At 69.7% G+C, this 46,881-nt stretch carries 46 protein-coding genes, 2 tRNA genes and 4 pseudogenes; 30 read left to right on the top strand and 22 right to left on the bottom strand.

The genetic code is table 11. The annotated features are described in order from the left end of the window. Window positions 1–210: 210 nt before the first annotated feature. Window positions 211–1,286 (top strand): annotated as a pseudogene (locus tag AOZ13_RS03735) (glutathione S-transferase family protein). 44 nt (window positions 1,287–1,330) lie between these two features. On the opposite strand, the gene AOZ13_RS03730 reads toward AOZ13_RS03735, so the two are convergent. Then, window positions 1,331–2,326, bottom strand: coding sequence for a radical SAM protein (locus AOZ13_RS03730; RefSeq protein WP_020220734.1), 996 nt, complete (start codon window positions 2,324–2,326; stop codon window positions 1,331–1,333). Between the two features lie 126 nt (window positions 2,327–2,452). On the opposite strand from AOZ13_RS03730, the gene AOZ13_RS03725 reads away from it, so the two are divergent. Further along, window positions 2,453–3,532 (top strand): DUF373 family protein, encoded by a 1,080-nt coding sequence (locus tag AOZ13_RS03725; protein ID WP_020220733.1) that lies wholly within the window; start codon window positions 2,453–2,455, stop codon window positions 3,530–3,532. A 21-nt stretch (window positions 3,533–3,553) separates the two neighbouring features. On the opposite strand, the pseudogene AOZ13_RS03720 reads toward AOZ13_RS03725, so the two are convergent. Both AOZ13_RS03720 and AOZ13_RS03715 read right to left on the bottom strand, forming a co-directional pair. Next, a pseudogene (locus AOZ13_RS03720) lies at window positions 3,554–4,395 on the bottom strand (polyprenyl synthetase family protein). A 99-nt stretch (window positions 4,396–4,494) separates the two neighbouring features. Continuing rightward, complete coding sequence (locus AOZ13_RS03715) at window positions 4,495–4,953, bottom strand: DUF5814 domain-containing protein (RefSeq protein ID WP_020220731.1); 459 nt, start codon at window positions 4,951–4,953, stop codon at window positions 4,495–4,497. A 98-nt stretch (window positions 4,954–5,051) separates the two neighbouring features. On the opposite strand from AOZ13_RS03715, the gene AOZ13_RS03710 reads away from it, so the two are divergent. Continuing rightward, a tRNA-His gene (locus tag AOZ13_RS03710) sits at window positions 5,052–5,124 on the top strand. A gap of 201 nt (window positions 5,125–5,325) precedes the next feature. Here AOZ13_RS03710 and AOZ13_RS03705 read toward each other — a convergent pair. Beyond that, on the bottom strand, window positions 5,326–6,513 hold the full coding sequence (locus AOZ13_RS03705; RefSeq protein WP_020220730.1) for a CBS domain-containing protein: 1,188 nt from the start codon (window positions 6,511–6,513) through the stop codon (window positions 5,326–5,328). A 135-nt stretch (window positions 6,514–6,648) separates the two neighbouring features. On the opposite strand from AOZ13_RS03705, the gene AOZ13_RS03700 reads away from it, so the two are divergent. Beyond that, window positions 6,649–8,709, top strand: coding sequence for a DEAD/DEAH box helicase (locus AOZ13_RS03700; RefSeq protein WP_044957077.1), 2,061 nt, complete (start codon window positions 6,649–6,651; stop codon window positions 8,707–8,709). A 49-nt stretch (window positions 8,710–8,758) separates the two neighbouring features. Further along, window positions 8,759–8,831 (top strand) — tRNA-Pro (locus AOZ13_RS03695). 3 nt (window positions 8,832–8,834) lie between these two features. On the opposite strand, the gene AOZ13_RS03690 is transcribed toward AOZ13_RS03695, so the two are convergent. Beyond that, a complete protein-coding gene (locus AOZ13_RS03690; protein ID WP_020220728.1) occupies window positions 8,835–9,038 on the bottom strand; it encodes a hypothetical protein in 204 nt (67 codons plus the stop codon). An 84-nt stretch (window positions 9,039–9,122) separates the two neighbouring features. Between AOZ13_RS03690 and AOZ13_RS03685 the strand changes: the two genes are divergently transcribed. From AOZ13_RS03685 to AOZ13_RS03655, 9 genes and pseudogenes are all read left to right on the top strand, one after another. Continuing rightward, the gene (locus tag AOZ13_RS03685) at window positions 9,123–9,917 is read left to right on the top strand and encodes a group I intron-associated PD-(D/E)XK endonuclease (protein ID WP_020220727.1); all 795 of its coding nucleotides are present in this window, start codon (window positions 9,123–9,125) and stop codon (window positions 9,915–9,917) included. 51 nt (window positions 9,918–9,968) lie between these two features. Then, complete coding sequence (locus tag AOZ13_RS13820) at window positions 9,969–10,112, top strand: rubrerythrin-like domain-containing protein (protein WP_020220726.1); 144 nt, start codon at window positions 9,969–9,971, stop codon at window positions 10,110–10,112. A gap of 115 nt (window positions 10,113–10,227) precedes the next feature. After that, on the top strand, window positions 10,228–12,324 hold the full coding sequence (locus tag AOZ13_RS14795) for an LAGLIDADG family homing endonuclease (RefSeq protein WP_021779858.1): 2,097 nt from the start codon (window positions 10,228–10,230) through the stop codon (window positions 12,322–12,324). Continuing rightward, window positions 12,261–15,806 carry an LAGLIDADG family homing endonuclease gene (locus tag AOZ13_RS14790; RefSeq protein ID WP_234402823.1) on the top strand — a complete coding sequence of 1,182 codons (3,546 nt, stop codon included), beginning with the start codon at window positions 12,261–12,263 and terminating at the stop codon, window positions 15,804–15,806. Before AOZ13_RS14795 ends, AOZ13_RS14790 begins: the two co-directional genes overlap by 64 nt. Then, on the top strand, window positions 15,797–16,141 hold the full coding sequence (locus AOZ13_RS03670; RefSeq protein ID WP_020220723.1) for a DUF7855 family protein: 345 nt from the start codon (window positions 15,797–15,799) through the stop codon (window positions 16,139–16,141). Before AOZ13_RS14790 ends, AOZ13_RS03670 begins: the two co-directional genes overlap by 10 nt. Then, a complete protein-coding gene (locus AOZ13_RS03665; protein WP_021779856.1) occupies window positions 16,141–16,941 on the top strand; it encodes a DUF7856 family protein in 801 nt (266 codons plus the stop codon). The genes AOZ13_RS03670 and AOZ13_RS03665 overlap by 1 nt, the downstream gene beginning before the upstream one ends. Next, window positions 16,899–17,192 (top strand): annotated as a pseudogene (locus tag AOZ13_RS15855) (DUF7857 domain-containing protein); the annotation flags it as partial. The gene AOZ13_RS03665 and the pseudogene AOZ13_RS15855, both read left to right, overlap by 43 nt. 38 nt (window positions 17,193–17,230) lie before the next feature. Continuing rightward, entirely contained in the window at window positions 17,231–17,482 is a 252-nt protein-coding gene (locus AOZ13_RS13810) for a hypothetical protein (RefSeq protein ID WP_148294557.1), read from the top strand. Beyond that, a complete protein-coding gene (locus tag AOZ13_RS03655) occupies window positions 17,479–18,135 on the top strand; it encodes a MinD/ParA family ATP-binding protein (RefSeq protein ID WP_021779853.1) in 657 nt (218 codons plus the stop codon). The genes AOZ13_RS13810 and AOZ13_RS03655 overlap by 4 nt, the downstream gene beginning before the upstream one ends. A 45-nt stretch (window positions 18,136–18,180) precedes the next feature. On the opposite strand, the gene AOZ13_RS03650 is transcribed toward AOZ13_RS03655, so the two are convergent. Further along, complete coding sequence (locus AOZ13_RS03650) at window positions 18,181–19,038, bottom strand: transcription initiation factor IIB (protein ID WP_021779852.1); 858 nt, start codon at window positions 19,036–19,038, stop codon at window positions 18,181–18,183. A 173-nt stretch (window positions 19,039–19,211) separates the two neighbouring features. Between AOZ13_RS03650 and AOZ13_RS03645 the strand changes: the two genes are divergently transcribed. Next, on the top strand, window positions 19,212–19,730 hold the full coding sequence (locus tag AOZ13_RS03645) for a DUF7858 family protein (RefSeq protein WP_021779851.1): 519 nt from the start codon (window positions 19,212–19,214) through the stop codon (window positions 19,728–19,730). Here the strand turns inward: AOZ13_RS03645 and AOZ13_RS03640 are convergent, their stop codons facing one another. The 3 genes from AOZ13_RS03640 to AOZ13_RS03630 form a co-directional block, all read right to left on the bottom strand. Further along, entirely contained in the window at window positions 19,731–20,486 is a 756-nt protein-coding gene (locus AOZ13_RS03640; protein WP_021779850.1) for an AAA family ATPase, read from the bottom strand. It lies immediately after the preceding gene. Window positions 20,487–20,528: 42 nt separating this feature from the next. Further along, complete coding sequence (locus tag AOZ13_RS03635; RefSeq protein WP_020222299.1) at window positions 20,529–21,368, bottom strand: aldo/keto reductase; 840 nt, start codon at window positions 21,366–21,368, stop codon at window positions 20,529–20,531. 62 nt (window positions 21,369–21,430) lie between these two features. Then, window positions 21,431–21,850: an HIT family protein gene (locus AOZ13_RS03630; protein WP_020222300.1), complete on the bottom strand. Its 420-nt coding sequence runs from the start codon at window positions 21,848–21,850 to the stop codon at window positions 21,431–21,433. Between the two features lie 172 nt (window positions 21,851–22,022). Between AOZ13_RS03630 and ileS the strand changes: the two genes are divergently transcribed. After that, window positions 22,023–25,235 carry an isoleucine--tRNA ligase gene (gene ileS, locus AOZ13_RS03625; RefSeq protein ID WP_049933799.1) on the top strand — a complete coding sequence of 1,071 codons (3,213 nt, stop codon included), beginning with the start codon at window positions 22,023–22,025 and terminating at the stop codon, window positions 25,233–25,235. Window positions 25,236–25,244: 9 nt separating this feature from the next. Here ileS and AOZ13_RS14160 read toward each other — a convergent pair whose 3' ends face one another. The 3 genes from AOZ13_RS14160 to AOZ13_RS03610 are packed head-to-tail and all read right to left on the bottom strand — an operon-like array spanning window position 25,245 to window position 27,611. Then, entirely contained in the window at window positions 25,245–25,814 is a 570-nt protein-coding gene (locus AOZ13_RS14160; RefSeq protein WP_020222316.1) for a hypothetical protein, read from the bottom strand. Window positions 25,815–25,862: 48 nt separating this feature from the next. Continuing rightward, window positions 25,863–26,711 carry a ribose-phosphate diphosphokinase gene (locus AOZ13_RS03615; protein ID WP_020222317.1) on the bottom strand — a complete coding sequence of 283 codons (849 nt, stop codon included), beginning with the start codon at window positions 26,709–26,711 and terminating at the stop codon, window positions 25,863–25,865. A 45-nt stretch (window positions 26,712–26,756) separates the two neighbouring features. Then, on the bottom strand, window positions 26,757–27,611 hold the full coding sequence (locus AOZ13_RS03610; RefSeq protein ID WP_020222318.1) for an HVO_0234 family beta-propeller protein: 855 nt from the start codon (window positions 27,609–27,611) through the stop codon (window positions 26,757–26,759). A gap of 183 nt (window positions 27,612–27,794) precedes the next feature. Here AOZ13_RS03610 and AOZ13_RS03605 point away from each other — a divergent pair, with 183 nt between their 5' ends. Together AOZ13_RS03605 and glmM are read left to right on the top strand one after the other, a co-directional pair. After that, the gene (locus tag AOZ13_RS03605) at window positions 27,795–28,190 is read left to right on the top strand and encodes a hypothetical protein (protein ID WP_020222319.1); all 396 of its coding nucleotides are present in this window, start codon (window positions 27,795–27,797) and stop codon (window positions 28,188–28,190) included. 40 nt (window positions 28,191–28,230) lie between these two features. Further along, the gene (gene glmM / locus AOZ13_RS03600; RefSeq protein ID WP_021779847.1) at window positions 28,231–29,592 is read left to right on the top strand and encodes a phosphoglucosamine mutase; all 1,362 of its coding nucleotides are present in this window, start codon (window positions 28,231–28,233) and stop codon (window positions 29,590–29,592) included. Here the strand turns inward: glmM and AOZ13_RS03595 are convergent. The 3 genes from AOZ13_RS03595 to hisA are packed head-to-tail and all read right to left on the bottom strand — an operon-like array spanning window position 29,589 to window position 31,901. Beyond that, complete coding sequence (locus AOZ13_RS03595; RefSeq protein WP_049933797.1) at window positions 29,589–30,731, bottom strand: DUF7118 family protein; 1,143 nt, start codon at window positions 30,729–30,731, stop codon at window positions 29,589–29,591. The genes glmM and AOZ13_RS03595 overlap by 4 nt on opposite strands. 2 nt (window positions 30,732–30,733) lie before the next feature. Next, window positions 30,734–31,117, bottom strand: coding sequence for a phosphoribosyl-AMP cyclohydrolase (hisI, locus tag AOZ13_RS03590; protein ID WP_020222311.1), 384 nt, complete (start codon window positions 31,115–31,117; stop codon window positions 30,734–30,736). A gap of 55 nt (window positions 31,118–31,172) precedes the next feature. Then, complete coding sequence (hisA, locus tag AOZ13_RS03585; RefSeq protein ID WP_020222310.1) at window positions 31,173–31,901, bottom strand: 1-(5-phosphoribosyl)-5-[(5-phosphoribosylamino)methylideneamino]imidazole-4-carboxamide isomerase; 729 nt, start codon at window positions 31,899–31,901, stop codon at window positions 31,173–31,175. A gap of 108 nt (window positions 31,902–32,009) precedes the next feature. Here hisA and AOZ13_RS03580 point away from each other — a divergent pair, with 108 nt between their 5' ends. From AOZ13_RS03580 to hisB, 4 genes are all read left to right on the top strand, one after another. Next, entirely contained in the window at window positions 32,010–33,185 is a 1,176-nt protein-coding gene (locus tag AOZ13_RS03580) for an inorganic phosphate transporter (RefSeq protein WP_020222309.1), read from the top strand. Between the two features lie 80 nt (window positions 33,186–33,265). After that, window positions 33,266–33,655: a ferredoxin Fer gene (gene fer, locus AOZ13_RS03575; protein WP_020222308.1), complete on the top strand. Its 390-nt coding sequence runs from the start codon at window positions 33,266–33,268 to the stop codon at window positions 33,653–33,655. Window positions 33,656–33,851: 196 nt separating this feature from the next. Next, window positions 33,852–34,895, top strand: coding sequence for a prepilin peptidase (locus tag AOZ13_RS03570; protein WP_049933794.1), 1,044 nt, complete (start codon window positions 33,852–33,854; stop codon window positions 34,893–34,895). 42 nt (window positions 34,896–34,937) lie between these two features. Beyond that, window positions 34,938–35,525 carry an imidazoleglycerol-phosphate dehydratase HisB gene (gene hisB, locus AOZ13_RS03565; RefSeq protein ID WP_020222845.1) on the top strand — a complete coding sequence of 196 codons (588 nt, stop codon included), beginning with the start codon at window positions 34,938–34,940 and terminating at the stop codon, window positions 35,523–35,525. A gap of 38 nt (window positions 35,526–35,563) precedes the next feature. Here the strand turns inward: hisB and AOZ13_RS03560 are convergent, their stop codons facing one another. Then, a complete protein-coding gene (locus AOZ13_RS03560; protein ID WP_021779842.1) occupies window positions 35,564–36,214 on the bottom strand; it encodes a prolipoprotein diacylglyceryl transferase in 651 nt (216 codons plus the stop codon). Window positions 36,215–36,323: 109 nt separating this feature from the next. On the opposite strand from AOZ13_RS03560, the gene AOZ13_RS03555 reads away from it, so the two are divergent. The 4 genes from AOZ13_RS03555 (at window position 36,324) to AOZ13_RS03540 (ending at window position 40,290) form a co-directional block, all read left to right on the top strand. After that, window positions 36,324–37,349 (top strand): zinc-binding dehydrogenase, encoded by a 1,026-nt coding sequence (locus AOZ13_RS03555; protein WP_020222277.1) that lies wholly within the window; start codon window positions 36,324–36,326, stop codon window positions 37,347–37,349. Between the two features lie 25 nt (window positions 37,350–37,374). Next, window positions 37,375–37,944, top strand: a complete 570-nt coding sequence (locus tag AOZ13_RS03550; protein WP_020222276.1) for a cysteine hydrolase family protein — start codon at window positions 37,375–37,377, stop codon at window positions 37,942–37,944. A 73-nt stretch (window positions 37,945–38,017) separates the two neighbouring features. Continuing rightward, window positions 38,018–39,352 carry a dihydroorotase gene (locus tag AOZ13_RS03545; RefSeq protein WP_021779841.1) on the top strand — a complete coding sequence of 445 codons (1,335 nt, stop codon included), beginning with the start codon at window positions 38,018–38,020 and terminating at the stop codon, window positions 39,350–39,352. A 116-nt stretch (window positions 39,353–39,468) separates the two neighbouring features. After that, window positions 39,469–40,290, top strand: coding sequence for a YihY/virulence factor BrkB family protein (locus AOZ13_RS03540; protein ID WP_021779840.1), 822 nt, complete (start codon window positions 39,469–39,471; stop codon window positions 40,288–40,290). A gap of 9 nt (window positions 40,291–40,299) precedes the next feature. Here AOZ13_RS03540 and AOZ13_RS03535 read toward each other — a convergent pair whose 3' ends face one another. Further along, window positions 40,300–41,100: a DUF5806 family protein gene (locus AOZ13_RS03535; RefSeq protein ID WP_394324672.1), complete on the bottom strand. Its 801-nt coding sequence runs from the start codon at window positions 41,098–41,100 to the stop codon at window positions 40,300–40,302. On the opposite strand from AOZ13_RS03535, the gene AOZ13_RS03530 reads away from it, so the two are divergent. Together AOZ13_RS03530 and AOZ13_RS03525 are read left to right on the top strand one after the other, a co-directional pair. Further along, window positions 41,012–41,422 (top strand): 30S ribosomal protein S6e, encoded by a 411-nt coding sequence (locus AOZ13_RS03530; protein WP_020221925.1) that lies wholly within the window; start codon window positions 41,012–41,014, stop codon window positions 41,420–41,422. The genes AOZ13_RS03535 and AOZ13_RS03530 overlap by 89 nt on opposite strands. Window positions 41,423–41,531: 109 nt before the next feature. Next, entirely contained in the window at window positions 41,532–41,966 is a 435-nt protein-coding gene (locus AOZ13_RS03525; protein WP_021779839.1) for a DUF5807 family protein, read from the top strand. Between the two features lie 76 nt (window positions 41,967–42,042). On the opposite strand, the pseudogene AOZ13_RS03520 reads toward AOZ13_RS03525, so the two are convergent. Continuing rightward, a pseudogene (locus AOZ13_RS03520) lies at window positions 42,043–43,139 on the bottom strand (DHH family phosphoesterase). A gap of 37 nt (window positions 43,140–43,176) precedes the next feature. Further along, on the bottom strand, window positions 43,177–43,617 hold the full coding sequence (locus tag AOZ13_RS03515) for a universal stress protein (RefSeq protein WP_020221927.1): 441 nt from the start codon (window positions 43,615–43,617) through the stop codon (window positions 43,177–43,179). 76 nt (window positions 43,618–43,693) lie between these two features. Here AOZ13_RS03515 and AOZ13_RS03510 point away from each other — a divergent pair, with 76 nt between their 5' ends. Further along, window positions 43,694–44,146 carry a universal stress protein gene (locus tag AOZ13_RS03510; protein WP_020221928.1) on the top strand — a complete coding sequence of 151 codons (453 nt, stop codon included), beginning with the start codon at window positions 43,694–43,696 and terminating at the stop codon, window positions 44,144–44,146. Here the strand turns inward: AOZ13_RS03510 and AOZ13_RS03505 are convergent. Then, entirely contained in the window at window positions 44,125–44,685 is a 561-nt protein-coding gene (locus AOZ13_RS03505) for a GNAT family N-acetyltransferase (RefSeq protein ID WP_020221929.1), read from the bottom strand. The genes AOZ13_RS03510 and AOZ13_RS03505 overlap by 22 nt on opposite strands. Next, the gene (locus tag AOZ13_RS03500) at window positions 44,682–45,050 is read right to left on the bottom strand and encodes a universal stress protein (protein WP_020221930.1); all 369 of its coding nucleotides are present in this window, start codon (window positions 45,048–45,050) and stop codon (window positions 44,682–44,684) included. Before AOZ13_RS03500 ends, AOZ13_RS03505 begins: the two co-directional genes overlap by 4 nt. 93 nt (window positions 45,051–45,143) lie before the next feature. Here AOZ13_RS03500 and AOZ13_RS03495 point away from each other — a divergent pair, with 93 nt between their 5' ends. Beyond that, window positions 45,144–46,037, top strand: coding sequence for an NAD(P)-dependent oxidoreductase (locus AOZ13_RS03495; protein WP_020221931.1), 894 nt, complete (start codon window positions 45,144–45,146; stop codon window positions 46,035–46,037). 260 nt (window positions 46,038–46,297) lie between these two features. On the opposite strand, the gene AOZ13_RS03490 is transcribed toward AOZ13_RS03495, so the two are convergent. Further along, a partial coding sequence (locus AOZ13_RS03490) for an aldehyde dehydrogenase family protein (RefSeq protein WP_148294556.1) occupies window positions 46,298–46,881 on the bottom strand: 584 nt, incomplete at its 5' end.

Here is a 46,881-nt window from a genome sequence, read left to right as displayed (position 1 = left end):
CTACACCGCAACTGCCACGCGACAGCCACCGCTCCGCGACCGCCACAGCTACACCGCAACTGCCACGCCACAGCTACACCGCAACTGCCACTACGACCGCCGGCGCGACAGCCACCGCTCCGCGACCGCCTCAGCCCGCCTCACGCCACCGCAGCCACGAGCGCCGCCGAGGCCCCCGCGCTTTTGCTCCGCGCACGCCTAGCCGCGCGTATGGCTCGCATGGTCGACGGGGAGTGGCGCTACGACGTCGAGCAGATACAGAGTGGCGAGACGGGGGAGTTCCAGCGCGACACGACGTCGTTCCGGGACTGGATCGCGGGGTCGCGCCGCGGTCCCGACGACGTCGTGACCGACGGTCCCGAACCAGAGGCGGGCCGCTATCACCTCTACGTCTCCTACGCCTGCCCGTGGGCGCATCGCACGCTCTTCACGCGCGCCGTGAAGGGCTTGGAGGACGCCATCAGCGTCGACGTCGTCGATCCCGTCCGGAAGAACGAGGGGTGGGAGTTCGCGCCCGAAAAGAGGGGATGCACCGCGGAGAGCCAGTACGGCCACGACTACCTCCGCGAGATCTACGCCGAGGCCGACGAGAACTACACGGGCCGCGTCACGGTGCCCGTCCTCTGGGACAAACAAGAGGAGACCATCGTGAACAACGAGTCCGAGGAGATCATGCGGATGCTCGACACCGCGTTCGACGGGACCGGAGCGGAGCGAAGCGGCGACACGGTCGCGTCGGGATCACGGAGCGATTCCGACGCGATCGCCGAGAACGACGTCACCCTCTACCCCGAGGCTACCGCGAGGAGATCGACGACGTCACCGACGCGATCTACACGCCGATCAACAACGGCGTCTACCGCGCGGGCTTCGCAACGTCGCAGGACGCCTACGACGAGGCCGTCGCCGACCTCTTCGACGCGCTCGATCGCTGGGACGCCGTGCTCGCCGACCAGCGCTACCTCGCCGGCGACCGACTCACCCTCGCCGACGTCGCGATGTTCACGACGCTCTACCGCTTCGACGAGGTGTACCACACCCACTTCAAGTGCAACGCGAAGCGGATCGTGGACTACGAGCACCTCTGGGGCTACCTCCGCGAGCTCTGCCAACTCCCCGGCGTCGCGGACACGATGCACATGGACCACGTGAAGAACCACTACTACCGGAGCCATCCGGACGTCAACCCGAACGCGATCGTCCCCGTCGGTCCCGATCCGGACTTCTTCGCGCCCCACGGCCGCGACGGGCTACCGGGCGGGCCGCCCGCAGACCTCGCCGAGTGAACGATCGGGTCTCGACCAAAAAGGGGGCTCGCTCCGCTCGCGACCTACGCTAGGGGCGTCCGCTCGACGACCTGTCCGTCGTACGTCGGGTACTGCTCGACGATCTCCCCGTCCTCGACGTCGCCGTCCTCGATCATCTCCTCGAGGAGCCACCACGCGACCTCGATGTGGTTCGTCTTCGCGGTGTAGAACTCGTCGGGGACGCCGAGGTCGGCGAAGTGGGAGGGGGACGTGTACGTCTTCCCGTAGACGAGCGTGCCGTCGTCGGTCACCTCGTCGAAGTCGCGCTGGACGTTCTCCGCCATGCGCTTGAGGCGACTGCGATGCTGGGCGGCGTCCTTGAAGACGCTCGTGCAGAAGTAGACCTTCTCGTGGCTCGCCATCTCCTCCAGAATCGCGTCCTTCGATCCCTCGACGGCGCTCATGTGGCCGTCCTGAAGCTCGTAGCCGGCCTCCTGCATCCGCTCGTAGTTGCCGTCGCTCATCTCGAACTCGTTGACGTTGCAGAAGTCGGCGGCGCCCTCGTCGAGGAAGTCGAGGAACTCCCGCTCCGCGCGGATGCCGGGGATCTCGAAAGCGGGCGTGAGACCCTCCTCGCGGGCGACGTAGAGGATCTCCTCCCACTCCGTTCCGTGAAGATCGCCCCACAGCTCGTAGGGCGGGTGGAAGCGAATCTCGTCGAGACCGGCCTCCGAGAGTCGTCGCATGTTCTCGCGACCGCCCGTGATGCCCGTGTAGAGGTGCGTGTGGTGGTCCTCGCCGAACTCCTCTTTGAGGAGGCGGAGGTAGCGACACGTCCGATCTAAGGCCTCCTGCGGCTCGCCACCGGTGATCGAGGTGCCGAGGGCGTCCATCTTCTTCGCCTCGGCGATCACGTCCGCGTCGCCCTCGACGGGCCGCTCGTTCGCGTAGACCTGCGTGACGTTCTTCCGGTTCTCGCCCAGCGGGCAGTAGAAACAGTCGCGCTGATCGCAATACCCGTAGACGAAGAGGACCATCTTGCCCCCCTGCGCGCACTGCTCGCAGCCCTTCGAAATCATTGCGTATCTCCGGTGTAGCGCCTGAGCACTCAAAAACCGCACGGGTCTGGCGCGTGCGACGCGCACTCGTCCCGCGACCGTCGACTCCCGAACCTCCTTAACGATCGACGGCGTACGGGCGGTCGAATGCTGCTGGTCCTCTGCGTCGATCTGGACGACGATCTCGGTCGGAAGACGGGGTTGGATACGCCCGTCGTCGGCCGCGACGCCGTTGAGGACGCCGCGGTCGCGCTCGCCACCGCCGATCCGGAGGACAGCGACGTGAACGTCCTCTTCGAGGGCGTCCACCTCCACGACGACCTCGCGAGCGAGGAGCGCGTCGAAGTCGCGGCCGTCACCGGCGTCGACGGGAGCGACGTGCAGGCGAACCGCGCGGTCGGCACGGAGGTCGACGAGGTGCTCGCCGGACTCCAGACGGGCGAGGAGGTCCGCACCGTCATCGTCACCGACGGTGCACAGGACGAGTCCGTCCTCCCCGTCATCCGCTCGCGCGCCCGCATCGACGGCGTCCGCCGCGTCGTCGTCCGGCAGGCACAGGACCTCGAATCGATGTACTACACGATTAAGCAGGTGCTGAACGATCCCGAGACCCGCGGGACGATACTCGTCCCACTCGGCGTCCTCCTCCTCATCTATCCGCTCGCGGTGCTCGCGTCGTTCCTCGGACTTCCGGGCGCCGTCCTCGGCATCGCCTCGGGAGCGCTCGGACTCTACACGCTCTTTCGCGGTCTCGGTCTCGCGGACGTCGTCGACGACTTCGTGGAGCGAGCGCGCGACAGCCTCTACACGGGCCGAGTCACGCTCATCACGTACGTCGTCGCCGCCGCCCTGCTCGTCATCGGCGGCGTCGAAGGGATCGATCGCCTCCACGAGTACCAGCAGGTCACGGCCGGCCCGCTCCCGGTCACGTCAGTCATCGCCGCGCTCGTCAACGGTGCCGCGACGTGGTTCGCCGCCGCCGGTCTCACGTCGAGCATCGGACAGATCACCGACGAGTACCTCCACGATCACTTCAAGTGGCAGTACCTGAACGCCCCCTTCTACGTGCTCGCGATCGCCGCCGTCCTCTACGCGCTCAGCGGCTTCTTCCTCCGAACGGTCACGCTCCCGACGCTCGCCGCCGTCCTCACCGCCGGCACGCTCATGAGCGTCCTCAGCACGCTGGCGTTCGCCGTCATCGAGGAGCGGGACATACGAGCGGTGTGACGGGCGGCCGACGTGAGGCGCTCAGCGCTCGCGCTCGACGACGAACGCCGCCAGCCGCTCCATGTATTCGCGGGCGGCCCCCGCCTCGACCGTTGCGTCCTCTAGCGCCGCGACCGCCGCCTCGGACTCGGCGTCCGCGAGCGCGTTCACCCCCTCGACGGAGCGGTCGGTCACGCGCAACACCGAGGGGCGATCCATCTCCTCGTCCGTCCCCGCGGGCTTCCCGAGTTCGCCCGTCTCCGCCGTCACGTCGAGGACGTCGTCGCGGAGTTGGAACGCGACGCCGACGCGCTCCGCGTACTCCCCGAAGGCGTCCACCGTGTCGGTGTCGGCGTCCGCCGCGATCGCGCCGAGTTCCGCGGCGGCGCGAAAGAGCGCGCCGGTCTTTCGGCGCGCGAGCTCCATGTACTCGGACTCGTTCGAGGGTTGATCGACGAGTTCGGTCGCCTCGCCCTGCCCGAGTTCGACGAGCGAATCCGCGGCCGTCTCGAGGCGCGCGCGTCGTCGCTGAAGAGCGCGAACGCCTCGCCGAGCAACCCATCGGACGCGACGATGGCCGGCCCGTGCCCGTACGCCGCCCACGCCGATGGCTCGCCGCGCCGGAGGTCCGAACGGTCGATTATGTCGTCCACGACGAGCGAGGCGTTGTGGACGAGTTCGACGCCGACGGCGTAGTCGAGCGCGTCCGACGCCTCGCCGCCCACGGCCTCACAGCACAGCATCGCGAGCGTCGGCCGGACGCGCTTCCCCCCCGCGAGCGCCGCCGCCTCCACCTCCTCGCGGAGTTCCGGCGGCTCGACTGCCTCCAACACCTCGCGCAGGCGGTCCTCGACCGCGCGCCGGTGCGCCTCGACGTCCTCCATTGATGCGCCTTCGGGGCCGCAGGGCAAAAAGCACCGGCCATCGACGCCGCCCGGAGACGCGCGAACGCGCGGAACGGCGACGCCGAACGCGCCGATCGGTCAGCGCCCCTCGATCTCGTTTCGCGCGTTCGCCGCGCGACGAGCCTCCGCCGGGCGCCCGTCGACGTTCGCGAGGTCCTCGGTCGCCTCCAGCGTTCGGACGGCGTCGTCGAGGAAGCCGTAGATGTCGCCGGGGTACGCGTACACCATGTAGTCGTCCGTCATCACGTCCACCATCGCCTCCGGGTCGAGACCCTGCGCGCGCAAGTCGAGGAGGTACGCGATGAACTTCCGCTCCGGGTGCCCGCAGTAGGGGTTGGCCTGACAGTCGCAGTCGAGGAAGTCCTTCGAGAACTCGAGGACGCGATCGGCCGTCGCGTCGTTCAGCTCATCGAGGTTCCCGCCACCGAAGAGCACGTCGAGCGTCGCGCCGCTGAACGCGCCCTTCGGGAAGTTCGCGTCCAGTTGACTGACGAGCTGGCGGTGGTTCTTGATGTAGATCTTGTCCGTGACGGCCACTACCGATCTCTTGGGGCGCGCCGTCGAAAAGCGTGTCGCGTCGCGTCGGCGTTTTCGTAACGCCTATTAACGGCAGGACGCTACGGAGGAGTGCAGTGTCCGGGTTGGGGTAGTGGACTATCCTTCAGCCTTGTGGAGGCTGAGACGCGGGTTCAATTCTCGCACCTGGACCTTCTCTCGACGAACCGAACGAGGAGCGTGACGTCCAGCGCGAAATCGAACGACGAGAGGCTCGCGTAGCGACGCGAGCACGTCCGGCTGGCGTTCGATTCTCGCACCTGTTTCCCGCTTTTCGAGTGATCAGCCTCGAGTACCGCGTGTGCCCGACGGCAATCGCGGGCGTCGCGTCCGGGATGCACGCCGATGCGGCCCTTAGGACGCGCGGCTGTGGCCGTCCTCACCGTGGTCGTTCGCGGCCGGCGCGGGCGTCTGCGTGCCGCGGCCCGCGCTCTGGATGATGTTGAACGCGGTGACGAGGTCGGTGCGGCTGAGGAGGCCGACGAGGCCGCCGTCGTCGTCGACGACGATCAGCCGGCCGATGCCGCTCTGCTGGATGCGTTCGAGGGCGTCCATGGCTTCGGCGTCGGAACCGATCGTCTCGACGTCCGTGCTCATCACGTCGGCGACGGTGTAGGCGTCGCGCTCGACGGGCTGGACGTCGCGGGCGTCTTCGAGGGTGACGACGCCGACGACGCGGCCGTCCTCCATGACGGGATAGCCGGTGTGTCGCTCCTCGAACATCCGCTCGGTGAGCTGGCTGAGGGTGTCGTCCGGGTTGACGCGCTTGACGTCGCTCGCGGGCGTCATGACGTCGCGGACGGTGACGCCCTCGAAGGCGGCGTTCATCACGGTGCGTTGGCTCTCGGAGGACGCGCCGATGTAGATGAAGAAGGCGATGGCGACGAGGATGAGGTTGCCGAAGAGACCGATGATGCCGAGGATCACGGCGACGACCTTCCCGACTTCGGCGGCGAGCTGGGTGGCGCGGGCGAAGGTGCGCTTGCGCGCGAGGATCGCGCGGAGGACGCGCCCGCCGTCCATCGGGAAGCCGGGCAGGAGGTTGAAGACGGCGAGGACGACGTTCGCCATCGCGAGGTAGCCGACGACGAAGGCGACGACGGGACTCCCGCGGACGACGCCGAGCGCGGCGTAGGAGACGACGCCGAGCACGACGCTGACGACGGGACCGGCGATGGCGATGGTGAACTCCTGTTTCCAGTCTTCGGGCTGGTCTTCGAGGTTGGCGACGCCGCCGAGCAGCCAGAGCGTGATGGACTCGATGGGGTAGCCGTAGTGCATCGAGACGACGCTGTGGCCGAGTTCGTGGAGGAGGACGCAGACGAAGAGACCGACGGCGGCGGCGATCCCCAGCAGCCACGGAGTGAGCCCCTGCGAGAGCGTCCCGACGGGGAGACCGAGGTTCCACGTCGCGTTGAGGGTGTCCACCCACTGCTCGGTCTGCCAACCGATCAGCGCGGCGAACACCGGGAGGATGAGCAGGAAGGTGACGTCGAGCTTGATTGGGATGCCGAACACGCGTCCGACCGTGTAACTCCGCATACGGATGGGTTCGAACGACGACGGCTTAAACGTCGGTGGCCGGTCGAACGCCGGAGAGGGACGGGACGGTGCGGACGACCACCGCGAGCACGCGGGAGCGAACCCCTCAAATAGCCCGCAACCGTATATCGATGCGTGTCGAAGCAGGTCCAACGGGTGGATACGCTCTTCCTGCACGAGGTCGGCGACGACTACGCGGTCGTCGCCCGTCGCGACGGCGAGCGGCTGTTCCGAGCGCGCCTGACGACGAAGGAGACGGACGCCGGCCCACGACCCGGCAAGTTCCGGCTGAAGACGGCGAACGGCGAGGATCCCCGGTCGCCGGATCAGTTCGTCGAAATCGCGCGTCGCGCCGATCGCATCCGCGTCTCCGAACAGACTCCGCGCGACGGTCGCCGCGAGATCCGCGACCTCCTCGACGGCTATCAGCTCGCGGAGAAGGCGAAAGTCGTCCGGACGTGTCGCTACTGCGCGGGAAACGGCCGGTACTCGCCGATCACCGACGAGACGTCCGTCGAGGCCGACGGCGAGCGGATCTGTCAGGACTGCGCGATCCGCGAGCTCGAACGCGAACTCGCCTTCAAGGGCGACCTCACGGGCGCCGCCGAGGACCGTCTCGAAGAACTCCTCCTCGACGTCGGCGACCTCGACCGGATCGTCGGCCTCCTCGAGGGGCAACTCGACCCGGACCTCACGAAGTTCGACGAGGTGTCCGCGAACACGGACGACATCGACCCCTACCCGGTCTCGGACCTCGACCTCCATCCCGGCGTGCAGGGCCTCTTAGAGGATCGCTTCGAGTCCTTGCTCCCCGTCCAGAGCCTGAGCGTCGAGAACGGTCTCACCGAGGGTGAGGACCAGCTCGTCGTCTCCGCGACGGCGACCGGGAAGACGCTCATCGGCGAGATGGCGGGCCTGCATCGCGCGCTCAGCGGCAACGGGAAGATGCTCTTCCTCGTGCCGCTCGTCGCGCTCGCGAACCAGAAGCACGAGGACTTCGAGGACGAGTACGGCGACCTCGTCGACGTCTCCATCAGAGTGGGGTCCTCGCGCATCCGCGACGACGGACAGGCGTTCGACCCGAACGCGGACGTTATCGTCGGCACCTACGAGGGGATCGATCACGCGCTCCGAACCGGGCGCGACCTCGGGGACGTCGGCACCGTCGTCATCGACGAGGTCCACACCCTCCAAGAGGACGGCCGCGGCCACCGACTCGACGGTCTCATCACCCGCCTGAAGCACTACTGCGAGCAGCGCGAGCAGTCCCGAGACGATTACGCGGGCGCGCAGTGGATCTACCTCTCCGCGACCGTCGGCAATCCCGGCGGTCTCGCGAAACAACTCCGCGCGAACCTCGTCGAGTTCGAGGAGCGTCCGGTCCCCATCGAGCGCCACGTCACCTTCGCGGACGGCCAAGAGAAACCCGACATCACGAACAAGCTCGTCCGCCGCGAGTACGACAAGGAGTCCTCGAAGGGGTATCGCGGCCAGACGATCGTCTTCACCAACTCTCGGCGACGCTGTCACGAGATCGCGCGCAAGCTCGACTATCCCGCCGCCGCGTACCACGCCGGTCTCGACTACGGCAAGCGCAAGCAGGTCGAGCGCCAGTTCGGGAATCAGGATCTCGCCGCCGTCGTCACCACCGCCGCGCTCGCCGCCGGCGTCGACTTCCCCGCGAGTCAAGTCGTCTTCGACACGCTCGCGATGGGGATCGAGTGGCTCACGGTACAGGAGTTCGAGCAGATGCTCGGCCGCGCGGGCCGCCCCGACTACCACGACCGCGGGACGGTGTACATGCTCGTCGAACCCGACGCCGTCTACCACAACTCCATGGAGATGAGCGAGGACGAGGTCGCGTTCAAGCTCCTCAAGGGCGAGATGGAGGACGTCGTGATGCGCTACGACCAGAACGCCGCGATCGAGGAGGTGCTCGCGAACGTCGTCGTCGGCGGGAGCGCCGCGAAACGCCTCAGCGAGCGCATGGTCGGCGACGTCCCCACGAAACACGCCGTCGGCAAACTCCTCGAATACGGCTTCATCGACGGCCTCGAACCGACCGACCTCGGGCGCGCCGTCACGACGCACTTCCTCAACCCCGACGAGGCGTTCGAGATGCTCGACGGCGTCCGCAAGGAGATGGACCCCTACCGGATCGCCGCCGAGATCGAACTGCTAGGCGAAGAGGAGTAGGGGCGAACAACGTAACACTTACCGCCGCGCGATGGCTACCTGTCGGTGCGGGACCGTGGGGTAGCTTGGCATCCTTCGGCCCTTGGGTGGCCGTCACCCGTGTTCGAATCACGGCGGTCCCACTTTCACTCCTCGCAGACGACGTCGCGGAGTTCTTCGAGCAGATCCGGTCGGTGTTCGGCGAGGAGCGCGACATCCTCGGGTAGTTCGTTCTGAATGCGACGTCGGACGCGCGAGACGGCCTGATAGCGCTTGTGGTCGTCCACGTCGGCGTTGCCGGACAGCCGTTCGCGTTCGGTGTCGGTGATGAGCGCGCGTGATTTCGCCATACGAACCGAAGCATGGTCATGTCCTTGAACGATTAGATACCGAATACTCGGTATCTTTATCGTATAGTGGGGTGACAGTATTGCATGGACCCACACCGACAGGGCGATCTCACGGAGGCCATCGTGATCGCGGAGCTGAAGCGCCGCGACATCCCCGTCTCGGTCCCGTTCGGGGACAACGAGCGCTACGACCTGCTCGCGGAGGACGACAGTGGCGGGATCTGGAAATTACAGGTGAAGACGGGACGCTACCGCGACGGGAAGGTACTGTTCAACGGGAAGTCACAGCACACGAACGCGAGCGGGCACACGTATCAAGAGTACGACGGCGACGTCGACTACTTCGTCATTCACTGCGACGAGGTGGGGGGCCTCTACCTCGTTCCCGAGTCGGAAGTCGGGAGTCAGATGAGCCTCCGCGTCGCGGACGCGACGCAGGACCATCGGACGATCAACTGGGCCGACGACTACGACTTCGATGAGCGGTGGCCGCCCGAACCCGCTACGACTGGCTGGCGCGACGCCGTCATCGCTGACCTCCGCGAGCGGGGAATCGACGTCCTCGGTGCACGCGGGGGCGACGCACCGTATGACGTCGTAGTCCGGGATGCGGACGAGACGCTCTATCGGACGAGCATTCGACCGGGAAGTGTGAGCGGCGGCCGCGTCCGCTTCGACACCGGTTCGACTCACGCACCCGGACGCGACGACGTCGATCTCGTTCTCGTCCGGTGTCGAGACACCGAGGAGACGTACTTGATCGAGCGCGACGCGTACGATGAGTCCATTAGCCTCCGCGTCGAGCCGACGCGAAACGACGACAAGCGAACCCATCGCGCCGCCGACTACACCCTCGATCGGCGCTGGCCGCCCGCGTGAACGCGACGGTCCGCCATCACGTTCTTCCGTGTGCGTGAGTTATTATCAGGCATGGTTGGGACCGACCGACGGCCGTCCGAGTCGACCCTGTTCGTGTGTCGAGACTGTGGAACCAGCGTCGAGGGAGTCGAACCGACCGAGGAGTGTCCCGAGTGCGGCGGCCTGCTGCGGAACACCACCGTCGATCACGACTGAGCGGCGCGAGCCCGGTGCGTGAACGCGGACGCCGGTCTCCTCGTGCGTCTGTCCGTTCAGTTTCACCACCCTTTGCCAAACTTCTTACGGCGTCGCGCGTTACCTACGTGAGCGAATGGCTCAGGCTACGGATCAGGAACTCGTCGACCGCTTCGAGACGTTTCTCCGCCGCTACTACTCGGACGAGGTCGGCGACCTCGCACGGAACTACCCGCGCGATCAGAAGAGCCTGCGCGTCGACTGGGGCGACCTCTACCAGTTCGACGCGGACCTCGCGGACGACTACCTCCGGTATCCCGACCGGTATCAGGAGGCCGCCGAGGAGGCCCTGCGGCGCTACGACCTCCCGATCGACGTCTCGCTCGGACAGGCGCACGTCCGCGTGCGCGGGATCGCGGAGGCGACGGAGATCCGCGCGCTGCGCTCCGAGCACCTCAACACCTTCGTCGCCGTGCAGGGCATCATCCGGAAGGCCACGGAGGTCCGCCCGAAGATCGAGCAGGCGGTGTTCGTCTGTCAGCGCTGCAACTACGAGACGCAGGTGCCACAGTCCGATTCGGGCTTTCAGGAGCCGTACCAGTGCGAGTCCTGCGAGCGACAGGGACCGTTCAAGCTCGACCCGGAGAAGTCGGAGTTCGTCGACTCGCAGAAGCTCCGCATTCAGGAGAACCCGGAGGGCCTCGCGGGCGGCGAGACCCCCGAGAACATCGACGTCCACGTCGAGGACGACCTCACGGGGCGCGTGACGCCGGGCGATCACGTGACCGCGACGGGGTCGCTGCGACTGGATCAGAGCGAGTCGAACGAGAGTCCGGTCTTCGACGTCTACATGGAGGGCAACCACGTCGAGATCGAGGACGAGCAGTTCGAGGACATGGAGATCACGAGCGAGGACAAGGAGACCATCGTCGAGATCTCCCAGCGCCCCGAGATCTACGAGGACATGGTCGACTCCGTCGCGCCCTCCATCTACGGCCACCGGCAGGCGAAACTGGCGATGCTCCTGCAGCTCTTCTCGGGTGTCACGAAACACCTCCCGGACGGCTCGCGGATCCGCGGCGACCTCCACATGCTCCTCATCGGGGACCCCGGAACGGGGAAATGCCTCGACGGCGACACCCGCGTCACGCTCGACGACGGAACGGAGCGGCCGATACGGGAGATCGCCGAGGAGAACCTCGACGACCCGAAGCCGGTCGACGACGGTGTCTGGGACGACGTCGACATCCCGCTCCCGTCGATGGAGGCCGACGGGACGCTCGCCGAGCGGCGGGCGACGAAGGTGTGGAAGCGCGAGGCTCCCGAGGAGATGTGTCGCGTCCGCACGTCGAGCGGGCGCGAACTCGACGTGACGCCGTCGCACCCGTTGTTCGTGCAGTCGGGCGGTCGAATCGAGGCGCGACGGGCCGACGGTCTCACGGAAGGCGCGTTCGTCGCGACGCCGCGGACGCTCCGGACGGACGGAGACGATGCGCTCGACGTCGAGTACCGGGAGTCGAGAGCGCCGAACGCGGTCCACCTCGACCTCCCGAGCGAGTGGACGCCATCGCTCGCGCGACTCGTCGCCTACGTCGTCGCCGAAGGACACGTCGTCCTCCGCGACGACCACACGGCGGACGTCCGCGTGACGAACAACGACGCCGAAATCGTCGACGACGTCACGGACGCGCTCGGCGCGCTCGGCCTCAACTACAGCGTCGACGAACCTCGGGGGGGGAAGTCCGCGAAGACGGTGCGCTGTAATTCGGGCGAGTTCGCGAGCTTCCTCGAAGCCCTCGAACCCGCCATCCTCGAACGCTCCGCGGACCAACGCGTCCCGGACGCAATCGAGCGCGCGACGCTGGAGACGAAGCGCGCGTTCCTCCGCGCGTACGTCGACGCGGAGGGACACGTCTCGACGACGCAGCGGTCGATCACGGTCGCCTCGACGAGCCGGGACCTCCTCGAAGACGTCCGAACGCTCCTGCTCGCGTTCGACGTCACCAGCAGCGTCGAGGAGCGACACAACGGGAGCTATCGGCTACGGATCGGCGGTGACAGCTTCCGGCGCTACGTCGACGCCGTCGGGTTCGTCACCGACCGGAAGACGGCGGCGTCGCACGCGTCGACGAGCAGCCGTCGAACACGAACGTCGATGTCGTCCCCGAAGTGGGCGACGAACTCCGGCGGGTCCGGGAGACCCTCCAACTCTCGCAGTCCGAGTGCGGGCTGACGCGTTCGACGTATCAGCACTACGAGCGCGGCGACCGGAACCCGAGCAGAGAGAGCCTTCAGGCGGTCGTCGACGCGTTCGAAACACGCCTCGCGTGGCTCCGCGAGACGCGGCGACGACTCGAAACCGGAGAGTGGAGCGATGTCACAGCGATCCGGCGGGAGCTGAACGTCTCACAGGCGGCGCTCGCGGACGGGATGGGCGTCGAACAGACCGCCGTGAGCTACTACGAGCGAAACGACATCGTCCCCGACGGCGGGAAAGTGTCGGCGGCACAGAGCGGGCTCGTCGAACGCATCGGGGACGCGCTCGGAGCGGCCGAAGACGTCGAACGCCTCCGATCGCTCGCCGAGAACGATGTCTCGTGGGATCGGATCGCCTCCATCGAGCGCGTCGAACCCGCCGAGGAGTGGGTGTACGACCTCGAAGTCGAGGGGACGCACACGTACCTCTCGAACGGCGTCGTCTCGCACAACTCTCAACTCCTCTCGTACGTCCAGAACATCGCGCCACGCTCGGTGTACACGTCCGGGAAGGGGAGCAGTTCGGCGGGGCTTTGCGTGACGGGTGACACGCTCGTTCACACGACGGAGGGATTCCGGGAGATCCGCGACGTCGTCTCGGAGCGACTTCCGGACCCGGTCGACGAGGAGACGGCGGTCACGGACGCCGTCGATCTCTACACGTTCGACCGCGACGAGGGCACGGTCGACACGCGTTCGACATCGCATCTCTGGCGGATGCCGGAGAAGGCGTGCCGGCGCATCGAGACGGCGCACGGGAAGGAACTCGAAGCGTCGGTGAACACGCCCGTGCTGACGTGCGGCGAGTCGGGGATCGAGTGGACGTCGATCTCCGACGTCGAGGCGGGCGACCACGTCGCGGTGCCGCGCTACGACGACGTCGAGCGGTCGGAACTCCGCGTGCGCGACTTCCTCGAACTCACCGCGGAGAAGGTGAAACTCGACGACGACTCGATCGCGTTCGTCCGGGACGCGCTCGTCGAGCGGTTCGGAACGCTCCGCGACGCGGCGGCGGAACTCGGGCTTTCCGAGGACTTCGTCTACGACTCGCTGCGCAACCGTCACGTCCCGCAGGAGGAACTCGACGTCATCCTCGACGCTATCGGCGCGAGCCGGGACGACGTGAGCTACGAGCGGACGATGCTACGGCACGGCGACAGCGTTCGGATCCCGGACACGTTCGACGAGGACCTCATGTACCTCATCGGACTCGTCTTCGGCGACGGCGACATCGCGCTCGATCGGCGCGACGAGAACCGCGGGCTCGTCCGGATCTCGAACGGCGACGAGGCGCTGCTCGAACGCGCACGGGAGCTCTTCGCGGAGAAGTTCGACAAGCACGTCGAGATCGAACGGCAAGACGATCGCGTCCCCTGTATTCGAGTGAATAACGCGACGATCGCCCGGCTCTTCTCGAACGTCGGCATGCGTACTCCCAAGCCGGACCTCGCGCTCGACCCACGGTTCACGACCGCCGAGCACGCCGACGCGTTCGTCCGCGGTCTGATGGACGCGGACGGGGCGGTATCGCAGCGTTCGGATGGCGGGTCGAGCGTACTCCTCTCCACGATCAGCGAACGCCTCGCAGAACAGCTGCAGGCGATCTTGGAGACGTACGGCGTCCGCGCTCGGACGCGCGAACGCGATCGCCGCGGGACGACCGAGCTCGCGGACGGGCAGGTGATCGAGTCGAAGCACGTCCAGCACTTCGTCGAACTCTACGGCGCGGACATCGAGCGGTACGCCGACGCGATCGGCTTCGAGTCGGCGGCGAAGCGGGCCGCGCTCGACGCGATCGTCGGCGACGCGACGCGACGTGAGGAGACGATCCCGGTCGGGTCGGCGCTCGCGACGGTCGACGGGCCGAGCGGCGACTACTACACGAACGTCACTCGGGGCGATAACCCCGGACGCGGTCGGGCGCGAGCGATGCTGGACGATCTCGACCTCGGTAGCGCGGAGCCGCTCGTCGAGGAGGCCGTCGACGCCGACCTCCGCTGGGACGAGGTCGTCGCCGCGGTCGACACCGGCGAGAAGGAGGTGTTCGATCTCACTGTCCCCGAGACCCACAACTTCGTCGGGAACGGCGTCGTCACGCACAACACCGCCGCCGCGGTTCGCGACGACTTCGGCGACGGCCAGCAGTGGACCCTCGAGGCGGGCGCGCTCGTCCTCGCCGATCAGGGGATCGCGGCTGTCGACGAACTCGACAAGATGGCCGCGGACGATCGCTCGGCCATGCATGAAGCACTAGAGCAGCAATCCATTAGCATCAGTAAGGCGGGAATTAACGCCACCCTCAAATCTCGGTGTTCGTTGCTCGGCGCCGCGAACCCGAAGTACGGGCGCTTCGACCAGTACGAGCCGATCGGCGAGCAGATCGACTTGGAGCCGGCGCTGGTCTCGCGCTTCGACCTGATCTTCACCGTCACGGACCAGCCGGACCCGGAGGAGGACGCGCGACTCGCCGAGCACATCCTCCAGACGAACTACGCGGGCGAACTCCACACGCAGCGCGAGCACCTCGCGTCGGCGAACTACACGGAAGACGAGGTGGCCGCACAGACCGACGAGGTCGCACCCGAGATCGACGCCGAACTCCTGCGGAAGTACATCGCGTACGCTCGGCGGAACGTCTACCCGGCGATGAGCGACGAGGCGCGCGCGGCCATCGAGGACTTCTACGTCGACTTGCGTGCGGAGGGGGCGGACGAGGACGCGCCGGTGCCGGTGACGGCGCGGAAGCTCGAAGCGCTCGTGCGGCTCGCGGAGGCCTCCGCGCGCGTTCGGCTCTCCGATACGGTCGAGGAGAGGGACGCGGAGCGCGTCATCGCCATCGTACGCTCGTGTCTGGAGGCGATCGGCGTCGATCCCGAGACGGGTGAGTTCGACGCGGACGTCGTCGAGACGGGGACGTCGAAGAGCCAGCGCGATCGCATCAAGAACCTGCGGGCGCTCATCGAGGACATCGAGGACGACTTCGAGGAGGGCGCGCCCGTCGAGGAGGTGATGGCGCGCGCCGAGGAGGTCGGGATGGATCGCGCGAAGGCCGAACACGAGATCGAGAAGCTGAAGAAACAGGGCGAGGTCTACGAGCCTCGAACGGGCACCTGCGGACGACGTAGCGGATGGATCGCATCAGCGCGCTCCGGAACGTCGAGGAGGCCTTGGCGGCGCTCGAAGCGGGGGAGACGGATCTCGCGAGCGCCGAGGAGCGGGTGTGCGCGATCCTGCGGACGTACGCGACCGACTACGACGGCGCCCTCACGGCGTGGCGAGCATCGGGCGACCCGGCCGTCGAGGGACTGGTGGTGCTCGCGGCGAGCGAGCGCGAGGCACGCGAGCGGGTCGCAGCGCTCGTCGACGAGACCGACGTCAGGGTCTCGGTGTCGCGTCTCGCGTAGTGTTCGACCGGCGGCGTTTTATCCGCTGATCGCCACCTTACCGGGGTGTTACTGATCGTCGCGTATTCGCGGGCCGCGCGGCAGGCCCTCCGGAATAGCTGTTCGACGCACCCGGAGACGGTCGTCCGGCGCTTCGGCCGGGCGGTCCTCCTCCGGGAGACGGAGTACGCGGCGTTCCTCGCGTGCCGGCTGCGCGAGCGCTTCGGCACCGGCGTCGAGGTGGCGCGCACCGAACCGCTGAACGAGTACCGCGACGTGCCCGAGCACGTCCGGGCGGCCGCGGCGGCGTACGAGGCGCGCGAGTCGCCGAGCACGTCGTACGCGAAGTTCGCCGCGGGGACGGCGTATCCTGATCCGGAGGCGATGCGCGAGACGCGACTCGCGGACTGATGCTGGCGCGCGTCGACGGGGTCAGCGGGGAGACGGTGCGGACGAGCGCGCTCGACCTGCGCGAGACCGACGTCACGGCGACCGAAGCGCTCGCCGCGATCCGCGATCCCGAGGGGTGGATCCGGTGTCCGACGCCGACGGCGATGCACGAACACGTCGGTCTACTGGACGGTCCCCGAGCGGTCGGGACGACCGCGCTGGTCGCGGCCGCGCGATCGCGAGGGTACGAGGTGCCGGAGATGAGCGCGCTCGACGATGTCCGGGCGGCGCTCGCGGGGCCGGTTCCGGACGTCCGGGGGCTTCGCGACGTTCGGGAGCGGATCGCCGCGCTGGACGAGGAGGTGGCGGCGCGCCGCGAGCGCGTCGAGCGCCTCGGCGGGATGGTCGCGGCGTTCAGAGAGGTGGATGCGGCCGATGACGGGGTTCGGGCGGCGCATCGATCGGCCGCGGCGGCGCTCGCGGACGTGGAGACGGACCGAATCGCGGCCGCGGAGACGTACGGGCGGCTCCGACGGGAGGCGCGCGCGACCCGCGACGAGCGGGAGCGACGCCTCAGGCTCGAAGACGAGGAGCGGCGACTGCGGCGGGCGCGCGACGCGTCGCTCGCGGCGGCGATCCGGCCGTCGTACGAGCGTGCACGCCGTGCCGTCCCGGGTGGGCCGTGGTGCGACGTCCTCGCGCTCGCGCGCGTGGCCCGCACTCGGGCGCCGCTCGTGCTCGTCGGCGGGCCGTTCGAGCGGCGCGCGCGAGCGGCCGCGTGTCTCGACGCGTCCGTGGTGCTCGTCTCGGCGCGCGTTTAAGGCGGAGCGGGGGACGAGAGGGCGACGTGTCGATCAGTATCGAGAGCGCTGCGACGGCACGGGACGGCGTGACGCTCGTGACGGCGATCGTGCGGAACGAGAGCGACGCGGACCGGCGCGTCCGCATCGAGAACGAACTCGACGGGGTCGTCCGCCCGCCGCGGCTTGACGGTGTCGCCGCGGACGGCTGGGACGTCGATGGGTTCGAGGGCGTCGTGGCGAAGCGGGGAACGCTCGCGCTGGGCTACGCGTGCGGCGGGGCGCCGTCGGCCGAGCCGTGTCGCGTAGCGTGGACGGAAAACCCGGGGCGCGTCCGAGCGCGTCGACGGTCGCGGACGCGGTGCGCGACCTCGCTGACCCGCGACCGCCCGCCGCCGGCGTCCCACACGAGGGAGGGAACGCGCCGCCGATCCCGCCCGCGGTGACGGCGTGGCTGGACGGTCTCGAGGGTCGCATCGAGGCGGGCGCGACGAGCGAGGACGAATGGCGCGCGCTCGCGGCGGTCGGCGAGCGGATCGGGGCGCTCGCGGGGAGGGCGTGATCCTCGCGGTCGTCGGCGGGAAGGGCGGAGTCGGGAAGTCGACGGTCGCGATGGAACTCGGCGCGCACCTCGACGCCGTCGTCGTCGATGCGGACCTCTCGATGGCCGACCTGCCGACGGCGCGCGGGCCGGACCTCCACGACGTGCTCGCGGGGCGCGCGAGGCCGATCGAAGCCGTCCGCGAGGGCGGTGCGGTGTCGATCCTTCCGTGCGGGCGCACGCTCGCGGGAGCGCGGGCGTGCGACGTCGGGCGCCTCGGCGAGGTGCTGACGGTGGTCGCCCGCCGGTACGGCGACGTGATCGTGGACTGCGCCGCGGGGATGCGCGCGGACGTCGGCGTGCCGCTCGCCGTCGCGGACGCCTGCGTCGTCGTCACCGCGCCCGAGCGGCCGGCGTTCGCGGACGCGATCCGAGCGCGCGAGCTCGCGCGGTCGTTCGACGCGGGACTCGCGGTGATCGCGTACAACCGCGCGGAGCGGGTGCCGGAGCGCGTCGAACGGACGCTCGGTGCGCCCGGCGTCCCGATCCCGACTGACGAAGCCGTGCGGCGCGCGCGGCGGACGGGCTATCCGACGAGCGCGCTGTTCCCGGACGCGGCGGCGAGCGCGGGATTCGCGGCGCTCGCCGACGCGGTGCGGGCGTGCAGGCTCTGAGGAGAAAGAGACTGACACGGGGGGAATGGTGGGCTTTTCGCGGCGTCAGTCGAGCGCGTAGTAGGCGTTGCGGAGAGTGGCGGGCGTGATGCCGGCGGTCTCCGCGGCGTCGGCCTGCGTGAGCGCGTGGTCGAGTTCGCTCGCGGCGGCGTAGAGGCAGGCGGCGGCGACGCCGCTGGGTTTCCGGCCGCCGGTGGATCCGCTCTTCGCGGCGTCGGCGGCGATCGCGGTCGCGCGGCGCTCGACGGCGCGCGGGAGGTCGAGTTCGGTGGCGAAGCGCGGGATGTACTCGCGGGCGTCGATCGGGCCGGTCGGGAGTCCGAGTTCGCGATTCATCGCGGTGTAGGCGGCGTGGAGTTCGTTCTCGTCGGCGCGTGCGACGGCGACGATTTCCGCGACGGTGCGCGCGACGCCGTTCGTCCGGCAGACGGCGTAGACGGCGGCCGCGGCGAACCCTTCGAGCGAGCGGCCGCGGAGGAGACCCTCGCTCTGAGCGGAGTCGAAGAGCGTGCAGGCCTGATCGCGGACGCCGTAGGTGAGCGAGAGCGAACTCACGAGGCGGCGGATCTCGGTGAACGCGTAGATCTGGTTCCGCTCGGCCTTCGAGGCGACGTTCGCGCGGCTGTGCTGACGGCGGAGGCGCGCGAACTGGCGGCGTTTCCGACCCGTGAGCCGCGATGAATAGCCGATTTCGGTGCTGAGGCCGCGGTCGTGACGCGATCGGGTGAGCGGCGCGCCGACGCGCTCGCGGTTCCGATCGTCGTCCGCGAACGATCGCCACTCGGGACCACGGTCGATGCGGTGCGTCCCGACGACGAGGCCGCACTCCGTACAGATCGTCTCCTGACTGTCGCGTTCGAGGTGGCCGTCGCATTCGGGGCAGGTCGTCGTCGCGTGACTCATACGTCGACGTTGGCGCCGGATCGGTACTTAAGTGCCGGACGGTTCGACGAAGTTGAGGGTCTCGACGGCCGCGGAACGTACCGGTGACCGGTACGTTCGGAATCGGCCGATATCGGCGCTTTACTGCCCGACGAGCGGCAAGCTCATGTAGTCGAGCCGACGAGAGTCGGGTGATGGGTCTCTCGGACATCGCCGCGGGGTTGACCGTGACGACGCCGCAGCGCGAGCGCGGGGTCGCGACCGTCGACGCGACGGACGTCCCGCTCGCGGAGCGGCTCGCGCCGTACGCGGAGGACCTCCCGTGCCCCGCCGCGGTGGCGGCGGCGCTCCTCGACGCGTACGGAGCGGGGACGAGCGTCGGCGCGGCCGCGGCCGCCGCGGGCGTGGCACCGACGACGGGCGCGAAGGTCCTGCACGTCCTCGGCGTCGCGGGCGTCAATCCGCTGTCGCCGCTCGCACGCGACGTCGTCGCGGACTGGCTGGACGGCGAACTCGCGCGGAGCGAGGCGGTCACGCTCTCGGGCGCGAGCGATGCCGAGTTCGCGCTCGGCGCGTACTGCGCGACGCACCCGCCGATCGAGGGCGCGAAAGCCGTCGTCGCGGCGTCTCGCGAGCCGGATTCGCGCGCGATCGCCGCGCGCGAGCGTGACGCCCTCGCGGAGGCGGTCGACACGCCCGACGGACTGCGGTGATCAGGCGAGCCGACGACGGAGGGTGGCGAGAAGTCCTGCGGCGTCCTCGGGAACGAGGTCGTCGATGGCGAAGGCGCGTTCGACGAACGACGCGACGGCACGCGTGTAGTCGTCCGGATCGGCGGGCGTGCCGGCCGGTGCGTCGCTCTCTGGTCCGAGAGCGGAGTCGGGAACGGCGACGTGGGCGTCGGCGAGCGCGTCCGCCGCCGCCGAGTTGGCGACGACGATCGGGTCGGCGTCAACGCCGACGTCCGCGAGGCGGCCGCGCTCGCGCGAGAGGGCGTCCCGGCCTCGTTCGTCGGCGCTCGTGACGAGCGCGAGCTGATCGGCGGTGGTGACGGCAGCGACGGCGGGGTTCGTCGCGACCGGCGGCGTGTCGAGGAACACGTAGTCGTAGGCGTCGGCGGCATCGGCGACGCGGTCGGCGAGTCGCTCGGCCGCCTCGGCGCCTTTCGCGTCGGCCACGCGGCCGAACGGCGCGTGCGATGGGGCGAGTGCGAGCGCGCCGTCGCCGGGCGCGTCGAGCGCGTACGCGGCGTCTCCGACGGCGATTCCGGGATCGATGGCGAGCGCGGTCGCGTCCGGGTCGAGACGGGCGTCGACGTACGTCGAGAGGCCCTGCGTGTCGTAGTTCGCGTCGAGGACGAGCGCGTCGTGGCCGGTGGCGGCGACGAGCGCGGCGGCCTCGACGGAGAGACGGGTCGCGCCGACGCCGCCGGCCGCGCCGACGACGGCGAGCGTTCGCGGTGCGGACATACGCCTAGCGGCGTGCGGGCCGGACAAAAGCGCGGTGGCGCCCTACTCGTGGATCCCGTAGTCGTCGCCCGTCCAGTCGTTCGCGGGCGTGTCGTACACCGGGTGGTTCCGGTCGCGTTCGTCGAGGCGGGCGTGATCGCCGGCGTCGAGTTCCCAGTCGAACAGTTCGAGGTTCGACTCGACGTGCTCGGGCGAGGAGGATTTCGGGAGGACGACGACGTCGTTCTCCACGGCCCACTTGAGCACGATCTGCGCGGGCGACTTGTCGTACGTCTCCGCGAGCTCTCGGACGACTTCGTCCCCGAAGACGTCGGTGCGCGCGAGCGGTGCGGCGGCTTCGAGCACCGTGTCCGTCTCGCGGCAGTAGTCGACGAGGTCGGGGCGCTGGAACCACGGGTGGTACTCGATCTGGTTGACGGCGATGGGGACGTCGCTGACGTGCTGCGCGCAGGAGAGCTGATAGGCGCTGAAGTTCGAGACGCCGACGTTCTTCACGAGGCCGCGCTCCTTCAGTGTCGCCATCGCGTTCATCGTCTCGCGGATGGAAACTGCGGGATTCGGCCAGTGGACGAGGTAGAGGTCGAGGTGGTCCGTCCCCAGCTTATCGAGCGACGCCTCGCAGGACTCGATGAGGGCGTCGTACGTGAGGTGTTTCGGGAGGACCTTCGAGGTGAGCCAGAGGTCGTCGCGCTCGTAGTCGGCGAGGACGTCGCCGATCTCGGCCTCGTTGTGGTAGCCCTCGGCGGTGTCGACGTGCGTGTACCCGGCGTCGAGACCGGCGCGTACGGCCTCTTTCACCGTCTTCCCGCCGATGTCCCACGTCCCGACGCCGACCGTCGGGAGTTCGTCGCCGCTCTCGAGCGTCACGGATGGAACGGTCATGTCACGAGGAAGGGTGTCCGGGACGGCCTTAGTCGTTCGGACGGCGGCAGAAGGGCGCGGGATCAGCCCTCGATGCGCGCGGCGATGTCGTCGAGGTCGTCGTCGTCGAGGTCGGGGCGTTCGCCCGCCACGGCGTGAATCGGGCTACCCCCGTCGCTCTCGAAGCGGGGGACGAGGTGGACGTGGACGTGCGGGACCTCCTGTCCCGCGGCCTCGCCGTCGTTGATGCCGACGTTCAGGCCGTCCGCGTCCACCGCGGCCTCGACGTCGGGGACGAGGTCGTGGACGAGGTCGAAGACGGCGCGCGACTCATCGGCGCCGAGGTCGGCGAGTCGTTCCGTGTGGGCCTTCGGCACGACGAGCGCGTGACCGGGCGCGAGCGGGTTCGCGTCGAGGAACGCGAGCGCGTCGTCGGTCTCGGCGACGACGCGGCCGGGGATGTCGCCGCTGATGATCGAGCAGAAGATGCAGTCGTCGCTCATACGCGGTGGGTCGGCGCGGCGCTCCCTAACTCATTCGGTCAGCGAGAGTGACGCCGGGGAGCGCGAGCGGCGGACGTCGCCGGGCGTCCCGGACTCGCCGACGATGACGGCACCGCGCGGGCGCGGACGCGGGACCGATTCTCATTTCACCGAGGAGAGTGAGGGATGGGGCATGGACCGATTCGCCGAGCCCCCGGAGCAGTACGATCCCGAGGCGGTTCGGGACCGGGTGTTCGACCACTGGGACGAGGTGGACGCCTACGAGCGGACGAAGGCGCACCGCGAGGACGGCGAGGACTTCTTCTTCGTCGACGGCCCGCCCTACACGAGCGGCGCGGCCCACATGGGGACGACGTGGAACAAGTCCCTGAAGGACGCCTACATCCGCTACTACCGGATGAACGGCTACGACGTGACGGACCGGCCGGGCTACGACATGCACGGTCTCCCGATCGAGACGAAGGTCGAGGAGAAACTCGACTTCGACTCGAAGCAGGACATCGAGGAGTTCGGCGTCGAGGCCTTCATCGAGGAGTGCAAGCGGTTCGCCGACGAGCAACTGGAGGGTCTCCAGTCGGACTTCCAGTCGTTCGGCGTCTGGATGGATTGGGACGAGCCGTACAAGACGGTCGATCCGACGTACATGGAGGCGGCGTGGTGGGGGTTCAACCGCGCGGCCGAGCGCGGCCTCGTCGAGCAGGGCAAACGCTCGATCAGCCAGTGTCCGCGCTGCGAGACCGCCATCGCGAACAACGAGGTCGAGTACGAGGACGTCGAGGACCCGACCGTCCACGTGAAATTCCCCCTCGAAGAGCGCGAGGGAAGTCTCGTCATCTACACGACGACGCCGTGGACGATTCCCGCGAACGAGTTCGTCGCGGTGGGCGAGGACATCACCTACCAGCAGGTGCGCGCCGTCAAGACGGACAGCGGCGCGGCGATGGGCGAGGGCGGCGAGGTCGTCGCGGAGGACGTCCTCTACGTCGCCGAGGCCTGCGTCGAGGACGTCCTGAAGGAGGGACGCTACGACGACTACGAGATCGTCGATTCCTTCCCCGGTTCGCACATGCTCGGCTGGGAGTACGAGCACCCGCTCGCCGAGGAGGTGCCGGATCGCCCGGACGCGCGCGGCGTCGGCGAGGTCTACCACGCGGACTACGTCGAGGCCGCGGACACGGGTCTCGTCCACTCCGCGCCCGGCCACGGTGACGTGGACTTCGAGCGCGGCGAAGAACTCGGTCTCCCCGTTTTCTGTCCGGTCGGCGGCGACGGCGTCTACACCGCGGAGGCGGGCAAGTACGCGGGCGAGTTCGTGAAGGACGCCGACGAGGCCATCACGCAGGACCTCGCGCGCAAGGGCCACCTGCTCGCCTCCGGGACGATCACACACTCCTACGGGCACTGCTGGCGGTGTGACACGCCGATCCTCCAGATCGCGACCGATCAGTGGTTCATCACGATCACCGACGTCAAAGACGAGCTGATCGAGAACATGGAGGACTCGGAGTGGCACCCGCAGTGGGCGCGAGACAACCGCTTTAGGGACTTCATCGAGAGCGCGCCCGACTGGAACGTCTCCCGGCAGCGCTACTGGGGGATTCCGGTCCCCATCTGGGTCGAGGAGGGGACGAAGGGCGCACGCCCGGACGAGCGCGTCGTCATCGGCACGCGCGAGGAGTTGGTCGAGCGCGCCGATCAGGACCTCGATCCGGAGATGGACATCCACAAGCCCGCGGTGGACGACGTCACGATCACCGAGGACGGCGTGACGTACGAGCGCGTCCCGGACGTCTTCGACGTCTGGCTCGATAGTTCCGTGGCGTCGTGGGGCACCGTGAACTACCCCGAGGTGGAGGACGACTTCGAGGATCTGTGGCCGGCGGACCTCATCATGGAGGCCCACGACCAGACGCGCGGGTGGTTCTGGTCCCAGCTGGGGATGGGCACCGCGGCGATGGGCGAGGTGCCCTACGACGAGGTGCTGATGCACGGCTTCGCGAACGACGAGGACGGCCGGAAGATGAGCAAGTCCGTCGGGAACGTCGTCCAGCCCCACGAGGCCATCGAGCGCCACGGTGCGGACGCGATGCGGATGTTCCTCCTCGGGCAGGACCCGCAGGGCGAGGACATGCGCTTCTCGTGGGACGAGATGGGCAACATGGGTCGCGACCTCAACGTCCTCTGGAACGTCTTCCGCTTCCCGCTGCCGTACATGCGTGCGGACGACTTCGACCCCGCGGCGCAGTCGGTGGACGACCTCGATCTCGCCGTCGAGGACGAGTGGCTCCTCTCGACGCTCCAGACGCTGAAGCACGACACGAACGAGTACTGGGAGGCCCGCGAGCAACACCGCGCCCTCCAAGCGCTCCGCGAGTTCGTCGTCGAGGACCTCTCGCGCTACTACGTCCAGCTCATCCGCGAGCGCGTGTGGACGGAACAGATCGGCGAGAACAAGACGGCCGCGTACGCGACGCTCCACAGGGTCCTCCGCGAGGTCGTCGCGCTCCTCGCGCCGTACGCGCCGTTCGTCACCGAGGAGATGTACGGCTACCTCACGGGCGACGACGGTCATCCGACCGTCCACATGTGCGATTGGCCCGCGGTCGAGGAGCGCTTCCACCAGCCCGCCTTGGAGGACGCCATCGACACGGCGCGCTCCCTCGAAGAAGCGGGCAACCACGCGCGCCAGCAGGCCGGCCGCAAGCTCCGCTGGCCGGTCGCGCGCGTCGTCGTCTCCCCCGACGACGAGCGCGTCGCCGAGCAGGTGGACGATTATCGTGGTCTGCTCGCCGACCGCCTGAACGCCCGCCGCATCGACGTCCTCGATCCCGACGAGACCTTCGGTGACGTCGAGTACAGCGCCGAGGCCGACATGAGCGTGCTCGGTCCCGCCTTCGGCGGCGACGCCGGCGAGGTCATGGAGGCGCTGAACGCCGCGCGCGTCGACGACGACGACCTCGATCTGCTGGAGGACGCCGTCCGCGACGCCCTCGACCGCGAGGTGCAACTCACCCCCGAGATGGTCGCGTTCCGCGAGGAGACCCCGGACGACGTCGCCGCCGCCGCCTTCGAGGGGGGGACCGTCTACGTCGACACCGAATTGAACGACGACCTCGAAGGCGAGGGGTACGCCCGCGAGATCGTCCGCCGCGCCCAAGAGCTGCGCAAGGACCTCGATCTCGACATGGAGGCCGAGGTCCGCCTCGACGTCGTGGTCTTCGACGACCGCGTCGCGAAGCTCGTCAGCGAACGCGAGGACCTCATCGGCGAGGAAGTCCGCGTTCGCGACTTCGCGGAAGTCGACGCGGCGGACGCGAACACGGCGGTTGCGGAGTACGACGACGTCGAGGGCGTGCGGATGCGTCTCGGCGTGCAGAAGGTGTAGGCGGACGCCTCAGTCCGACGCGTTCGCTCCGTCCGCCCGCACCGCGCCGTCGACGCGATGGAGCGTCGGTGTGGTCTGGTCGTTCTCGATGGTCGCGACGACGCGCCCGTCGACGGTGAGTTCGACGGAACTGTAGTTCGTCGGGAGCGTGCCCGCGCCGACGAGCGTCGTCCCGACCGCACAACTCCGAGTCGTGACCGCCGGTCTGCGCTTCGTGCCGGCCGTCTCGACGGCGAGGGTGTAGTCGCCGGCGACCCCACCGGTCACGTTCGCCGTGGCCGACTCGCCCCACGCGTGGCGGACCGTGACGTTGAACGCGTCGTTGTAGTGGTCGCCGTCCGCGACGCTGTAGAGCCAGCCGTCGTGCGAGCCGGTATCGAGACAGTGCGCACCGCTCGAACTGAGGACGAGGCCGGATGGGGGCGATGGGTTGGCGGCGTCACCGGATGCGGCGTTCGGGGCGAGGGCTGGCGAGACGACGAGACCGATGGCGACGCCGACGGCGAGCGCGACGACGACGGCGACGGCGACGGCGATGGCGGCGAGGTGTTTGAACTCGAAGCCGGTCGCGTCGTCCATACCGTCGTATCCGCGTACCGAGGGAAAAAGGCCGGGTGCCGGGTCGCGCTATTCGCGCCCGATGGCTTCGGCCACCGCGGGCGCGGCCGAGGCCTCGCTGACGGCGCGCTCGATGGTGTCGGTGGCGACGACGTCGTCAACGCCCGCTTTCGCGAGCTTCGTGCGCGCGTTCGCGGCGAGCAGCGGGTGGACGCACGCGACGAAGACCCGACTCGGCTCGTCGAGGAGGCCGATCGCTTCGCTCATCGTCGAGCCGGTGGCGACGATGTCGTCGACGACGACGACGTCCCTCGCAGAGACGTCGGTCTCGCTCGGCGTGATCTCGACGTCCGTGCCGGAGTGCCGAATCTTCTCGAAGAAGTCGGCGTCCCCGGGACCGTAGGCGTCCCGCACCGATTCGGCGAGCGGGAGCGCGGAGGCGTCGGGCGCGAGGAAGACGGGATCGCGGAGGTCCTCGGGGAGGGGGTCGGCGAGGTGCGGCGTCGCGTCGACGTTCGTCGCCGGCGCGTCGAAGAACTCGCAGACGGCCGGCTCGTGGACGTTGACGGTGTAGACGGCGTCGGTTCCGGTGGAGACGGCGCGCGCCATCGCGCGAGCGGAGACGGGTTCGCCCGGCTCGAAGGCCTCGTCCTGTCGGGCGTAGCCCATGTAGGGGAGGACCGTTATCACACTCTCGGCGCCGGCCTCGCGGACGGCGTCCTGCAACTGGAGGAGTTCGACGTGCGCGGCGTCGTCCACCGTGGAGGCGACGACGACCGCGCGGCCCTCGACGGGCGGAACGCGGACGATGCGCTCGCCGTCCGGGAACGACTCGTACTCGACGCGCGCGAGCTCCTCGCCGAGTTCGGCGGCGAGCGCGGACGCGAGGCCCTGCGAGGCGGAGCCACTGACGATCATGGCTGTAGAGTGTGCCAGCGAGGGGTTAGGCGTTTCCGTCCGCGTTCACCGCTCGTCCTCGACGACAGCGACGGCGGCGACGCCGGGGAGACCGATGGTCCGGGTACGCCAGCCGTGGCCGGCGTCGACGGCGACCGTACCAGATGAATCGACGGCGTAGAGCGCGCCAGCGCCGTACGCGACGTCCGCGAGGTCGGTGAGCGGACACGCGCGTTCGCGCCAGTCGTCCCCGTCGTACTCGCACAGGGTGTCGTCGACGACGGCGGCGGCGTGGTCGGCGCGCGCGGCGACGGCCGTCGCGGTCCCGTCGCGTTCGGCGAGCCAGCCGTTGCCGAGGCGGTAGACGCCCGCATCGGTGCCGGCCCACGGGCCGGCGCTCACGGGACGTCCCTCCCCGTTCGCCGTTCCGCGGGTCCGATCCGTCGGTCCCGCGGAGACGTCGTTCGCGTCGTCGAGTCCGACGTGCGTGACCTCGTCGTCGGTGGCCCGATAGACGCCTCCGGTGGTGGCGAGGAGCGCGCCGTCGGCGCGGCGGGCCTCGGGCGCCATGCCGCGTGCCGTCCACGTCCCGCCGTCGTACGCGGCGACGCGGCCTTCCGGACCCGCGGCGAGGAGGGTGTCGCCGTCGTAGCTCGCGGCGACGGCGTCGCCGAAGCCCGTCTCCGCGAAGCCCTCGATGTCGCCGACGCGGACGTCTTCGCGGTCGGCGACGGCGGCGGATCCGTTCGCGACGGCGACGTCCCGGACTTCGGTGGTGGTGAGGAGGGCGAACTCGCCGATCTGATCGCCGGAGACGGCGACCGAGGCGAGACCGCGGTCGGTGCCGACGAGCAGGGTCTCGGTTCCGGTCTGCTCGGCGTAGACGCGTTTCTCGTCGAGGCTGATGTCGTGGTCGCCCATGCGTGGAGAAGTGAGTGCCGGGGCGGAAAGAGTTGCGCCCGCAGTGCCGAGCGGAGCGAGGCGCCGGGGGTGGAGCGAACGGTGGGCGAGAGCGAACCGTGAGCCGCGCGATGTGCGTGTCGCACTCGCCGCCGACGGCGGGGACCGCGCGGTACTTCCGCCGCGCGCCCCGACGGTCGTCGTATGCGACGCCGCCAGTACCTCGCGGCGGGGACGACGGGACTCGCGGGCGCGCTCGCCGGCTGTACGGGATTCGATCCCTTCGGGCCGTCCGGCGAGTGGAAGCTCCGCGCGATGCCCGCCGACCCGAACGCGAGCGACTACACCTGCACGCTGAACGACTCGTTCGTCTCGGCGCATCCCCACCTGAAGACGGTGCTCTCGCGGGCGCGCGACGGCGAGCGCGGGACGTGGTCCGATCCCGTCTATCTCGACGCGAAGACGGGGAACGACCTCGGGACCGATCTCTCCGAGCACTGTCAGGGCGGCTTCCGCGGCGTCTACTTCTACGACGGCGACGCCTTCTTCGTCAGCCTGATCGACCGGCATCCGGGGAACGGGAAGGGCCACGATCACTGATAGAGAAACGGCTTTGGGGCGGCCGCCGTCAGGGTGAGCCATGCAGGTGTTCGGGTCGAGCGGGACGCGCGGCGTCGCGAACGAGGAGGTGACGCCCGCGTTCGCGCTCCGCGTGGCGAAGGCCGTGGGCACCGTCCGCGAGGAGTCACGGCTCGCCGTCGGGCGCGACACCCGCCGGACGGGGCGGATGTTGACGAACGCGGTCGCGTCGGGTCTCGCGGCCGCCGGAGCGGACATCGATCGGCTCGGCGTCGTGCCGACGCCCGCGTTGCAGGCGTACGCGGCCGACGAGGGCGTTCCGGGGATCATGGTGACCGCTTCGCACAATCCGCCGGAGTACAACGGATTGAAGCTCGTCGGCGCGGACGGCGTCGAACTCCCCGTGGACGCGCTCGAACGCGTCGAGGCGGTGCTGCTCGGCGAGCAGTCGGCGGCGGTGTCGTGGGACGAGACCGGCGCGGACCGCTCGATCGAGGGCGCGCGCCGGCGGTACGTCGAGTCGCTCCTCGGCGCCGTGGACCGCGAGCGGATCGCCGACGCGGATCTGACGGTCGCGCTCGATCCCGGCCACGGTGCGGGCGCGCTGACGAGTCCCGACTTCTATCGCGAACTCGGCTGTCGCGTCGTGACGGTGAACGCGCAGCCCGACGGGCAGTTCCCCGGTCGCGACCCGGAGCCGGTCCCGGAGAACCTCGCTGATCTCGGGCGGCTCGTTCGCGCGAGCGACGCGGGCGTCGGCATCGCGCACGACGGCGACGCGGATCGCGCGATCTTCTACGACGAGACGGGCGAGCCGATCGACGGGAGCGCGTCGTTCGCGGCGCTCGCCGCCGCCGAACTCGACGCGGGCGACGTCGCCGTCTCCGCGGTGAACGTCAGTCAGCGCCTCGTGGACGTCTGCGAGGACGTCGGCGCGGACCTCGAACTCACGCCCATCGGCTCGACGCGCATCATGACGCGCATCCAGCAGTTACACGAGGCGGGCGCGCGCGTCCCCGTCGCGGGCGAGGGCAACGGCGGCGTGATCTTCCCCCGGTATCGGATCGCGCGCGACGGCGCGTACACGGGCGCGCGCTTCCTCGAACTGCTCGCCGACCGGTCGGCGAGCGAGGCCGTCGCGCCGTACGACGGCTACGAGAACGTGCGCGTGAACGTGCCGTACGAGGACGAGGCGGAGCGCGAGGCGCTGCTCGCCGTCGCGGAGGCGTACGCGGAGCGCGCCGCCGACGCCGAGTTGACGACCATCGACGGCTACCGGCTCGACTACGGCGACGCGTGGGTGCTCGCCCGGCCGTCCGGAACCGAGCCGGTCGTGCGGGTGTACGCGGAGGCGCGCGGCGCGTCGCGGGCGCGCGATCTCGCTGACGGATTCGCCGAGGCGCTCCGAGCGGCGCGCGACTAGGAACGCAGGGCGTCCGCGAGGCGCTCTCTGGCGTCACGGACGCGTTCGAGATCGTCCCCGACCGCACCGTTCGCGACGCGCTCGCGCTCCGCGGCGTCGAGTTCGTCGCGGGCGAGTGCGGCCTCGCGGAGGCGCGCGTAGCGCTCGGTTCGAGCGATCGCGACCACGTCGCGGAGGCGCGCGACGGCGTCGTCGGCGTCGATGCGATCGAGCGCGGAGACGAGTTCGTCCGCTCGATACCGGAGGACGTCCGCGGGATCGGGCGGCCAGCCGAGCGTCAGGAAGTCGCCGTCGAGGCGCTGCAGGAAGGAGCGGTTCGCGCCGACGACGCGCTTCAGCGTGGCGGGCTGGTCGACGTAGTGTTCGAGCTTCGAGAGCGATTCGTCGCCGTATTCGAGGAGCGTCGAGACCGGCTCGGTGCCGGCCTCCCGCTCGCGGACGTAGGCGAGGAGTTCGGGCGGGACGCGCGGCACGTCCACGAGCGGGAAGGCGGAGAGCGCGTCGAGCCACCCGAGGAGGTCGCGCGCGGACCGGTCGGTGAGGGCGTCCTCGACCGCGCTGCGGGCCGCGGCGTCGTACGCCTCGACGGGTTCGCGGAGGTCGTCGATCGGCGCGTCGAGGTCGGCGTCCGTGAGGCGGGCGACGCGTTCGAGGCGGTCGATCTCGTCGTCGAGGGCGGCGAGGCGCTCCTCGGCGTCGCGCCGGGCGGACCGATGGGCGTCGCGGGCGGCCTCGCGCTCGTCGAGGCGCGCGGTGAGGTCCGCGACGGGATCGAGGGCGTCGCGGGCGCGATCGAAGTCTGAGGCGGTGACGCGGCGCTTGTCGAGCGCGTCGTCGTAGGCGTCGAAGGCGTCCGCGCGCGGGAGGTCGTCGTCGACGTCCTCGACGAGTTCGGCGACCTTCCCCTCGAACTCGATGTACGACTGGAAGTCACCGGATCCCGTCGCGGAGTCCTCGTAGCCGTCGAGGAGACGCAGGGCGTCTCCGCGGTGCGCGCGGAGGCGTTCGAGGGCGTCGGCGCCGTGCTCGTCGACGGCGGCCTCGGCGTCGTCGCGGCGCTCGCGGGCGTCGTGGAGGCGCGCAACGAGATCCGAGACGTCCGTGCGGGCGTCGTCAGCGACGCCGGTCGCGTCGGCCATCGTCACTCGTAGACGTCGTCGGGATCGAAGGCGCGCTCCCCGACGTGATCGCCCTCGATGGTGCGGTAGAAGCACGATCGGTGCCCGGTGTGGCACGCCCCGCCGGTCTGCTCGACGACGTAGAGGAGCGAATCGCCGTCGCAGTCGACGCGCACCTCCGCGACGTCTTGGGTGTGCCCGCTCGTCGCGCCCTTCTCCCAGAGTTCGTCGCGCGAACGCGAGTAGTAATGTGCCCGCTCCGTCTCGACCGTCTTCCGGACGGCCTCTCGATTCGCGTACGCCAACATCAACACCTCGTCGGTCTCGGCGTCCTGCGCGACGGCGGGCACGAGACCGTCCTCGCCGAAGTCGAGGTCCACGCCGAACTCGCTTTGACTCTCGCTCATACTCGAAGATGCCGACGAGCGTGGATAGGTCTTCTGTCGCTCCTCGGGGAGACCCCTACGCGATCCGCTCGCGGGCCTCCGCGAGCGTGAAGTTCCCCTCGTAGAGCGCGGTGCCGACGACGACCGCGGCCGCCCCCGCCTCCTTCAGTGCCGCGATGTCGTCGAGCGTCGCGACGCCGCCGGAGGCGACGACGGGAATGTCGACGGCGTCGACGACGCGCGAGACGACGTCCGTGCGGACGCCGGCCTGCTGGCCCTCGACGTCGACGTCGGTGAAGAGCACGCCGGACGCGCCGATGTCGGCGTACTCGGTGGCGGCCTCGGCGGGGTCGAGACCCGTCCCCTCGGTCCAGCCGGAGACGACGACCTCCCCCCCTTTGGCGTCGAGGCTGACGAGTACGCTGTCCTCGTAGACGTCCGCGATCTCGCCGACGAGATCCGGATTCTCGACGGCGGCCGTTCCGAGGATGACGCGGTCGACGCCGATCTCGAGGAGATCGCGGGCGTCCGTGAACGACCGGATTCCGCCGCCGACCTGCACGTCCGCGTCGTCGCCGACGGCCTCGACGACGGCCGCGATGGCGTCCTCGTTCTCGCGCGCGCCCTCGAACGCCCCGTCGAGATCGACGAGGTGGATCGTCTCCGCGCCCGCGTCCAGCCAGTCCTCCGCGGCGCGCACGGGGTCACCGTAGCGCTTGCCCGTGCCGCGCTCGCCCTGCACCAACTGAACGACCTCGCCGTCCTGCACGTCGACCGCGGGGACGACCTCGAACGTCTCGAACATATCCGAGGGTGCGAGGGCGAGGGGGAAAAAGCGTCCGCGTCGGCGCCGACGACGGCACCGGATCGGCGATCACGGGGTTCAAACCGGGCGCGGGCGTAGCCGGGGGCGATGGCCGCGCTCCTCCTCGCCGTCGGTGTGCTCGTCGCGGCGTTCGTCGGTTACAACATCGGTGGCTCCTCGACGGGCGTCGCCTTCGGGCCGGCCGTCGGCTCGACGGTCGTGACGAAACTCGGCGCGGCCGCGCTCATGTCGGTCTTCGCCCTCCTCGGTGGGTGGACGATCGGCCGGGGCGTCATCCACACGATGGGGGGGCGCATCGTCCCGAGTTCGGAGTTCACGCTCCCCGCGAGCGTCGGCGTGCTCTTCTTCGTCGGCGTCGCGCTCCTCATCTCGAACCGCTACGGCGTCCCCGCCTCGACGTCCATGACGGCCGTCGGGTCCATCGCGGGTCTCGGCGCCGCGACCGGCACCCTCCGGATGGCGACGATGGGGCGCATCGTCTCCGCGTGGGTCGTCGCGCCCGTCCTCGCCTTCTGGATCTGCGCGGTCGTCGGTCGCTACGCCTATCCCTACATGGACGCGGTGTTCCGCCTCGACGCCGCCGACGCCCCGCTGTTCCGCTGGCGTGAGGGCCGCGTCGCCTACCCCGTCGGCGTCAACCCCGCCGCGTCCCGCCGGCAGTTCGTCGGCTCCGGCCTCGTCGTCGCTATCGGCTGCTACATGGCGTTCTCCGCGGGCGCCTCGAACGTCGCGAACGCCGTTGCACCGCTCGTCGGCGGCGGCTACGTCGGATCGAGCGCGGGCGTCCTCCTCGCCGCGGCCGCGATCGCCGTCGGCGCGTTCACCATCGCCCGCCGGACCCTCGACACCGTCGGCAACGACCTCACCGACCTCCCGCTACTCGCCGCGCTGATCGTCGAAGCCGTCTCTGCGTCCCTCATCACCGTCCTCTCCGCGCTCGGGATTCCGGCGAGTCTCGCTGTCTCCGCGACGATGTGCATCGTCGGTCTCGGCTGGGGGCGCGCGACCCGGACCGTCCGCGCGAACGACGCGCTCAGCGGCGAGGGCGAGACCACCGTCTCGATGGGATCGCTCGCCGCGGACCGGGCCGACGACCCGAGCGACGTGCCGCGCATCGGTGAGGAAGACCCCGAGGAACTCGCCGCCGCGGACCTGTTCGATCCCACCGCGGTCGGGCGGGTCGTGATCCTCTGGGTGCTCACGCCGTCCGTCGCCGCCGCCGCGTCGTTCGCGCTGTTCTCCCTCGTGCCACTCGCCGAGTGAACGTCCACGTGTCGGCGGAAGCGGCGGCGATTACGTGAAAACAGCAAGGCCTTTCCTTACGGGCGAAAAACTCCCGGGTGATGCCAACCGTCGAATACCTCAACTACGAAGTCGTCAGCGACCAAGGCTGGGACATTGACGACGACGACCTCTTCGAGAAGGCCGCGGACGCCGGACTCGACGAGGAGGACTTCGGTGATCTGGACGTACCCGAGGGTAGTTACATCCTCGAGTCCGCCGAGGCGCAGGGCTACGACTGGCCGTTCTCCTGTCGCGCCGGTGCGTGTGCGAACTGCGCGGCCATCATCAAGGAGGGCGAGATCGACATGGACATGCAGCAGATCCTCTCCGACGAGGAGGTCGAGGAGAAGGACGTGCGCCTGACCTGCATCGGGTCGCCGGCCACCGACGAGGTCAAGATCGTCTACAACGCGAAGCACCTCGACTACCTCCAGAACCGCGTCATCTAACGGCGACGACGTCGCCCGATAGGACCGCGGGACGCGCGTCCAGCGCCATCGAACGCGGTCGATTCAGCACGACCCACCGTTTTCTTTCGCGACGCATCCGATAGCGAGGTGATCGTCGCGCTGTCGTCGGTCGCGTCGACGCGGCGGACGCGAGCGGGCCGCAATCACTTTGACCCTCTCGCGCCCCCGTTCGTTCGTGTACGCGTCCGCCGCCGACCTGCTCCGCCTGCTCTCCGTCCCCGCCTTCGCCTACGGGGCGTACCGGGACGTCGAGACGCGTCGCGTCCCCGATCTGCTCTGGCCGCCCCTGCTCGTTCTCGGCCTCGTCTGCCTCGGCTTGGAGGGGTGGAATGCGCTCCACGCCCCGGGCGCGTTCGCGTTCCGCGCGTTCGCACTCCGGTCGGCCGTCAGCGTCGTCATCGTCGGCGGTCTCGGCGCGTTCTTCTACGTCGTCCCCGTCGGCTTCGGCGGTGCGGACGCGAAGGCGCTCGTCGCCATCAGCGTCCTCCTCCCGACGTACCCGGCGTACTATCTCGATGGGTTCGTCCTCCCGCACGTCCCGACGGCGATCCGCGTGTTCGCGCTCACCGTCCTCACGAACGCGCTCATCCTCGGGATGGCCTACCCGCTCTACTTGCTCGTCGCGAACGCGCTCCACGGCGAGATCGCGTCCGTGATGGCCGTCGGCAAGCGCGTGCCGGTGGCCGACCTCCCGCACGAACACGGCAGCCTGCTGGAGGACCGTGACGGCACGCGCCTCAGCGGCGGTCTCGACCTCGACGCCCTCCGGATGTACTGCCGCTGGCGCGGCGTCACGCTCGCCGACCTCCTGTGCGATCCCGGCCTGCGCGATCCCGCGACGCTCCCGGCCGACCCGAACGACCCGACGGACGGCGCGGTGGCGCGCGGCGACGCGCGGACGGACGGCGGGACGACGCCGAGCACCGCCGACGCGGACGAAATCGAGAGCGGCGACGCGGACGAAATCGAGAGCGGCGACGCGGACGCCGACTACGACGATCCGTGGGGCGCCGCGGCGTTCCTCGACGACATCGGGGGCTCGGCGTACGGGACGTCGCCCGCGACGCTCCGCGAGGGTCTCGACGTCCTCGCGGCGCGCGACGCCGTCTGGATCACCCCCGGGACGCCCTTCTTCGTCACTCTCACGCTCGGACTCGTCGTCGCGTTCACCTACGGCGACGTCCTCTTCGCCGTCCTCGGCGCGCTCGGTCTCGTGTGAGGCGAGCGCAACGGCCTTGAGCGACGCGCGAGAAGCGAGGGTATGACCACGCGTACGGGCGCGGCGTCCCGCTCGACCGCGGAGACGGAGATCGACGTCACCGTCGACCTCGACGGCGACGGCGAGAGCACGATCGACACCGGCATCGGCTTCTTCGATCACATGCTCGAATCGTTCGCGAAGCACGGTCTCTTCGACCTCACGGTGCGCTGCGACGGCGACCTCCACATCGACGACCACCACACCGTCGAGGACGTCGCCATCGTCCTCGGCGAGGCCGTCGACGAGGCGCTCGGCGAGAAGCGCGGTATCGTCCGCTACGCCGACCGGAAAGTCCCCCTCGACGAAGCGATCGGAAGCGTCGTCCTCGACGTCTCCGGGCGCCCCCACTACGACTTCGAGGGAGCGTTCAGTCAGGAGCGCATCGGCGACTTCACCAGTATCATGGCCGCTCACTTCTTCCAGTCGTTCGCCGAACACGCCGGGCTGACGCTCCACTGCGCGATCACGGGCGAGAACGCCCACCACGAGGTCGAGGCGCTGTTCAAGGCGAACGCCCGCGCGCTCGACGACGCGACGCGTCTCGACGAGCGCCGGAGCGACACGCCGAGCACGAAGGGCGAACTCTAGCTCGCGGAAGGCCTGCGGGACGAAGACGCTCCGGATCCTCAGGGCGTCCGCACGCCCCGTGCGGTCTCTTCGAGGTGTCCGTTCTCGACAGCGGCGTCGACAGCGGCGTCCACCTCGGCGCGCGAGAGGTCGTACGCGCCGTCGGCGAGTTCCGCGAGGTCCGCGCGCGTCATCGCGCCCGGCCGGTTGCGCAGGAGCCGAACGAGCTGGGCGTACCCCTCGGGGCGGTCCGGTCCCGCGTCACCTTCGTCGTCCTCCTCGACGCGCTCGCCCGCACCATCGCCCTCGTCGGCGTCGGTGACGTCGGCTTCGGCGGTCACGTCGTCACGCGCGTCGGCGCGGTCGTCGCCGTCGTCCACGCTGTCGTCACCGTCAGCGGCTTCGGGATCCTCGGCGTCCTCGTCGCTCCCGTCCGCGTCGCTCGCACCGTCATCGCTCGTACCGTCCCCGTCGCTCGCCCCCTCTCCGGCCGCGGGTTCGAGCGTGACGGCGGGCGACGACTCGGTCGAGCGCTCGCTCGGTTCGCCGCCGAGGGCGCCGAGGAGGGGGTCGACGACGCCCGCGAGGGTGTCGCGGCAGGCCGCACAGAGGACGAGGCGGCGCTGGCCGCCGGGGGCGGACGCGGGGACGACCTCGTAGACGCCGTCGGCCGGCTCCTCGCAGAAGTCGCAGCAGTCGAGTTCGCGCATACGCGACGCCTCGGCCGCCGGGGACTTAGGTGGTGCGTGCCGCGAGTCGATAGCCGCGAACGCGGCCGGCACGCCGACGTTTTTGATCGCGGCGCGCGGAGACCGAATCATGCCCGAGATTCCCGAGACGATGGACGCACAGGTCATCCGCGAGTTCGGCGAGCCGGACGCCTTCGAGGCCGCGGAACTCGACGTGCCCGAGATCGACGCGAACGAGGTGCTCGTCGAGGTGGCGGCGACGAGCGTCAACCCCGTGGACACGAAGATCCGCAGCGGATACGCGAGCGACCTCTGCCCCGACTTCCCTGCGGTCCTGCACGGCGACCTCGCCGGGGAAGTGGTGGCGGTCGGCGACGGCGTGGCGGAGTTCGCCGTCGGCGACGAAGTGTACGGCTGTCCGGGCGGCATCGCCGGTACCACGGGCGCGCTCGCGGAGTACGCGGCCGCGGACGCCGCGACGCTCGCGCACAAGCCCGAGACGATCTCGATGCGCGAGGCCGCCGCACTCCCGCTCGTGACGATCACCGCGTGGGACGGCGTCGTCACGCGCGCGGACGTCTCGCCCGGCGAGTCCGTCCTCGTCCACGGCGGGACTGGAGGCGTGGGCCACGTCGGCGTCCAGCTGGCATCGCTCGAAGGCGGCGTCGTCCACGCCACGGCCTCGACCGACGCGAAGCGCGACCTCGCACGCGACCTCGGCGCCGACTACGCCTTCGACTACCATCGCGACGTCGAGGACTACACTGCGGAGTACACGGACGGCGAGGGCTTCGACGTCGTCTTCGACACGGTCGGCGCGGGCGCGGACAACCTCGGGACGGACTTCGCCGCCGCGGGCGTGAAGGGCCGCGTCGTCACCACCGTCTCGCGCGGCGAGGCCGACCTCGATCCCGTCCACTCGAAGGGCCTCAGCGTCGACACCGTCTTCATGCTCCTGCCGCTCATCCACGACGACCACGCCGGCCGCCTGCGTCACGGCGAGATCCTCGAACGCGTCGCGGCGCTCGTCGACGAGGGCGATTTAGACATCCACCTCGACGACACCGACTACGGTCTCGACGAAGTGAGCGACGCCCACAGTCGCCTCGAAGCCGGTGAGCACGTCGGCAAGATCGCGATCCGGGTCAACGACTAAGCGTCTCGCGCCCTCGAATACGCGTGTGACCGCGTTCGACTCCGAAGAGACCGCACTGATCGTCGTCGACATGCAGAACGGCTTCTGTCACCCCGACGGGAGTCTCTACGCGCCCGCGAGCGGCGACGCCGTCACGCCCTGCGTCGCGCTCGCCGAACGCGCCCGCGACGCCGGCGCGAGCGTCGTCTACACCCGCGACGTCCACCCCGAGGGCCAGTTCGAGGGGAACCGCGCGTACGACGAGTTCGAGCGCTGGGGCGAGCACGTCGTCGAGGGATCGTGGGACGCCGAGTTGGTGGACGATCTCCCCGATCCCGATCACGTCGTCGAGAAGCACACCTACGACGCCTTCCACCGGACCGATCTGGAGGGGTATCTCGACGCGCACGGCCTACGCGATCTCGTCTTCTGCGGGACGCTCGCGAACGTTTGTGTCCTTCACACGGCCGCGAGCGCCGGCCTGCGCGATTACCGCACGGTGATCGTCGAGGACGCGCTCGGCTACATCGAGGAGGACCACAGAGAATACGCGACCGAGCACGCGGCGTGGCTGTTCGGCGAGACGGCGACGCGCGACGCCGTGACGTTCGCGTAGGTGTCGATTACCGGTCTCCGGATCGTCGCACGGCCTCCGTCAGCTTTAGGCGCGCGAGCGCCGACGCCTCGGTATGCGCGTGATTCGCGACGCGACGCTCGCGGACGGCCGGGTCCGCGACGTCCGCATCGACGACGAGGAGATCGACGCGGTCGGCGTGGATCTCGACGGCGCGGAGACCATCGACGCCGATGAGCGACTCCTCCTGCCCGGCGCCCTCGACGTCCACGTTCACTTCCGCCAGCCCGGCGCGGGCCACAAGGAAACGTGGGCGACCGGGAGCCGGTCGGCCGCGGCGGGCGGCGTCACGACCGTCGTCGACCAGCCGAACACCGACCCGCCGACCGTCACCGGCGACGCCTACGACGGGAAGGAGGCGTACGCCGACGACTCGCTCGTCGACTACGGCCTCAACGGCGGCGTCACGGAGTCGTGGGATCCCGACTCCCTCTTCGCGCGCCCGCTGTTCGCGCTCGGCGAGGTCTTCCTCGCGGATTCGACCGGCGAGATGGGCATCGACGCCGACCGCTTCACGGATGCCGTCGATCGCGCCGCGGCCGCGGGCGTGCCCGTCACCGTCCACGCGGAGGACGCGTCGCTCTTCGACGAGAGCGTGCTTCCGGGCAGCACGGAAGACGCGAGCGCGGAGATGGACGACCCGCGAGCGGAGGCGACAGCGCGCGAGGACGCCGACGCGTGGAGCGCCTACCGGCGCGCGGAGGCCGAGATCGCCGCCGCCGAGCGGACCGTCGAGGTCGCGGCCGACACGGACGCGCAGGTCCACCTCGCACACACCTCGACGCCCGAGGCCGTCGACATCGCCCGCGACGGCGGACTCACCTGCGAGGTGACGCCCCACCATCTCTTCCGCTCGCGCGACGACTACGACGAACTGGGAACGTTCGGACGGATGAACCCACCCCTCAGAAGCGAGTCGCGTCGCGCCGCGCTGTTCGAGCGCCTCGTCGACGGCCGCGTGGACGTCGTCGCGACCGATCACGCGCCCCACACGCGCGAGGAGAAGGACGCCGACGTCTGGAACGCGCCCTCCGGTGTCCCGGGCGTGGAGACCATGGTGCCGCTCCTCCTCGCCGCCACTCGGACCACCGACCTCACCGTCGAGCGCGTCCGGACCGTCACCGCGCGCAACCCCGCGGAGGTGTTCGGCGTCGCCGGGAAGGGACGGATCGCCGCGGGGTACGACGCCGACCTCGCGCTCTACGACACCACCGACGCGACGGAGATCGACGGCGACGCGCTCCACTCGAAGTGCGGGTGGACGCCGTTCGCGGGCTTCGAGGGCGTCTTCCCCGAGTGGACGATGCGTCGCGGCGAACTGGTGTGGGAGCGCGACGGCGAGGCGTTCGGGAACGCGAACGGGAGGAACGTCCGCGGCGACGACCGCTAGGGGGATCGCCGCGGAACGGCGAACGAGGTGGGGGAGACGCGAGCGGCGGCGAGTCACACGGGGGATTCGAGGGCGAGGCCCGAACGTTCAACCTCCGGACGGCCACACGAACGGGTATGTCAGACTCGACGATCGCGCGCACCCGCGAGGCGGCGCTGGAGACGGTGACCGTCGTCCGCGAGCGCAACCTCCCGTTCGTCGCGGGCGCCATCGCGTACGCGGCGTTCGTCTCGCTCGTCCCGCTGCTCGTGCTCGTCTTCGCGCTCGCGTCCGCGCTCCGCGGGCCGACCGCCGCGAACGCCGTCGTCGCCGCCCTACAGGGGTTCCTCTCCCCGAACGCCGCCGACCTCCTCCGCGACGCGCTGACGGACAAGACCGGCGCCTTCGGCACGTCGCTGCTCGGCGTCGTCCTCCTCGCGTGGAGCGCGCTGAAGGTCTTCCGCGGGCTGAACACGGCGTTCGCGGTCGTCTACGGCACGGAGATCGACGGGTTCGTCAACGCCGTTCGGGACGGTCTCGTCGCGCTCGGCTGTCTCGCCGTCGCCACGATCGGCCTCGTCGGCGTCGGGACCGCGCTCGCGCTCGTCGTGGATCGACTCCTCCTCGACCTCCTCGGACCGGTCCTCTTGCTCGTCGGGCTGACGATCGCGTTCTGTCCGCTCTACTACGTCCTCCCCGGCACGCCCGTCACGGTCCGCGAGATCGTCCCGGGGGCGTTCGTCGGCGCGGCCGGATGGCTCGCGTTCGGCGCCGTCTTCCGCGCGTACGTCGCGTACGCCGGCTCGAATCAGGCCTACGGAGTCCTCGGCGGCGTCATGCTCCTCCTCACGTGGCTCTACGTCGCCGCGCTCGTCCTGCTCGTCGGCGCCGTCGTGAACGCCGTTCTCACCGGTCGGCTGAGCGAGGGCGACGAACGTGTCGTTCGGGGCGACGATTGACGCGTCCGCTCAGTCGTCGGCTTTGGCGTCGCCCGTCATCTCGTGCCCGCAGTTGGGACAGGTCGCCCCGGAGTGGCGGAGTTCGTCGCTCGCCTCGCGGACGTCGCGCATGACCTCCGAGATGCGATCCTCCGCGTCGAGTTCCTCCTCGACGGTGAGTTCGACGCCCTCGACTTCGAGGAGGAACTTCGCGACCTCCGTCGACTCGTACATCAGGTCGTCGAGTTCGTCCGCGGTGAAGAAGTCGCTCATCGCGCCGTAGAGGAACGTCGCGCCGGCCTTCGTCACCTTCTCCTCGAACGCCGCGCGGGCCTGATTGACCGCCTGCGGGGTGTACGTGTCCGTCATGAACGGTACGAGTTCCGGGAGATTCTCGCCGATCTTCGTCATCTCGACACCGGTCTCCGTCCGGAAGTCCGCGCAGAGGCGTGCGATCGCCCACTCGCGGGCCGTGATGTACGTGCGCTCGCGGAGGAAGTCGTTGACGCGCTCGTACTGCGCGCCGTCGACCTTCGTGAAGCGGTCGTAGCGCTGGACGTCCTCGGGCACGCCGGGTTCGGGGCCGTCGTCGTCGGCCGCCTCGTCGTCCGCCTCGACCCCGGTAGCGTCGTCCTCGCTCATACCCGACGTACCCGAGAAGCGGCCAAAAGCGTGTCGCCGCCCGTCGCGGCCGCTCCGGGGTTTCGACGCGCTTTTAGGTCGCGCAACCGGGAGTACGCGTATGGCTACGTTCAACGTCGTGGTCGCTGACCCCGCCGAGGGGACGGCGTACCCCGTCGAAGTCGAGGGACAGGACGCGAATCGCTTCATCGGTCGGGATATCGGCGACGAGGTCGACGGTGACGCCGTTGGACTGACCGGCTGCACGCTCGAAATCACCGGCGGCTCCGACGAGGCCGGGCGTCCGATGCGCGCCAGCGTCTCCGGTCCCGGTCTCGAGGACGTCCTCGTCAAAGAGGAGAGCGTCGGCTACAACCCCGAGCGCGACGGCGAGCGTCGCCGCATCAGCGTCCGCGGGAGCGAGGTCTCCGACGCCACCGTCCAGATCAACGCGAAGGTCACGGAGACCGGCTCGGAGTCCGTCGCGGAACTCCTCGGCGAGGGCGAGACCGAGGAAGACGAGGCCGAGTAGGCGACACGTCGGCGCGATCGAATCCACGAGCGGGCCGCCCGGCCCGCGAGTACGGCGCGCTTCGAGTCGAACGCACGTCGCTTTTCTTGCGCGAACCCCTATACCGGGTATGACCGACAGGTACACCGAGTTCCTCGCGGGCGAGCGCCACGAGGACGTCGCGATCTACCTCACCGAGGACGTCGTTTCGAACGTCGAGAGCCTCGCAGACCGCGACGACGCCGTCGCACACGACGACGCGGTCGTCCTCGTCCTCGACGGCGAGCGCGGCCGCAGCGTCTTCCAGAAGACGACTGGGATGGCCGCGATGGAGTTCGCCCAAGAGGCCATGGGCGCGGACGGGCACGTCGATCGCGACCTCGCGGGCGGCGAGTGCCCCGAAGCCGACGGGGACGAGGATCACGACGTCGCGTTCGTCTTCGCGTTCACCGAAGCGCAGAACGAGGAGGTCGGCGGTCTCTACGCGGAGGGCGCCGTCGTCCACGCCTACGCGCACTGCGAGTGCGGCGCGAGCTACTCGGAACGCTGGCTCTGTGCGGAATAGCGCGGAGCCGAGCGGACGCGAGGGTCCGCGACGAGACGAGCGGTGAGCGCAGCGTGGCGCGCCGCGGAACGAGGCGCTATTCGGCGGCCTCGGCGGGTTCGTCGGGGAGCGTCCGGAAGGCGTTGAGGATGACCTGCGTCGCCACCGCGCCGCCGGTCGTCCAGTGGTTCGCGTAGTCGAGCATGTCGTCGTAGATGTCGGGCTTGCAGCCGGCGGCCTGCGGGTGGCCGCCGCCGTTCACCTGTCGGGCGACCTCGTGGCACCGCTCGAAGTCCTCGCTCCCGCGGATCGAAGCGGAGCCGGCGGGCTTCACGATGACGGCGGCGTCCGCGCCTGCTCGCGCAGGGCGTCCGCGACCTCGTTCTGCGAGCATCGGCCGTAGGTGACGCCGACGCTCACGGCCTCGTCGGCGACCGTGAGCGTCCGGATCTCGGCGCGGTCGACGGCTTTGTCGATCAGTTCGCGCTTCTCGACGCGCTCGGCTTCGAGGAATTCGAGGACCGGTTCGGGGAGGTCGGGACCGTGCTCGCGCACCGTCTCGACGTACTCCTCGTCGTCGGCGCGATGCGAGTAGTCGGCGAGGTCGTCGCTGCGCGGGTCCTCCTTGAGCCAGAGGTCGTGATCGCGTGTGACGGCCGCGAGTTCGACGAGGTGGCGGGGGAGGTCGGCGTCGAGGGAGCGCACCGCGACGTCGGCCGTGCACTCCTCGTCGGAGTCGCCGACGACGAGGTCGACGCCAACGTCGCGGACCCGTTCGGCCGCGTCCTCGGTCCACTGGTGGTGGTCGTACCAGTGGACGGCGCTCGCGTGCGCCACGAGGCGTTCGAGTTCGTCGCGGACGTACGCGTACTCGTCCGGACAGAGGTCGCAGACGTAGACGGTCGCGTCCGCGGGCGCGTACTCGGCGGCACGTTCGAGGCCGTCCTCGAGGTTGTGCGGGCCGGCGGGGACGATGGCGGCGTCGCCGTACACCTCGCGGACGAGCGCGGCACAGGCGAGACCGTCGGCGTCGGGGTCCGCCACCACGACCACGTCCGCGCCGTCGAGGCGCTCGCGGAGCTCGCGGTCCCGCTCGGCCTCGGAGACGTCGTCGGGGACGAAGAATCCCCGCCCCGGCAGGCGGGACTTGCGTTCGAGCGAGAGGGTATCGTCGTCGATGACCCGGTCTTTCATATCGGAGGAAGCGCGGGCAGGGAGAAGAACCCGACGGTTAGCTCCCCGACTCGTCGGTTCCGAGGCGCCGCACGGTCAGGACGGGGACGGGCGAGGAGCGGACGACGCGCTCCGCGACCGAGCCGATGAGCAGGCGGTTCTCGCCGTGCCGACCGCGCGTCCCCGTCGCCACGACGTCCGCATCGGTCTCGCGGACGTACGCCAGAACCTCGTCGGACGGGCGCCCCTCGCGGACCGCGGTCGTCACCGGCCTGTCGGTGCGCTCGACGACGTCCGTGAGGGCGTCCTCGGCCCGCTCGGACAGCGCGTCCGCCATCTCCGCGCGGAGATCGTCGGGAGTGGTCTCGACCTCGCCCGTGTCGACCACCGAGAGGGCGTGGACGTCGGCGTCGAAGCGGGCCGCGAGATCGAGTGCGACCTCGATCGCTCGCTGCACGCTCTCCGAGCCGTCGGTCGCGACGACAACGGTGTCGATCATACGCGGGACGTCGCCGCGTCCGCACTTAACTCCACTCCTCGGTGGGCTTTTGGTGGCGGCCCTCGCAGACGCGGACATGGCCCTCGAAGTCGAGACGGTCCTCGTCCCCGTCGACGGGAGCGACGCGGCCGGGACCGCCGCGGAGTACGCCGTCGCCGTCGCCGAACGCTACGACGCCGACGTCCACGCGCTATTCGTCCTCGGCGACGACGTCGCACAGAGCATCGAGGAGGGCGACATCGACGAGGACGCCATCGCCGACGGACACCGGGCGTTCCTCGACGATATCCGCGCGTTCGCCGCCGACACGGACGTCCCGGTCGGCACGTCCGTGATGCACGGCTTCTCGACGCGTCGCAAGACACATCACCCGGGGAACGTCATCCTCGATTGCGCCGAGGACGTCGACGCGGACTTCATCGTCGTGCCGCGACAGGGGCGCACGAGCGCCGACCCACCGGGTGCGGTACTGGAGAAGGTCGCGGAGTACGTGTTGCTCTACGCGAGTCAGCCCGTGCTGTCCGTCTGAGCGTTCACCGCGGAGAGATCCATCGACATCTCGATCTCGAAGCTCTCGGCGTTCGTCGTCTCGAAGCCGACCTTCTCGTAGAGCGCGATCGCCGCGTGGTTCCACCGCTCAACCGTCAGCCAGACCTCGGTGACGCCGTTCGCGGCGCCGTATCCGAGGAGCGTGCGGATGAGGCGCGTCCCGATGCCGCATCCCTGTGAGTTCTGATGGACGAAGATGGCGAGTTCGTACCCCTCCTCGCCGTCCGGGACGAGCGTCGCGTGCCCGACCGCGTCGCCCTCGTGCCACGCGACGACGTTGTAGGCGTCGCCGCCGACGAGCGTCTCCAGCCACGAGCGGATGCGCGACTCCCCCGTCGGCGGGATGCCCTGCGCGCGCATGCTCGGGTCGAAGTCGTCGTACATCGCGACGAGCGCCTCGAAGTCGTCGTCGTCCGTCGAGGGGAGCGTGCGAACGGTGATCTCGCGACCCTCGCCGTCCTCGAAGGAGAGCGGCGGCGTCGGGAACGAATCGGGACCCGTGTCGGTTTCGTCCGTCATCTGACCAGCGTGACCGTGACCGGCGCGTTCAGCAGGACGAACTCGGCGATGTGGCCGAGTCGGATCTTCCCCATCGGGCTTCGCTCGCCGCCGCCGAGGGCGACCTGATCGAAGTCCTCGCGCTCGGCGAGCTGGACGAGTTCGCTCCCCGGATCACCCGTGATGTGACGGACGTCCGCGTCCAGCCCGGCGTCCTCCAGCACCGCCGTCGCGTGATCGATGACCTCGTCCGCGGAGCGCTCGCTCTCCGGGTTGTCGAGGACGGCGACCGTCAGCTCGTCGCCCGCCTCGACGGCGCGTTCGACCGTGCGATCGAGGGCGTCGAGCGAGTCGTCGCTACCGCCGATGCCCAATAGCACTTTCATGAACGATACGTCTTCCCGGCCGCGCAAAAGCCTTTCCGGCACGTCTCACTGGGGCCGTCGGGCTATTTGGCGTGCGACGCCGTAGCGTGACGTATGCCGACAGTCGGATTCGTCGGTCTCGGCGCGATGGGCGCGCCGATGGCCCGGAACGTCGCCGAATCGTTCGACTGTATCGTCTACAACAGGAATCCGGAGGCGACCGAACCGTTCGCCGACGACGGCGTCCCCGTCGCGGACGCGCCGCGCGAGGTGGCCGAGCGCGCGGACGTCTCCGTCGTGATGGTGACGGACGGTGACGCCGTTCGCGACGTCCTCACTGGTGTGGGCGGTCTGCTGGCGGGACTCGACGACGGCGACCACGTCGTGAACGCCAGCACGGTCTCGCCGGACGATACTGCGGAAATCGCGGCGCTCGTCGCGGACGCGGACGGACGCTTCGTCGACTGCCCGGTCTCCGGGACGGTCGGACCAGCCGAGGAGGGGACGCTCACGATGCTCGCGGGCGGTGCAGAGGAGGACGTGGACGCCGTCGAGGACGTGCTGCGCGCGATGGGTGATCCCGTCGTCCGCTGCGGCGACGTCGGCGACGGCACGCACGCCAAGCTCTCCGTGAACCTCCTGCTGGGCGACGTGATGCAGTCGTTCGCGGAGTCGCTCGCGCTTGCGGACGCGAACGGTCTCGACGTCGACGTGATGCTTGAGGCCATCGGCTCCGGCGCGCTCTCATCGACGCTTCTCGACGTGAAGGGCGAGATGATCGCCGAGGGCGACTTCGAGGCGGCGTTCCCGCTCGACCTGCAGTTCAAGGATCTGCGGCTCGCGCTCGATAGCGCGAGCGAGAACGAGGTGCCGCTCCCGGCGACTGCGGCGACGAAGGAGGCGGCGAACGCGGCGCGGGCGCTCGGCCACGGCGACGAGGACATCGCGGCGTTCGTCCGCGGCATCGAGGACGTCACCGGCGACGAAGTGCGTCGCGGAGGCGAATAAGCCACGACGAGACGGGCAAGACGTCAGGAGGGGGCGTACACGACGGGCGTCAGCTCGCCGGGCGGGATGTCCGTCGGGTTTCGCGATTCCCGCCCGGGCCGCGGTCAGCGCACCCGATGGCATGGTCGCGTTCTGCTATTTGAAGGTTCAGTGGGTGACAGACGAGAGCTGACACCCAGCACGGGCCATCGTCCGGCGACCTTTCGGGTTCTTCGAGCCACTCGGTCGTCGGTTCACCGAGCGCTCCGCGCTCGGCCTTTTCAGAAGGGGTAGTCGCGGGCGTCGTGCTGGAGGCTGATCCACTTGGTCTGCGTGATCTCGTCGAGGAAGGCGTCGCTGTTGTAGCCGCCGACGCCGGAGGCGCCGATGCCGCCGAAGGGAACGTGTGCCTCGTCGTTGATCGGCTGGTCGTTGATGTGGACGTGGCCAGTCTCCATGCGGTCCGCGATGTCCTTCGCGACGCCGAGGTCGCCGGCGTGGACGGCGCCGGAGAGACCGAACTCGGTGTCGTTTGCGAGTTCGACGGCTTCGTCGACGTCGCTGAAGGGGATGACGGGCGCGATCGGACCGAACGTCTCGTTGCACGCGGCGGCCATGTCGTTGGTGACGCCGGAGAGGACGGTCGGCTTGACGACGAGCGAGTCGTCGCTGCCGTCGATTTCGGCGGTTTCGCCGCCCGTTTCGAGCGTCGCGCCGGCCTCGATCGTCTCCTCGACGTAGCCGAGCATCTCGTCGCGCTGGCTCTCGTTGACGATCGGCCCGACGATCGTGTCAGCGTCGTGTGCGCTCCCGACGGGGAGGTCCGCGGCGCGCTCGGCGAGGCGCTCGACGTACTCGTCGTAGA

This window comes from Halarchaeum acidiphilum MH1-52-1, assembly GCF_000474235.1.
GTDB lineage: Archaea > Halobacteriota > Halobacteria > Halobacteriales > Halobacteriaceae > Halarchaeum > Halarchaeum acidiphilum.
This window is presented reverse-complemented; position numbering and strand designations above follow the sequence as displayed.

Coding starts and splice junctions, on each gene's coding strand:
- ileS (WP_049933799.1), top strand. CDS start 22,023: ATGGACCGATTCGCCGAGCCCCCGGAGCAGTACGATCCCGAGGCGGTT.
- hisA (WP_020222310.1), bottom strand. CDS start 31,901: ATGTTCGAGACGTTCGAGGTCGTCCCCGCGGTCGACGTGCAGGACGGC.
- AOZ13_RS14160 (WP_020222316.1), bottom strand. CDS start 25,814: ATGGACGACGCGACCGGCTTCGAGTTCAAACACCTCGCCGCCATCGCC.
- AOZ13_RS03640 (WP_021779850.1), bottom strand. CDS start 20,486: ATGTCCGCACCGCGAACGCTCGCCGTCGTCGGCGCGGCCGGCGGCGTC.
- AOZ13_RS03500 (WP_020221930.1), bottom strand. CDS start 45,050: ATGAAAGTGCTATTGGGCATCGGCGGTAGCGACGACTCGCTCGACGCC.
- AOZ13_RS03510 (WP_020221928.1), top strand. CDS start 43,694: ATGGCCCTCGAAGTCGAGACGGTCCTCGTCCCCGTCGACGGGAGCGAC.
- AOZ13_RS03605 (WP_020222319.1), top strand. CDS start 27,795: ATGCGACGCCGCCAGTACCTCGCGGCGGGGACGACGGGACTCGCGGGC.
- AOZ13_RS03615 (WP_020222317.1), bottom strand. CDS start 26,711: ATGATCGTCAGTGGCTCCGCCTCGCAGGGCCTCGCGTCCGCGCTCGCC.
- AOZ13_RS03595 (WP_049933797.1), bottom strand. CDS start 30,731: ATGGCCGACGCGACCGGCGTCGCTGACGACGCCCGCACGGACGTCTCG.
- AOZ13_RS03665 (WP_021779856.1), top strand. CDS start 16,141: ATGCTGGCGCGCGTCGACGGGGTCAGCGGGGAGACGGTGCGGACGAGC.
- AOZ13_RS03495 (WP_020221931.1), top strand. CDS start 45,144: ATGCCGACAGTCGGATTCGTCGGTCTCGGCGCGATGGGCGCGCCGATG.
- AOZ13_RS14795 (WP_021779858.1), top strand. CDS start 10,228: ATGGCTCAGGCTACGGATCAGGAACTCGTCGACCGCTTCGAGACGTTT.
- AOZ13_RS03505 (WP_020221929.1), bottom strand. CDS start 44,685: ATGACGGACGAAACCGACACGGGTCCCGATTCGTTCCCGACGCCGCCG.
- AOZ13_RS03645 (WP_021779851.1), top strand. CDS start 19,212: ATGGGTCTCTCGGACATCGCCGCGGGGTTGACCGTGACGACGCCGCAG.
- AOZ13_RS13820 (WP_020220726.1), top strand. CDS start 9,969: ATGGTTGGGACCGACCGACGGCCGTCCGAGTCGACCCTGTTCGTGTGT.
- AOZ13_RS03545 (WP_021779841.1), top strand. CDS start 38,018: ATGCGCGTGATTCGCGACGCGACGCTCGCGGACGGCCGGGTCCGCGAC.
- glmM (WP_021779847.1), top strand. CDS start 28,231: ATGCAGGTGTTCGGGTCGAGCGGGACGCGCGGCGTCGCGAACGAGGAG.
- AOZ13_RS03650 (WP_021779852.1), bottom strand. CDS start 19,038: ATGAGTCACGCGACGACGACCTGCCCCGAATGCGACGGCCACCTCGAA.
- AOZ13_RS03725 (WP_020220733.1), top strand. CDS start 2,453: ATGCTGCTGGTCCTCTGCGTCGATCTGGACGACGATCTCGGTCGGAAG.
- AOZ13_RS03690 (WP_020220728.1), bottom strand. CDS start 9,038: ATGGCGAAATCACGCGCGCTCATCACCGACACCGAACGCGAACGGCTG.
- AOZ13_RS03705 (WP_020220730.1), bottom strand. CDS start 6,513: ATGCGGAGTTACACGGTCGGACGCGTGTTCGGCATCCCAATCAAGCTC.
- AOZ13_RS03555 (WP_020222277.1), top strand. CDS start 36,324: ATGCCCGAGATTCCCGAGACGATGGACGCACAGGTCATCCGCGAGTTC.
- fer (WP_020222308.1), top strand. CDS start 33,266: ATGCCAACCGTCGAATACCTCAACTACGAAGTCGTCAGCGACCAAGGC.
- AOZ13_RS03515 (WP_020221927.1), bottom strand. CDS start 43,617: ATGATCGACACCGTTGTCGTCGCGACCGACGGCTCGGAGAGCGTGCAG.
- AOZ13_RS03635 (WP_020222299.1), bottom strand. CDS start 21,368: ATGACCGTTCCATCCGTGACGCTCGAGAGCGGCGACGAACTCCCGACG.
- AOZ13_RS03525 (WP_021779839.1), top strand. CDS start 41,532: ATGACCGACAGGTACACCGAGTTCCTCGCGGGCGAGCGCCACGAGGAC.
- hisB (WP_020222845.1), top strand. CDS start 34,938: ATGACCACGCGTACGGGCGCGGCGTCCCGCTCGACCGCGGAGACGGAG.
- AOZ13_RS03685 (WP_020220727.1), top strand. CDS start 9,123: ATGGACCCACACCGACAGGGCGATCTCACGGAGGCCATCGTGATCGCG.
- AOZ13_RS03730 (WP_020220734.1), bottom strand. CDS start 2,326: ATGATTTCGAAGGGCTGCGAGCAGTGCGCGCAGGGGGGCAAGATGGTC.
- AOZ13_RS03540 (WP_021779840.1), top strand. CDS start 39,469: ATGTCAGACTCGACGATCGCGCGCACCCGCGAGGCGGCGCTGGAGACG.
- hisI (WP_020222311.1), bottom strand. CDS start 31,117: ATGAGCGAGAGTCAAAGCGAGTTCGGCGTGGACCTCGACTTCGGCGAG.
- AOZ13_RS03535 (WP_394324672.1), bottom strand. CDS start 41,100: ATGAAGCGATTCGCGTCCTGTCCCTCGACTTCGACGGGGTACGCCGTC.
- AOZ13_RS03630 (WP_020222300.1), bottom strand. CDS start 21,850: ATGAGCGACGACTGCATCTTCTGCTCGATCATCAGCGGCGACATCCCC.
- AOZ13_RS03530 (WP_020221925.1), top strand. CDS start 41,012: ATGGCTACGTTCAACGTCGTGGTCGCTGACCCCGCCGAGGGGACGGCG.
- AOZ13_RS03580 (WP_020222309.1), top strand. CDS start 32,010: ATGGCCGCGCTCCTCCTCGCCGTCGGTGTGCTCGTCGCGGCGTTCGTC.
- AOZ13_RS03560 (WP_021779842.1), bottom strand. CDS start 36,214: ATGCGCGAACTCGACTGCTGCGACTTCTGCGAGGAGCCGGCCGACGGC.
- AOZ13_RS03610 (WP_020222318.1), bottom strand. CDS start 27,611: ATGGGCGACCACGACATCAGCCTCGACGAGAAACGCGTCTACGCCGAG.